The 57,671-nt window shown below is 30.7% G+C and carries 55 protein-coding genes and 1 other RNA gene (2 of these 56 cut by a window edge); 22 read left to right on the forward strand and 34 right to left on the reverse strand.

Annotated elements, in window-relative coordinates; translation table 11 throughout:
• From H0I23_RS01550 to H0I23_RS01560, 3 genes are all read left to right on the forward strand, one after another.
• Positions 1–2,585: the 3' portion of an efflux RND transporter permease subunit gene (locus H0I23_RS01550; protein ID WP_216784719.1), read on the forward strand. It extends 658 nt beyond the left edge of the window; only the last 2,585 of its 3,243 coding nucleotides appear in the window; its start codon lies off the left edge, out of view; the stop codon is at positions 2,583–2,585.
• Positions 2,572–4,032, forward strand: a complete 1,461-nt coding sequence (locus H0I23_RS01555) for a TolC family protein (protein ID WP_371736650.1) — start codon at positions 2,572–2,574, stop codon at positions 4,030–4,032. Before H0I23_RS01550 ends, H0I23_RS01555 begins: the two co-directional genes overlap by 14 nt.
• Before the next feature lie 252 nt (positions 4,033–4,284).
• Positions 4,285–5,340 (forward strand): heavy metal-binding domain-containing protein, encoded by a 1,056-nt coding sequence (locus H0I23_RS01560; protein WP_216784721.1) that lies wholly within the window; start codon positions 4,285–4,287, stop codon positions 5,338–5,340.
• A gap of 30 nt (positions 5,341–5,370) precedes the next feature.
• On the opposite strand, the gene H0I23_RS01565 is transcribed toward H0I23_RS01560, so the two are convergent.
• The 4 genes from H0I23_RS01565 to ssrA all read right to left on the reverse strand — a co-directional run bounded on the left by H0I23_RS01565 (position 5,371) and on the right by ssrA (position 7,897).
• Positions 5,371–5,592 carry a hypothetical protein gene (locus H0I23_RS01565; protein ID WP_216784722.1) on the reverse strand — a complete coding sequence of 74 codons (222 nt, stop codon included), beginning with the start codon at positions 5,590–5,592 and terminating at the stop codon, positions 5,371–5,373.
• Between the two features lie 12 nt (positions 5,593–5,604).
• Positions 5,605–6,612 carry a DNA topoisomerase IB gene (locus H0I23_RS01570; protein WP_254073634.1) on the reverse strand — a complete coding sequence of 336 codons (1,008 nt, stop codon included), beginning with the start codon at positions 6,610–6,612 and terminating at the stop codon, positions 5,605–5,607.
• An 18-nt stretch (positions 6,613–6,630) separates the two neighbouring features.
• Positions 6,631–7,044 carry a hypothetical protein gene (locus H0I23_RS01575; RefSeq protein WP_216784723.1) on the reverse strand — a complete coding sequence of 138 codons (414 nt, stop codon included), beginning with the start codon at positions 7,042–7,044 and terminating at the stop codon, positions 6,631–6,633.
• Between the two features lie 456 nt (positions 7,045–7,500).
• Positions 7,501–7,897, reverse strand: a transfer-messenger RNA (tmRNA) gene (ssrA, locus tag H0I23_RS01580).
• Positions 7,898–8,110: 213 nt separating this feature from the next.
• Between ssrA and H0I23_RS01585 the strand changes: the two genes are divergently transcribed.
• On the forward strand, positions 8,111–9,316 hold the full coding sequence (locus H0I23_RS01585) for an NAD(P)-dependent oxidoreductase (RefSeq protein WP_216784724.1): 1,206 nt from the start codon (positions 8,111–8,113) through the stop codon (positions 9,314–9,316).
• A gap of 3 nt (positions 9,317–9,319) precedes the next feature.
• Here the strand turns inward: H0I23_RS01585 and H0I23_RS01590 are convergent, their stop codons facing one another.
• Positions 9,320–9,979, reverse strand: coding sequence for a DUF1361 domain-containing protein (locus tag H0I23_RS01590; RefSeq protein WP_216784725.1), 660 nt, complete (start codon positions 9,977–9,979; stop codon positions 9,320–9,322).
• A gap of 149 nt (positions 9,980–10,128) precedes the next feature.
• On the opposite strand from H0I23_RS01590, the gene H0I23_RS01595 reads away from it, so the two are divergent.
• Positions 10,129–10,596 (forward strand): hypothetical protein, encoded by a 468-nt coding sequence (locus H0I23_RS01595; RefSeq protein WP_216784726.1) that lies wholly within the window; start codon positions 10,129–10,131, stop codon positions 10,594–10,596.
• Positions 10,597–10,659: 63 nt separating this feature from the next.
• Here H0I23_RS01595 and H0I23_RS01600 read toward each other — a convergent pair whose 3' ends face one another.
• Together H0I23_RS01600 and kdsA are read right to left on the reverse strand one after the other, a co-directional pair.
• Positions 10,660–12,627: a DUF3857 domain-containing protein gene (locus tag H0I23_RS01600; protein WP_216784727.1), complete on the reverse strand. Its 1,968-nt coding sequence runs from the start codon at positions 12,625–12,627 to the stop codon at positions 10,660–10,662.
• An 89-nt stretch (positions 12,628–12,716) separates the two neighbouring features.
• Positions 12,717–13,538 carry a 3-deoxy-8-phosphooctulonate synthase gene (gene kdsA / locus H0I23_RS01605; protein WP_216784728.1) on the reverse strand — a complete coding sequence of 274 codons (822 nt, stop codon included), beginning with the start codon at positions 13,536–13,538 and terminating at the stop codon, positions 12,717–12,719.
• Between the two features lie 171 nt (positions 13,539–13,709).
• Here kdsA and typA point away from each other — a divergent pair, with 171 nt between their 5' ends.
• The 3 genes from typA to H0I23_RS01620 all read left to right on the forward strand — a co-directional run bounded on the left by typA (position 13,710) and on the right by H0I23_RS01620 (position 18,287).
• Complete coding sequence (typA, locus tag H0I23_RS01610) at positions 13,710–15,509, forward strand: translational GTPase TypA (protein WP_216784729.1); 1,800 nt, start codon at positions 13,710–13,712, stop codon at positions 15,507–15,509.
• Positions 15,510–15,628: 119 nt separating this feature from the next.
• Positions 15,629–16,525, forward strand: coding sequence for a hypothetical protein (locus H0I23_RS01615; protein ID WP_216784730.1), 897 nt, complete (start codon positions 15,629–15,631; stop codon positions 16,523–16,525).
• Positions 16,526–16,715: 190 nt separating this feature from the next.
• The gene (locus H0I23_RS01620) at positions 16,716–18,287 is read left to right on the forward strand and encodes an SDR family NAD(P)-dependent oxidoreductase (protein WP_216784731.1); all 1,572 of its coding nucleotides are present in this window, start codon (positions 16,716–16,718) and stop codon (positions 18,285–18,287) included.
• Positions 18,288–18,290: 3 nt separating this feature from the next.
• On the opposite strand, the gene H0I23_RS01625 is transcribed toward H0I23_RS01620, so the two are convergent.
• The 6 genes from H0I23_RS01625 to rsfS are packed head-to-tail and all read right to left on the reverse strand — an operon-like array spanning position 18,291 to position 23,036.
• The gene (locus tag H0I23_RS01625; protein WP_216784732.1) at positions 18,291–18,557 is read right to left on the reverse strand and encodes an acyl-CoA-binding protein; all 267 of its coding nucleotides are present in this window, start codon (positions 18,555–18,557) and stop codon (positions 18,291–18,293) included.
• Positions 18,547–19,215 (reverse strand): phosphatidylserine decarboxylase family protein, encoded by a 669-nt coding sequence (locus H0I23_RS01630; protein ID WP_216784733.1) that lies wholly within the window; start codon positions 19,213–19,215, stop codon positions 18,547–18,549. Before H0I23_RS01630 ends, H0I23_RS01625 begins: the two co-directional genes overlap by 11 nt.
• On the reverse strand, positions 19,205–20,020 hold the full coding sequence (locus tag H0I23_RS01635) for a phosphatidate cytidylyltransferase (RefSeq protein WP_216784735.1): 816 nt from the start codon (positions 20,018–20,020) through the stop codon (positions 19,205–19,207). Before H0I23_RS01635 ends, H0I23_RS01630 begins: the two co-directional genes overlap by 11 nt.
• Position 20,021: 1 nt before the next feature.
• Positions 20,022–20,633: an LUD domain-containing protein gene (locus H0I23_RS01640; RefSeq protein ID WP_216784736.1), complete on the reverse strand. Its 612-nt coding sequence runs from the start codon at positions 20,631–20,633 to the stop codon at positions 20,022–20,024.
• A 37-nt stretch (positions 20,634–20,670) separates the two neighbouring features.
• Positions 20,671–22,650, reverse strand: coding sequence for an ATP-dependent zinc metalloprotease FtsH (gene ftsH / locus H0I23_RS01645; RefSeq protein ID WP_216784737.1), 1,980 nt, complete (start codon positions 22,648–22,650; stop codon positions 20,671–20,673).
• An 11-nt stretch (positions 22,651–22,661) separates the two neighbouring features.
• Positions 22,662–23,036 (reverse strand): ribosome silencing factor, encoded by a 375-nt coding sequence (rsfS, locus tag H0I23_RS01650; RefSeq protein WP_216784738.1) that lies wholly within the window; start codon positions 23,034–23,036, stop codon positions 22,662–22,664.
• A 93-nt stretch (positions 23,037–23,129) separates the two neighbouring features.
• Between rsfS and H0I23_RS01655 the strand changes: the two genes are divergently transcribed.
• A complete protein-coding gene (locus H0I23_RS01655) occupies positions 23,130–23,861 on the forward strand; it encodes a biotin--[acetyl-CoA-carboxylase] ligase (protein WP_216784739.1) in 732 nt (243 codons plus the stop codon).
• On the opposite strand, the gene H0I23_RS01660 is transcribed toward H0I23_RS01655, so the two are convergent.
• On the reverse strand, positions 23,858–24,250 hold the full coding sequence (locus H0I23_RS01660; protein ID WP_216784740.1) for an SRPBCC family protein: 393 nt from the start codon (positions 24,248–24,250) through the stop codon (positions 23,858–23,860). The two genes, H0I23_RS01655 and H0I23_RS01660, sit on opposite strands and share 4 nt — an antisense overlap.
• A 4-nt stretch (positions 24,251–24,254) precedes the next feature.
• Positions 24,255–24,896: an orotate phosphoribosyltransferase gene (gene pyrE, locus H0I23_RS01665; RefSeq protein ID WP_216784742.1), complete on the reverse strand. Its 642-nt coding sequence runs from the start codon at positions 24,894–24,896 to the stop codon at positions 24,255–24,257.
• Positions 24,897–24,903: 7 nt separating this feature from the next.
• On the opposite strand from pyrE, the gene H0I23_RS01670 reads away from it, so the two are divergent.
• Positions 24,904–25,491 carry an NUDIX hydrolase gene (locus tag H0I23_RS01670; RefSeq protein WP_216784743.1) on the forward strand — a complete coding sequence of 196 codons (588 nt, stop codon included), beginning with the start codon at positions 24,904–24,906 and terminating at the stop codon, positions 25,489–25,491.
• A gap of 6 nt (positions 25,492–25,497) precedes the next feature.
• On the opposite strand, the gene H0I23_RS01675 is transcribed toward H0I23_RS01670, so the two are convergent.
• From H0I23_RS01675 to H0I23_RS01695, 5 genes are all read right to left on the reverse strand, one after another.
• Positions 25,498–27,261 (reverse strand): M14 family metallopeptidase, encoded by a 1,764-nt coding sequence (locus tag H0I23_RS01675; RefSeq protein ID WP_216784744.1) that lies wholly within the window; start codon positions 27,259–27,261, stop codon positions 25,498–25,500.
• Between the two features lie 108 nt (positions 27,262–27,369).
• The gene (locus tag H0I23_RS01680; protein WP_216784745.1) at positions 27,370–27,774 is read right to left on the reverse strand and encodes a two-component system response regulator; all 405 of its coding nucleotides are present in this window, start codon (positions 27,772–27,774) and stop codon (positions 27,370–27,372) included.
• On the reverse strand, positions 27,761–29,602 hold the full coding sequence (locus tag H0I23_RS01685) for a PAS domain-containing sensor histidine kinase (RefSeq protein WP_216784746.1): 1,842 nt from the start codon (positions 29,600–29,602) through the stop codon (positions 27,761–27,763). Before H0I23_RS01685 ends, H0I23_RS01680 begins: the two co-directional genes overlap by 14 nt.
• Positions 29,603–29,709: 107 nt before the next feature.
• Complete coding sequence (gene coaD, locus H0I23_RS01690) at positions 29,710–30,165, reverse strand: pantetheine-phosphate adenylyltransferase (RefSeq protein WP_216784747.1); 456 nt, start codon at positions 30,163–30,165, stop codon at positions 29,710–29,712.
• 35 nt (positions 30,166–30,200) lie between these two features.
• On the reverse strand, positions 30,201–31,175 hold the full coding sequence (locus tag H0I23_RS01695; protein WP_216784748.1) for a D-alanine--D-alanine ligase: 975 nt from the start codon (positions 31,173–31,175) through the stop codon (positions 30,201–30,203).
• A 164-nt stretch (positions 31,176–31,339) separates the two neighbouring features.
• Between H0I23_RS01695 and H0I23_RS01700 the strand changes: the two genes are divergently transcribed.
• From H0I23_RS01700 to yaaA, 3 genes are all read left to right on the forward strand, one after another.
• Positions 31,340–31,927 carry a PASTA domain-containing protein gene (locus H0I23_RS01700; RefSeq protein ID WP_216784749.1) on the forward strand — a complete coding sequence of 196 codons (588 nt, stop codon included), beginning with the start codon at positions 31,340–31,342 and terminating at the stop codon, positions 31,925–31,927.
• Between the two features lie 3 nt (positions 31,928–31,930).
• The gene (locus H0I23_RS01705; protein ID WP_216784750.1) at positions 31,931–32,986 is read left to right on the forward strand and encodes an RluA family pseudouridine synthase; all 1,056 of its coding nucleotides are present in this window, start codon (positions 31,931–31,933) and stop codon (positions 32,984–32,986) included.
• A gap of 86 nt (positions 32,987–33,072) precedes the next feature.
• On the forward strand, positions 33,073–33,834 hold the full coding sequence (gene yaaA, locus H0I23_RS01710; RefSeq protein ID WP_216784751.1) for a peroxide stress protein YaaA: 762 nt from the start codon (positions 33,073–33,075) through the stop codon (positions 33,832–33,834).
• A 113-nt stretch (positions 33,835–33,947) separates the two neighbouring features.
• Here the strand turns inward: yaaA and H0I23_RS01715 are convergent, their stop codons facing one another.
• Positions 33,948–34,076 (reverse strand): 30S ribosomal protein THX, encoded by a 129-nt coding sequence (locus H0I23_RS01715; RefSeq protein WP_216784752.1) that lies wholly within the window; start codon positions 34,074–34,076, stop codon positions 33,948–33,950.
• Positions 34,077–34,361: 285 nt separating this feature from the next.
• Between H0I23_RS01715 and H0I23_RS01720 the strand changes: the two genes are divergently transcribed.
• From H0I23_RS01720 to H0I23_RS01735, 4 genes are all read left to right on the forward strand, one after another.
• Positions 34,362–37,814: a pyruvate carboxylase gene (locus H0I23_RS01720; RefSeq protein ID WP_216784753.1), complete on the forward strand. Its 3,453-nt coding sequence runs from the start codon at positions 34,362–34,364 to the stop codon at positions 37,812–37,814.
• A 108-nt stretch (positions 37,815–37,922) separates the two neighbouring features.
• Positions 37,923–40,469: a phosphoenolpyruvate carboxylase gene (locus H0I23_RS01725; protein ID WP_216784754.1), complete on the forward strand. Its 2,547-nt coding sequence runs from the start codon at positions 37,923–37,925 to the stop codon at positions 40,467–40,469.
• Between the two features lie 195 nt (positions 40,470–40,664).
• Positions 40,665–41,309 (forward strand): hypothetical protein, encoded by a 645-nt coding sequence (locus tag H0I23_RS01730; RefSeq protein WP_254073635.1) that lies wholly within the window; start codon positions 40,665–40,667, stop codon positions 41,307–41,309.
• Positions 41,306–41,962: a uracil-DNA glycosylase family protein gene (locus H0I23_RS01735; protein ID WP_216784756.1), complete on the forward strand. Its 657-nt coding sequence runs from the start codon at positions 41,306–41,308 to the stop codon at positions 41,960–41,962. Before H0I23_RS01730 ends, H0I23_RS01735 begins: the two co-directional genes overlap by 4 nt.
• 5 nt (positions 41,963–41,967) lie before the next feature.
• On the opposite strand, the gene H0I23_RS01740 is transcribed toward H0I23_RS01735, so the two are convergent.
• The 13 genes from H0I23_RS01740 to H0I23_RS01800 all read right to left on the reverse strand — a co-directional run bounded on the left by H0I23_RS01740 (position 41,968) and on the right by H0I23_RS01800 (position 53,352).
• On the reverse strand, positions 41,968–42,831 hold the full coding sequence (locus tag H0I23_RS01740) for a hypothetical protein (protein WP_216784757.1): 864 nt from the start codon (positions 42,829–42,831) through the stop codon (positions 41,968–41,970).
• 122 nt (positions 42,832–42,953) lie between these two features.
• Complete coding sequence (locus H0I23_RS01745; RefSeq protein WP_216784758.1) at positions 42,954–43,436, reverse strand: DM13 domain-containing protein; 483 nt, start codon at positions 43,434–43,436, stop codon at positions 42,954–42,956.
• A 275-nt stretch (positions 43,437–43,711) separates the two neighbouring features.
• Complete coding sequence (locus H0I23_RS01750; protein ID WP_216784760.1) at positions 43,712–43,852, reverse strand: hypothetical protein; 141 nt, start codon at positions 43,850–43,852, stop codon at positions 43,712–43,714.
• Between the two features lie 96 nt (positions 43,853–43,948).
• Positions 43,949–45,445, reverse strand: coding sequence for a M20/M25/M40 family metallo-hydrolase (locus H0I23_RS01755; RefSeq protein ID WP_216784761.1), 1,497 nt, complete (start codon positions 45,443–45,445; stop codon positions 43,949–43,951).
• 147 nt (positions 45,446–45,592) lie between these two features.
• A complete protein-coding gene (trpA, locus tag H0I23_RS01760; RefSeq protein WP_216784762.1) occupies positions 45,593–46,354 on the reverse strand; it encodes a tryptophan synthase subunit alpha in 762 nt (253 codons plus the stop codon).
• A 22-nt stretch (positions 46,355–46,376) separates the two neighbouring features.
• On the reverse strand, positions 46,377–47,558 hold the full coding sequence (trpB, locus tag H0I23_RS01765; RefSeq protein WP_216784763.1) for a tryptophan synthase subunit beta: 1,182 nt from the start codon (positions 47,556–47,558) through the stop codon (positions 46,377–46,379).
• Complete coding sequence (locus H0I23_RS01770) at positions 47,555–48,229, reverse strand: phosphoribosylanthranilate isomerase (RefSeq protein WP_216784765.1); 675 nt, start codon at positions 48,227–48,229, stop codon at positions 47,555–47,557. Before H0I23_RS01770 ends, trpB begins: the two co-directional genes overlap by 4 nt.
• A 2-nt stretch (positions 48,230–48,231) precedes the next feature.
• Positions 48,232–49,023 carry an indole-3-glycerol phosphate synthase TrpC gene (gene trpC, locus H0I23_RS01775; RefSeq protein WP_216784766.1) on the reverse strand — a complete coding sequence of 264 codons (792 nt, stop codon included), beginning with the start codon at positions 49,021–49,023 and terminating at the stop codon, positions 48,232–48,234.
• 1 nt (position 49,024) lies between these two features.
• On the reverse strand, positions 49,025–50,020 hold the full coding sequence (trpD, locus tag H0I23_RS01780) for an anthranilate phosphoribosyltransferase (RefSeq protein WP_216784767.1): 996 nt from the start codon (positions 50,018–50,020) through the stop codon (positions 49,025–49,027).
• A gap of 59 nt (positions 50,021–50,079) precedes the next feature.
• Positions 50,080–50,643 carry an aminodeoxychorismate/anthranilate synthase component II gene (locus tag H0I23_RS01785; protein WP_216784768.1) on the reverse strand — a complete coding sequence of 188 codons (564 nt, stop codon included), beginning with the start codon at positions 50,641–50,643 and terminating at the stop codon, positions 50,080–50,082.
• Position 50,644: 1 nt separating this feature from the next.
• Complete coding sequence (locus tag H0I23_RS01790) at positions 50,645–52,042, reverse strand: anthranilate synthase component I family protein (protein WP_216784769.1); 1,398 nt, start codon at positions 52,040–52,042, stop codon at positions 50,645–50,647.
• A 244-nt stretch (positions 52,043–52,286) separates the two neighbouring features.
• Entirely contained in the window at positions 52,287–52,868 is a 582-nt protein-coding gene (locus H0I23_RS01795) for a YceI family protein (RefSeq protein WP_216784771.1), read from the reverse strand.
• A gap of 37 nt (positions 52,869–52,905) precedes the next feature.
• Positions 52,906–53,352: a MarR family winged helix-turn-helix transcriptional regulator gene (locus tag H0I23_RS01800; protein WP_216784772.1), complete on the reverse strand. Its 447-nt coding sequence runs from the start codon at positions 53,350–53,352 to the stop codon at positions 52,906–52,908.
• Between the two features lie 223 nt (positions 53,353–53,575).
• Here H0I23_RS01800 and H0I23_RS01805 point away from each other — a divergent pair, with 223 nt between their 5' ends.
• From H0I23_RS01805 to H0I23_RS01820, 5 genes are all read left to right on the forward strand, one after another.
• Positions 53,576–53,887: a rhodanese-like domain-containing protein gene (locus H0I23_RS01805; RefSeq protein ID WP_216784773.1), complete on the forward strand. Its 312-nt coding sequence runs from the start codon at positions 53,576–53,578 to the stop codon at positions 53,885–53,887.
• A gap of 120 nt (positions 53,888–54,007) precedes the next feature.
• Positions 54,008–55,288, forward strand: a complete 1,281-nt coding sequence (locus H0I23_RS01810; RefSeq protein WP_216784774.1) for a DUF2851 family protein — start codon at positions 54,008–54,010, stop codon at positions 55,286–55,288.
• 9 nt (positions 55,289–55,297) lie between these two features.
• Positions 55,298–55,525: a PspC domain-containing protein gene (locus H0I23_RS16730; RefSeq protein WP_254073636.1), complete on the forward strand. Its 228-nt coding sequence runs from the start codon at positions 55,298–55,300 to the stop codon at positions 55,523–55,525.
• Positions 55,526–55,527: 2 nt separating this feature from the next.
• Complete coding sequence (locus H0I23_RS01815) at positions 55,528–56,535, forward strand: TrkA family potassium uptake protein (RefSeq protein WP_216784776.1); 1,008 nt, start codon at positions 55,528–55,530, stop codon at positions 56,533–56,535.
• Positions 56,536–56,622: 87 nt separating this feature from the next.
• Positions 56,623–57,671 carry the 5' portion of an amino acid carrier protein gene (locus H0I23_RS01820; protein ID WP_216784777.1) on the forward strand. 1,036 nt of this gene lie beyond the right edge of the window, so only the first 1,049 of its 2,085 coding nucleotides appear in the window; it begins with the start codon at positions 56,623–56,625; its stop codon lies beyond the right edge, outside the window.

The following is a 57,671-nucleotide window of genomic DNA, read 5'->3' on the forward strand; positions in this document are numbered from 1 at the left end:
TTGGCCAAAGCTCAGGAAAAACTTCACAATCTTTAGAATATGTATTAATGTATCAGGATAGGTACGATGAGCCAGAGCAATATGAAGATATTATTATTAAAGCGAATAAAGAGGGTGAAATTTTAAAGTTAGGAGACCTTGCGGAAGTTGAATTAGGAAGTGAGTTTTTCGACATTTATTCAAATTTAGATGGCAAGCCTTCTGCATCAATTGTATTGAAACAAACTTTTGGTAGTAATGCAAGTGATGTTATCGCAGAAGTAAAGGATAAACTTAAAGAGTTAAAGGCAGATTTACCATCTGGTATGGAGTATAAAATTAGTTATGATGTATCTAACTTTTTAAATGCCTCTATAGAACAAGTTATTCATACGCTTAGAGATGCTTTTATTTTAGTAGCCATAGTTGTTTTCTTATTTTTAGGTGATTGGAGGTCTACTTTAATTCCGATTATAGCAGTACCTGTTTCTTTAATAGGAGCTTTTTTTATAATGCAATTGTTTGGCTTGTCTATCAATTTAATAACACTATTTGCATTGGTTCTCGCCATAGGAATAGTCGTCGATGATGCTATTGTTGTTGTAGAAGCAGTACATGCTAAAATGGAAGAAACACATTTAGGGCCTTATGAAGCTGTAAAGCTCGTCGTGAATGAAATAGGAGGAGCTATTATAGCAATAACCTTAGTAATGGTTTCTGTATTTATTCCGATTGCATTTATGACGGGTCCTGTTGGTGTTTTCTACAGGCAATTCTCGATTACAATGGCAGGATCTATTATTTTATCTGCGATTGTAGCACTTACATTAACACCTGTACTTTGTGCTATGATTCTTAAAAATAATCATGGTAAGACTAAAAAGAAATCACCTATAGATAAATTTATAGATTGGTTTAATAGAGGGTTCGAGAAGCTGACAGGCAGATATGTGAAAATTCTAAATAAAATTGTTGCTAGAAGAATTTTAACTTTTGGAATTTTAATAGCATTCTGCGTTGGAATATTCATAACAAACGAATCATTACCTGCTGGTTTTATTCCGAATGAAGATCAAGGGATGATATATGCCATTATACAAACTCCACCAGGTTCTACATTAGAGCGTACTAACGATATTGCTAGAAAACTACAGAAGATATGTGAGGGAACAGAAGGAATAGAATCAGTTTCTTCTCTGGCAGGATATGAGATTATGACGGAAGGTAGAGGCTCAAATGCAGGTACGTGTTTGATTAACCTAAAACCTTGGTCTGAGCGTCATCATTCTGTACATGAAATTATGGAAGAATTAGAAGAGGAAACTAAAAATTTGGGTGCAGTTATCGAATATTTTGAGCCACCAGCAGTACCAGGTTTTGGGTCTTCAGGAGGATTTTCAATGCGTTTATTAGATAAAACTAATGGTACCGATTATCATGAATTTGAAAAAATTAATAATGATTTTATGGATGCCTTATCTAAGCGTGAAGAACTTACAGGTTTGTTTACGTTTTATTCAGCAAATTACCCACAGTATGAGTTGAAAATCAATAATAAAATTGCAATGCAAAAAGGTGTTTCTATTGATAAAGCAATGGAAAATTTAAATATATTGATAGGGAGTACTTACGAGCAAGGATTTATACGTTTTGGAAGGTTTTTTAAAGTGTATACTCAAGCTGCACCAGAATATAGAGCTTTACCATCAGACCTTGAAAAATTATTTGTAAAGAATGAAGAAGGTGAAATGGTTCCATATTCTGCATTTATGACTATGGAAAAACGTTTAGGGCCTAATGAGATTACTCGGTACAATTTATATAATTCTGCATCAATTCGAGGACTACCAGCTCCTGGTTTTACAAGTGGAGATGCTATTGATGCAATAAATGAAGTAGCTAAAGAATCTTTACCTAGAGGTTATGATGTTGCTTGGGAAGGTTTGTCTTACGATGAAGCACAAAGAGGAAATGAATCTATTTATATTTTTGCTGTAGTTTTAATTTTTGTGTATTTCGTTCTTGCGGCACAGTATGAAAGTTTCTTGCTTCCTTTTGCTATAATTTTATCATTACCTGTTGGGGTTTTAGGGTCTTTTTTGTTACTAAAAGCTATGGGGCTTGCTAATGATGTTTATGCACAAATTGGACTTATTATGTTAGTGGGGCTGTTGGGTAAAAACGGAGTTCTTATAGTCGAGTTTGCAGTGCAAAAAAGGCGACAGGGAAGTACAATACTTGAAGCGGCAATTGAAGGTGCAAAGGTTAGATTTAGACCAATTCTGATGACATCTTTCGCTTTTATGGCGGGTCTTATTCCTTTAGTAGTTGCTCATGGAGCTGGCGCAATTGGAAATAAAACTATTGGAGGTTCTGCCATGGGAGGTATGTTAATGGGTACCGTTTTCGGTATTCTAATTATTCCAGGTTTGTATTACATTTTTGCTACTATGGCTGATGGTAGAAGCTTAATTAAAGGAGAATCTACCGAACCTGTTTCTGAAGAATTAGTAAGAAATAGTGAGGGTAAAAGTAAAACTAATGTAGCACTTAAAGAGGTTAAAAAGCTTTTGAAAAAACTAACTCAAAAAAATGAAAATGAATAATAAATTAGGAAAAATTATAGCATATAAAAAATCATTTTTGATTGGTTTTTTAAGTGTTATGTTTTTATACGCCTGTGTACCTACCAAAGCAATTAAAGAAGAAGATAGAAGTATGCCAGAGCAATACGAAAACCAATCTTCAGATAGTTTAAATACTGCAGCTACTGTTAAGTGGAGAGATTTTTTTTCAGACCCTTACTTGGTTTCATTAATTGATAGCGCTTTAGTAAATAATCAAGAGCTTAATATTATGTTGCAACGGGTAAGCATGGCTCAAAATGAAATTAAAGTTAGAAAAGGAGAATATTTACCTTTTGTTAATTTTTATGGAGGAGCTGAGGTTGAGAAAGTTGGAGAGTATACTAGAAATGGAGCTGTGGAAGAAGGTCTGAATATTAGAGAAGATGAAAATTTTCCAGATCCTTTGCCAAACTATACTTTTGGTTTATCAGCATCATGGGAGCTTGATGTTTGGAAAAAGCTACGCAATGCAAAAAAATCAGCAGTTTATGAATATTTAGCATCTGTTGAAGGTAAAAACTTTATGGTTACTAATTTGGTTTCAGAAATTGCCGATTCTTATTACGAGCTTTTAGCTTTAGATAACCAATTGGTTATAATTGACCAGAATTTAGAACTACAGAAAAATGCTTTAACAATGGTCGATTTACAAAAGCAAGCAGCAAGAGCAACAGCATTAGCTGTTAAAAAATTCGAAGCTGAAGTTTTAAAGAATAAGAGCCATAGGTATGAAATTAAACAGCAAATTGTAGAAGTAGAAAATAAAATAAATTTTCTACTAGGTAAATCCCCAACGCCTATTCAGCGTAGTACAGATGATTTTATCAATAAAACGTTAGATACTATTTATACTGGTGTACCATCGCAATTATTGCAAAATCGTACAGATATTAGACAGGCAGAGCTAGAGTTGGCATCTGCAAAATTAAATATCAAAGTGGCGAAGGCTAATTTTTACCCATCAATAGGTATTAAAGCAGGTATTGGTTTAGAGGCTTTTAATCCTAGATATTTAAACGCAGCTCCAGAGTCTCTTTTGTATTCTGTAGTAGGTGATGTTGTAGGCCCTTTAATTAATAGAAATGCTATTAAGGCAGAATATAAAAATGCAAATAGTAGGCAAATACAAGCTGTTTATGAGTATGAAAAATCGATATTGAATGCTTTTGTTGAGGTTTCTAATCAGGTTTCAAATATCAATAACTTAAAAATGAGTTATGATTTAAAAAAAGGACAAGTAAATGCCTTAACGGAATCTATAGATGTAGCGATGCTGCTTTTTCAATCTGCTCGTGCAGATTATATGGAGGTTTTATTAACGCAACGTGATGCATTAGAATCTAAAATTGAACTAGTGGAAACTAAAAAAGATCAAATGTTGGCTCAAGTAAATATGTACAGAGCCTTAGGTGGTGGATGGAATTAAGCAATTTAAATTGTTAGTTTTTTTAGTGTGATTGAGTGAGAAAACCTGTAAAGAAATTTACAGGTTTTTTATTTAAACGACATCTATTTTAGTTAATAGATTTAAGTTCTAATAATAATTCTGATGTTTATAATTTACTATTTATCTTCAAGGTAGAATATATGTTCTCGTTTTTGCGTTGTAAATATAAATTAGAAAGCAAAATTCTTTTAGAAGAATAGTACTTAAAAGAAACTTTACAACATTTTATAAATGGAAAACTTTAAACATATAAAAGTAACAACAACATCATCGCTTCAAAATGTTGAAATAGAAGAATATATTGAGCCTATTTCGGTAAATATAGTCATTGGAATGAATTTCTTTAAAGACTTTTTAACAGGTTTTCGTGATGTTTTTGGAGGCAAATCTAACACTTACACAAAATCTTTAGAAAAAATTAATGAACAAGCTATTTATGAATTAAAGAGGAGGGCTCATTATTTAAATGCGAATTATGTTATTGGATTAAGTATCGATAATGATGAAATTTCGTCACAAGGAAAATCTATGTTGATGGTAACCGCAATGGGTACAGCAGTAAGAGTTGCCGGAAAAGCAAAAAATGTTATTAAAAACGCTACTTCAATTAATGTAGAAGCTTTAGAACAATTATCATTAAAAGCTAAATTATTAGAAAGTGCAGAAAAGGATGAACTTGTGTTAAATGATAATAAGTGGGACTTGATTATAGAAAACCAAGTTTCAGAACTTATTCCTTTTCTTTTAACCAAACTTACTAATAACTTAAGTCAATATGATGTCAAAAACAACATCATATTATTTTTTGATACTTTAGAGAGAGAACATACAGTAACTGAGGTTTTTAAATTTTTAGTGAATAATGAAGAAAGAGATTTAGAGTTTGTTTTGGAAGTTATTAAAGAATTGAATTTGGTAGATTATGATAAAAATTTAAAGCTTTTAAGTAGTGAAAATAAATACTTGAATAGAATTGGAGCGTCTATTGCCGTTATGCATAAGGAAACATATTTTAAGTCAGACCTAAAACCCATTCGAGAAACTATATTAATTTTAGAAGAAAAATTTCCTGTTAAGGCTAAATTTTTACGCTCTAAAGAAACATATTCTGAGAATGAAATTGATGTTTGGAAATGTGAATGTGGTACTGAGAATAATTTAGAGAGAGATGTTTGTAGAGAATGTAGAAAAGATATTCATGGCTTTAAAGATTCGGAAATCGACTTTAAAGAAATAAAAGAAAATTTAATTTTTAAACTGTCTCTCTTAGAAAAAAACTTTTCTTAATGATAGTATATTCAAAGTAGGCTATTTTATTTAAGATGCTTTCAATGACACTTTTTTTTGTATAATACAAACAACGTCAATGTCTTTCAATTTAGAGGCATTAAGTCTGCCGATTTTTGCTTCTGTATTTATATACTCGAACAAAGCATCTGATAAAAAAGGCTTTATTTTATCAATATCTGTAATGTTTGACAAAATAGCTTCTTGATTATTTCTATTTATTAAAGTGAAGCAATAATTAAAATTTTCCATTTTTAAATTTTATCAGTTAACGTAGCTATCTTCAATTATATCGACTGCAAGTTTCTCACTTGCAGTAAGGGTATAATTACTTTTTGTTTTTGTATAAGGGTTTTTTGTTGGTATTTCTTTTTTATCAATAGCATTAAATATTGCTGGATGTACATAATAGTTTTTACATACAGAGGGTGTGTTTCCTAATTCAGATGCTACCATTTTAATGACAATATTGCTAAATTTTTTTCTTGAAGCATCAATTTTTTGTTTTATTGCTTCGTCATAACATTCAATTGCTAACCTGCTGGCAGCCCATGTTCTAAAGTCTTTACTAGAAAAATCTTCTCCCATGTTTGTGGATATGTATTTGTTTACATCATCACTGTCTATTTCTTTAAAACTACCATGATCATCTTTATATCTAAAAATTTCATAACCAGGCATATCAGCAGCTTTTTTTATGAAGGGTATTAGTTCTGGATCATCAATGTGAACTTCACGCTCTTGCTTGCTTTTTCCCTTAAATTTGAAAATTACTTCATCATCTTCAATCGATAAATGCTTTCTTCTTAAAGTTGTCAACCCAAATGTTTCATTTTGAATTCGGTATTGCTTGTTTCCTATTCGAATACCGTATTCATCTAAAATTAGTGTAATTAATGCTAAAAGTTTTCTTTTTTTCCAAACATTTAAACTAAGATCTTTATAAGCCCTTTTTCTAATTTTCGGTAGTTTTTCAGCAAACGAAAGCATTTTTTTAAATTTTTCTTCTTGCTTTTGTTTTTCAAAAATAGAATGGTATATATATTGTTTTCTACCTTTTAAATCGCGACCAATAGCTTGTATATGTCCATCATCAAATCCGCATATAAAAACGTCATTCCACATCGGTGGAATTATTAATTTTCGAAGGCGATTCAATATTTTTTTATTTATAATCTTAGTACCGTCTTCGTTATAGTATGCAAATCCTCTACCTTTTTTCTTACGAGAGATGGACATAGCAGAATCATCAACTTCTTTTATTTTGGTCATACCGATTAGAAGTTAGTTTTAAAACTGTACTGAATTTATATTGTTTAAAACCATTTTATCTCCAAAATCAGAACTCGAATTTAATAAGCTATCATTCGGAATTCTTATAGTCTTCTTTGCCATTTGTATGTATTCAAAATCTTTAGAGCATTTTAAATTAGATTGAAGTAAAGTACTAAGTAAGTTTTTTGAATTATTTGTTGTAGTGATAATGTTCAATCTAAGTTTTTCGATTCGTTTTTTCAAAGCATCGTTTTGTATCCTAGCATCGGTTAAAAAAATCTGTAAATCTCTCAACTCATCCAATCCATTGCAATAGATAAGAGAATTATAATTAGTGGACAATGTATTAATAAAATTATTTATTTTTTCAGTTCTATTTAAAGTCTCTTTTTCTACTTTACGTAGTAAGTTTTCCATATTAGTATCCATATCTCTATTATTAAATTTCTGTTCAAAACTAAATTAGGAATACAATATTTTTTAACCGAAATAATTTTTTTTTGAATTCTATCGGTTTGAAATTTCTTCTTTTGAGTATGTTTTTTAAATTGGGAGTACTTAAGTATATGTAACCAACTGGTTTATATGTATATAAATATTATAGTATTTATTATTAGAGTTGATAGATTTTTTTTATAAATACGTTAAGGTTTTTCAAGGTTATAATTTTAAATATCAAACAGATAACCTAGGTAATTTTTAAAATAAAATTATAGGAGCAATGAAAAACAAAATACACATTATAGATAAACAAAAACAAAAACAATTAAGTGAACACACTGTGCTATGCTCGAAAAACCTACAGATTGAATATCAGTAAAACTTACAACGAAACTTCTCACTTAAAATAAAAAACCCCGTAAACACTAGTGTTACGAGGTTATTTTGTGGAGCCGGGGAGAATCGAACTCCCGTCCAAACAAGCAATTACAATGCTTTCTTCATGCTTAGTTTTCATTTAGTTTTCGATGCACAACCGACTGAAAACCGCCTATTGTATACTTAGCTTCTGAAATTTTTGTGATACTACCAAAGCAATAATACCCTTGTGTTGACATTTCTGGTGCTCCTAATAGAATCGCCGCCAACAAGGGCTATTCCGGAACATCTCGCTTCTCTACCTAGTAGAGACGAGGCTAATCTTACTATAATTCAGATTAAGCGGCAAGAGCGTAATTATTTTCGCCAATTAAAAGTGTGGAAAATGTGATTAACGAGCTGTAGCCCAGCGCTCGGCATGCTTACATCCTAATTGGTCTCGCTGTCAAAACCAGGCGGCCCCTTATTAAAATGTTTTTTACCTTCTGAAAAATAAGAAAGTTAAAACGATATAATTACTTTTTCAAAGAACTTTTCATATTCTAAAATATGAATGCTACTTAAAGCGGTCGGCAAATGTACTCCAAAAAGTATTCCAAAAAAAGTTTTGCTTGCCAACATGTCATATGTTACATTTACAACTATAGTTGAATTTTAAGTTGTAAAAATTAATTTTATGAAGTTCGGAATCATTAGAGAAAGAAAAAACCCTCCAGATAAACGTGTAGTTTTATCTCCAAAAGCATGTAATAAATTAATAACAACTCATAAAAATGCTGAGGTTTTTATAGAACCTTCTCCTATAAGAACTTTTGCTGATGCTGAGTATGAAGATAAAGGGTTATCAATATCTTCAAATATGGAAGATTGTGATGTTTTGATAGGAGTTAAAGAAGTTCCTATCGCTAATTTAATAGCGAATAAAAAATATTTTTTCTTTTCTCATACTATTAAAAAGCAACCTTATAATAGAGATCTATTAAATGCGATTCTTGATAAAAATATAGAATTGTACGATCATGAGGTAATTACCAATGAAAAAGAACAGCGATTAGTTGCTTTTGGTAGGTATGCTGGTATTGTAGGTGCTTATAATGGATTTAGAGCTTATGGACTTAAATTTAATATATATGACTTGCCTAAAGCTGAGGCCTTAAAAGATCAACAAGCGTTAATTGACGAGCTAAATAAAATAGAGCTTCCTCCTATAAAAATTTTACTTACAGGAAAAGGTAGAGTAGGTAATGGTGCTAAAGAAATGGTAGATGCAATGCAGATTAAAAAAGTTACTGTTGCTGATTATTTAACAGAATCTTTTAATGAACCTGTTTATTGTCAGATTGATGCCTCGGAATATAATAAGCGTAAGGATGGTGTGAGGGGCAATAAAGCCGATTTTTTTGCGAACCCAGAAGAGTATAAAACTAATTTTTTAAGATTTACAAAAGTTACAGATTTTTATATTGCAGGTCATTTTTATGGCAACGGAGCCCCTTATTTATATACTAGAGAAGATGCAAAGCATCCAGATTTTAAAATTAAAGTAGTAGCAGATGTTAGTTGTGATATCGACGGACCAGTAGCTTCTACAATAAAACCATCTACTATAGCAGATCCTATTTACGGTTATGACCCTGAGACAGAAAAAGAAATAGATTATAAAAATGAAAAGGCTATTGCAGTTATGGCAGTAGACAATTTGCCATGCGAATTACCACGCGATGCAAGTATAGGTTTCGGTGATGCTTTTTTAAAAAATGTTATTCCAGCTTTTTTTAATAACGATAAAAATGGACTTCTTGAAAGAGCAAGAATGACACAAAATGGAAAATTAACGGAACGATACGGGTATTTACAAGATTTTGTAGATGGAAAGGAATAGCTTTTACTTTTTTATTTTTCTAAACGAAAGTAAAGGTTTTAAAATTAAAAATGTTAACCAAATAAAAGTTCCAAATGCAATACTCCAAATCCATGCTCTTTGCATAAAAAGGGTGTGGAAAATACTATAGAATAGAGTGTTTGGTCTAGTTAGAATATCCCAAGAATTAAAACGCAAAAATCTACCTAAGAATATTCCAAACCCGCTTAAGAAACTAATGCTGAATAGGAAAAAATGAGTTGTCTTTATGCTAAATCTTTGTGTAAAAACATAAAACATATCTAACATAGAAAGTATACCGTAAACTAAACCATTAATTGCAAAAACAAATATTAATATAAAATCAAACCACTTTATTCCATAATCGTTTTCAACATGAATTAAGTCGGTAAAAATATAAGCACTATTTGGAATGAATAATAACCAAAGTATAAAAAGTAAGGTAATTAATATTTTGGACGATTTAATTTTCTCACTACAAATTATATATGTAGATATTGCAAGAGGTATAATAGCTAAAAATAAATTCCAAGCTAAAAATGTAAATAGAATTGTTTGAGTATAAATAACTCTAATTAAGAGTAAAGAAATACCAAAAATAGTACCATATATAAGTTTTCTATAAATTTGATTTGATAGTATGGTGCTAAATTTTTTATTCAAGATAGTTTAAACTAAGATTTGTTTAAATCTAACGTATTTTTTGTTTTATTGTTGCAGTTGATATGGTTCTTGCTTTATAATATCAATAGAATAAATAATAATGTAAATTTTTTATCGTTTAATTCTCAAACAATAAATAAATAACCATAATGAAACATTTTTTTTTAATTTGCTTAACCTTTTTTAGTTTACTTAGTTGTTCAAGCGATGATGATAATGACGGCAGTAGTAGTATTAGTGATCAAAATTTATCAGGAACAGTAGAAGGTAATTCATTTACTTTTAAAGGGGGGCAAGCTTATTTCAGGTCTAGTTCTAGTACAGAAGAAATTACAATCAATTTAACGAATGAGCCTTTTGGCTGTGAGACATCAACTTTTGATTATGGATTGAAAATTTCAGCAGATGTGCCGAATGAAGTAGGTGTTTATACTGATGTTAATATTGTAACTCAAGACGGTAATAACACACCATTTAATAGTATAGGTGAAACTGTAGAGATTACTGCAGTAAGTGCTACAGAAATATCAGGAAAAATGAAGTTAAACAAAGAGGGGAGCTCTATGTTTGCTGAAAGTATTTTTGAAGGATCATTTACTATTTCTATTTGTGAATAATTGAAATTCAAATATATATAAATAAAAAAAAGAGTCCTGTTTAATTAAACAGGACTCTTTTTTTTATTTCTTTTTCAAAACGATTAAAGTATTGTTTTGAGTGTTTATTACATGTTTAAAAAGTTCTTTAAGTCCAGGTTGAAAATCGGCAGGATAAGAGGTGTTATTTAATGATATGTTGAAAAATAAATTAACTTGGTTTGCCTCATTGTTACATCCAAATTGAAAGGTTGCATTTCTATCTGTTAATACAATTTTTTTTCCATCAGGTAGCTTTTGTACTTCGTATCCTTCAGGTATTTTAATTTTAGCTAAATAAGTGTAATTTTTTTTATAGCCAAAATCAATAGGGTAGTTCCTTTTTTCAAGGGTAAATGGGTTTTTAGAAAAGAATTTTACTAAAAAAGGATCTAGAAATATAATATCATTTGATACTATATTTTCAATTTTATAATTGAAGGTTTCGTGAGTTTTTTTATTATTACTTTTTTCATCATTATATTCATAAGATATAATATTAAAATCTTCTTTATTAGAATTTGTATAGGTATCTAAATATTCCTCTTCGGTAGTTTCACTTAAACTTCTTATTTTGTCAATAGCATTGTATCCTGTGTTAATTTCATCTAAACTTCCAATCACAGTATTATTATTTAAATCAAAACTAATCTGTGTATTTACATAATATTTGCTAACTTCATCAGGGTTAATGTCATGCCAATAACTATCATTTTTAAAATCCATTATACGACCATAATAATTAAGACATTTAAAAGGTAACATTCCAAATGGCACAAATTTATCAGTAGCATCTAGTAGATAAGTTTTACCTTCTATTTCAACTTTTGCAATTACATAATTAAAATCTGATATGACAGGGTGGCTTTGTTTAGGTAAGCCGTTATTTCTAGTAGATAGTAACATTAGTTTAGTGTCAATACCAGCAGCATTTAATAAATTAATTAATGAAATATTGATTTCGCCAATATTTCCTTTTTTTTCATAAAAAGCTTCCTTTACTCTTATATTTCTGTATATACCATATTTGCCATTCCATGTATAATGATTCTGAATAAAGGCATAAATATTTTTAGCTCGAGTAAGCTTATCGCCCTCAGTTAGCATCTTTTTAGGCACATTTTTTTCGAAAAAATCGGTTTTCTTAAGTTGGCGACCAATGTCTTTGTCAGATTTAAACTCGCGGTCAACATCTCTCCAGCTTTTAGTGTATTTATGTATAGAGCCATCTAATCCATAATGTGTAGCTAATTCAAAATCAATTCTTGATATGTAATTGGAAGTGGCTAACATATAATCCTCCTCTTCATTAAAAGCAGGTATGTCTTTCATCGCATACTTTAAAACTACACAATCTGCAGGTTCAGTAATACCAGGAACATAAAAACAGTCTTTTTTCAAGTTAACGTCGTTGGTATTTAATTTTAAAGAACCTATTATACTTCTGTTGTACTGATAATTGCTTGGTATTTTTGCATTAAACTCGCTATATAGCTTTGGAATATTTGACTGAAATTGCCATCCTTCGAAATTATAGAAAAAAGGGCTAATCAGTTTATAAGAATATTCTAAAATTGAACCTTCTTTTATATTAGGGAAAGCAAATCTTTTTTCAGTAACATTTTCGTGCACATCAGTACTATAAATATGACTTTGAGTTAATCCTGTTTTAATAGTGCCATTATGGGTAATCGCTTTTATTTCTTCTATTTTTTCTGTAGCACTTTCATTGTGGTAAAAAGGTATTTCGATGTTTCCTTCATTAAAACCTTTAGAATTTAGGATTTTAATTTTCACATGATATTTTTTTACAATCATAATCCTATCATCTATTATGTCAAAATAGTTATCGCCTTTTTCATAGAGTGTTATAGCATTAGCGGTACTATCTTTTTCATAAATTGAAAAATTCAACTCTTCTTGAGTTAAAATTCCAAAAGAATTATTTTCTTGAGCATTGAGATTTAAAAAACAGATGAATAAAAGAGAAAATAGAGGTTTTAAGGTGTGCATTTGGTTGGCTTTGTAAATAGGTTGTTAAGATAAAAAAAAGGGGACACTTTAAAATCTCAAGTATCCCCTTTTTTTATTATAATAAATATTTATTTTAACGAATTTACAGTTTTTCTAATAGCAACTAAATTGGTAAGAAGTTTTTCTAAATGATCTAAATGCAGCATATTAGCACCATCGCTTTTTGCAATAGAAGGGTCATAATGTGTTTCCATGAAAATACCATCAGCACCTGTAACAATACCTGCACGAGCAATAGTTTCAATCATATCAGGTCTGCCGCCTGTAACACCACTTGTTTGGTTAGGTTGTTGTAAAGAATGTGTGACATCTAAAACAACAGGAGCGTAAGCTTTCATTGTTGGTATGCCTCTAAAATCTACTATCATATCTTGGTAACCAAACATAGTACCACGGTCTGTAATTACTACCTGTTCATTACCCGAATCTTTTACTTTAGCAACAGCGTGTTTCATGCTTTCAGGACTCATAAATTGTCCTTTCTTCAAGTTTACAACTTTACCAGTATTAGCAGCAGCAACAACTAAATCTGTTTGGCGTACTAAAAAAGCGGGTATCTGCAAAATATCTACATATTCCGCAGCCATAGCAGCATCAGTTACTTCATGAATATCGGTTACAGTAGGTACTTTAAAAGTTTCAGATACTTTTCTCAAAATTTTAAGAGCTTTTTCATCACCAATTCCAGAGAAAGAATCAACACGACTGCGGTTAGCTTTTTTAAAACTTCCTTTAAAAATATAAGGTATTTTTAGCTTATCAGTAACTTCAATAATACGCTCTGCAATTCGTAACGCCATGTCTTCCCCTTCTATAGCACAAGGGCCACATAAAAGAAAAAAGTTGTCACTATTTGTATGTTTTATTTGAGGTATCTTATCTATGTTCATTTTGTGTATAATTTAATATAGCAAAGATAATAGAATTTAAATCTAATCACTACTTGTAGAACGTCCTCAAAATCAGTATAATAAAAATTTGGATAGTTTGTATTGTGCTATCAAAAATAGCAGTACCTTTGCGCAAAATTTAGCAGGAAAAGTTCCTTTAATAAAGTATTTATGTCAGCAACAAAAAATATTGCCATTATTGCCCATGTCGATCACGGTAAAACTACTTTGGTAGATAAAATTATGTATCACTGTCAGTTGTTTAGAGAAAATCAAAACACAGGTGATTTAATATTAGATAATAACGATTTAGAACGTGAAAGAGGTATTACTATTACTTCTAAAAACGTTTCAGTGGTATATAAAGGTACCAAGATTAATATTATTGATACTCCTGGTCACGCCGATTTTGGTGGTGAAGTTGAGCGTGTATTAAATATGGCTGATGGTGTTTTATTGTTGGTTGATGCTTTTGAAGGTCCAATGCCTCAAACACGTTTTGTATTACAAAAAGCTATCGATTTAGGCCTTAAGCCTTGTGTGGTAGTTAATAAAGTTGATAAAGAAAACTGTACTCCTGAAGAAGTTCATGAGAAAGTTTTTGATTTAATGTTTGAATTAGGTGCTGAAGAGTGGCAACTAGATTTTCCAACAGTATACGGTTCAGCAAAGAACAACTGGATGAGTGACGATTGGAAAAACCAAACAGAAAATATAGAACCATTGTTAGATATGGTTATCGAGCATGTTCCAACTTTTGAACCAAAAGAAGGTAATACTCAAATGTTAATTACATCTTTAGATTTCTCTTCTTTTACTGGTCGTATCGCTATTGGTCGATTATTAAGAGGTGGTTTAAAAGAAGGTCAAACAGTTTCTTTGGTTAAAAGAGATGGTTCGATTGTAAAAACAAAAATAAAAGAATTATATACTTTCGAAGGTCTAGGTAGACTTAGAGTAGAGGAAGTTGCAACTGGTGATATTTGTGCTATTGTTGGCCTAGAAGGATTTGAAATTGGTGATACAGTTGCAGATGTTGAAAACCCAGAGGGTTTAAAAACTATTGCTATTGATGAACCGACAATGAGTATGTTATTTACAATTAACGATTCTCCTTTCTTTGGTAGAGATGGTAAATTTGTTACTTCTCGTCATATTAAAGATCGTTTAGAGCGTGAATTAGAAAAAAACTTAGCATTACGTGTTAATCCAACTGATAGTGCTGATAAGTTTTTAGTATTTGGTAGAGGTGTATTACATTTATCTGTATTGATAGAAACAATGCGTCGTGAAGGTTACGAAATGCAAATTGGTCAGCCACAAGTTATCATCAAAGAAATTGATGGTCAAAAATGTGAGCCAGTAGAGCAATTGACTATTGATTTGCCAGAAGAAGTTTCAGGTAAAGCAGTAGAAATGGTTTCTATGCGTAAAGGTGAAATGACTAGTATGGAAGCTAAAGGAAATCGTATGATTTGCGAATTCTTAATTCCATCAAGAGGTATTATAGGTTTAAGAAATCAGTTATTGACAGCTACAGCTGGTGAAGCAATTATGTCACACCGTTTCTTAGAGTATCAACCAATGAGAGGTGATATTCCTCAACGTCAAAATGGTTCTTTAGTTTCTATGGAAATGGGTAAATCAATTCCTTATTCTATTGATAAATTACAAGATAGAGGTAAGTTTTTTGTTGAGCCAGGAGAAGATATCTACGAAGGTCAAGTTATCGGAGAAAACTCTAGAGGTGATGACATGACAGTAAATATTACAAAAACTAAAAAAATGTCTAACGTACGTTCTTCAGGAGCTGATGATAAGGCAAAAATTGTACCTGCAATTAAATTCTCTTTAGAAGAAGCTTTAGAATATATTCAGAAAGATGAGTATGTTGAGGTTACTCCTAAATTCTTAAGAATAAGAAAAATATACTTAACGGAGAACGAACGTAAGCGTAATAAAATAGCGTAATCAATTTTATTATTGATGTGTATAAATCCTAAGATGAAAATCTTAGGATTTTTTTTGATATTTACTGAAATTAATTAAGATGTAGTACGACTATACTATATCAATCTAAAAAATAATAAATGAAATTTACTATTAAAATAGCTATGGCATTGTTTTTATTAGCATTTACAGCTTGTAAAAACGAACCTAAAAAAGAAAAAATGGATGAAACTGCTACAACTGAAATGGTTGAAAAGTATGATATTCCTGAATCTTGGGTTAAGAATAGAGTTGAAAAAGCAAAGACACGTTTAAATGCATCTGAAGCTGGAAAAGTACTGTGGAATGGAATGGAAGCGCAAGGTGGTTTAGAAAAATGGTTTAATAACGGATATTTATCATTTCGTTTTGATTACCAACCATTAGATGGTTCTACACGCAGAAACTCATACCAGACTGTTGATACTTGGAATAATAAAGCAAGACATAATAGTGTTGAAGATACAACAGCTATTTTTGGATGGGATGGTAAAGAAGCTTGGGTAATGGCTAAAGATAGTACTGCTTTTGAGTATGATACTAAATTTTGGGCTTTAACTCCTATTTATCTTTTTGCACATCCATTTGTATTAGATGGTGAAGGTGTTGGTTTAGAGCTTTTGGAAGGTAGAGAATACAAAGGTGATATGCAAGATGTAATAAAAGCTACGTTTGCTTCAGGTACGGGTGATGCTCCAGATGATTATTATATATTATACTTTGATAAAAACACTCATAAGATGAGTGCAATTAGTTATATAGTTTCTTACCCTGGTTATTTCCCTAATGGAGGTCACGCTCCTGAAAAAATAATGGAAATTGTAGGTTGGAAAACTGTAGACGGAATTGATTTACCTACCAGTTTAAAAACACATTGGTCTAAAGAAGGTGATTTAGGAGAATATATTACTAAAATAGAAATTAGTGATCTTTCTTTTTCGCCTAGCGTATCAGAAAACTATTTTTCTAAACCAGAAGGTGCTAAAGTAATAGAGTAACTATATTAATTTCGAACTCAAAAAGCCTGAAATCATTTATGATTTCAGGCTTTTTGAGTTAATAAGATATTTAAAGCTTTGAGCTATTTGAGTATTGAAAACAAAACTTTAATCTGATTACATTTTCTAAAATTAATTTGATTTAAGCTGTACATTTGCAGCGTTCTAAAAAGACAAAAGATTTAATTGCATGAATTCAGATACATCAAACGGAAAAGGGGAATTGACTAGTGGTAATGTTAGTCTTGAGGAGATTGAAAAATGTATTTCTATATTAAATAGAATAGGGGAGAATGCACACCAAGTTTTAGAGCTGCCAGAAGAACAGCGTGTTGCCTTATTAAAAGCTGCAGGTGTTATTTCAAGACCTAGTAGACATGAGTTTAAGCAACGTAAAAAAGATGCAGCTAAAGCAGCTAAGCGTAAACAGATTGAAAGAGATAAACATGCCCGTAAAGAAACAGGTATAAGAAGTGCTCGTGAAGCAGTAATTTTTAAAGCACCAATTTTACTAGAGGCACCTAAGCTTAGAGATTTAGGGGAGAACGAATTAGAGTCACCTCGTAATTGTTATGTATGTAAAACGGTATATACCAAGCTTCATCATTTTTATGATACTATGTGTCAAGATTGTGGAGACTTTAATTATGCAAAACGTTTTCAAACAGCAGATTTAACAGATCAAGTAGCTATCGTTACAGGTTCTCGTTTAAAAATTGGATATCATATAACATTAATACTTTTGCGAGCAGGGGCTACAGTAGTTGCAACAACTCGTTTTCCTGTAGATTCTGCATTGCGTTTCTCTAAAGAAGATGATTTTTCTAAATGGGGGCATAGACTTAAAATACATGGTTTAGATTTAAGGCATATACCAAGTGTTGAAATTTTCTGTAATTTTATAGAGCAACAATATGATCGTTTAGATATTTTAATTAATAATGCAGCTCAAACAGTTCGTAGGCCTGCTGGTTTTTATAAGCATTTAATGCCTAATGAGGAAATGCCTGTGGAATCTCTTTCGAAATCTGCTAAGCAGGTTTTGTCTGATCATTTATATTGTTTAGATGAGCTAAATGCATTGGGTAAAAACGTTTCAAGTCAACAAAATAATACACTACCTGTTACTTGGCATGCTCCAGAGCCAGGCGTTGGTATTCGTGCTTCAGCTAAGCTTTCTCAAATTCCTTATAGTTTTGATAATTCACTTTCTACACAAGAAGTTTTTCCAGAAGGAGAACTTGATGCTGATTTGCAGCAAGTAGATTTACGTAAAACAAATAGTTGGAGGTTGAAATTAGGGGAAATTGAAACTCCGGAAATGATAGAGGTGCAACTTGTAAATGCAGTAGCGCCTTTTGTGCTTTGTAATCGCTTATCTAAATTAATGCGAAAAGAAAATACAGGCAAAAAACATATTATTAATGTTTCTGCTATGGAAGGTAAATTTCATAGGTTCTTTAAAGAAGATAGGCATCCTCATACAAATATGGCCAAAGCAGCCTTAAATATGATGACACATACATCTGCATTAGACTTTGCTAAAGATGGTGTGTTTATGAATGCGGTAGATACAGGTTGGGTTACAGATGAAGATCCAGCAGAATTATCTAAATTGAAAGAGGAAGTTCACGATTTTCAACCGCCTTTAGATATTGTTGACGGTGCGGCTAGAGTTTTAGACCCTTTAATTGATGGTATAAATACAGGTAAACATTGGTGTGGGAAATTCTTAAAAGATTACCAGCCGATAGATTGGTAAAAATTAAATTTCTTTCAATTCTTTATTCACTAAAGCTATGTAACTTTCCATAGCTTGCTTTTTAGACAGGTTTTTAGCTTGTATCAATGCATTTGCTTTAAACGCATTAATCAAAGGTGTTTTACTGCCAGGGTCAGCTTTATTTTCAGATGCAATTTTGTAAAAAGCGTATAATTTTAATAAAAGATCAGCAGGTAGAGGATCTGTAAAATTATTAACAAAGTCTACTGTTTTAAAAAATGTATCTTCTAGGTTTTGATCAGTCTTCATGATTTCTTCCGATAGTAGCTATACAGGTTTTAGCGCCAGTTACTTTCTGATTTAATTTTACGGTAACAACAGAGTCTAAAGGTAAGAACAAATCTACTCTAGAACCAAACTTTATAAAGCCACCATCTTCACCTTGTTGAGCACTGTCTCCTGTTTTTGCGTAATTTACAATACGTTTAGCCAAAGCACCTGCTATTTGGCGGTATAGTATTTCTCCGAATTTAGGTGTTTTAATAACAACTGTTGTTCTTTCGTTTTCTTCACTAGCTTTTGGGTGCCATGCTACTAAAAATTTACCAGGGTGGTATTTAGAGTACGTAATTAAGCCACTTGCAGGGTAACGGGTTACATGAACATTTATAGGGGACATGAAAATAGAAACTTGTAATCGCTTACCTTTAAAATATTCATTTTCTTCAACCTCTTCTATAACAACAACTTTTCCATCTACAGGAGCTAATATTTCGTCAAAACTTTTAGCAACAGGTCTTTTTGGGTTTCTGAAAAATTGAAGAATCATAACCAAAAAGAAAAGTGCTACAACTTGCACTAATAATCTTAGCCAAGTAATATCAATATAAAAATTTGCAGCTAATATAGCTGAAGCGATAATTAAAAAGGTAATTAAAATAATTTTTTGACCCTCTTTATGAAACATGGTTGAAAATATTTAAGGTTAAGTATGCAAAAGGAGCAGCAAAAACTAGACTATCTAATCTATCTAACATTCCGCCATGCCCAGGTAATATAGCGCCACTGTCTTTAACACCAGCAGCTCTTTTAAATTTAGATTCTAATAAATCACCTAAATTGCCAGTTACGACTATCACAATTGCTAAAATTAACCATTGATATAGACTTATATGGGCTTCAAATTTAGACATTATAAATGCAGCAATCAAAGAAAAAACTAACCCTCCAATAGCTCCTTCCCATGTTTTCTTAGGAGATACAGATGGAAATAGTTTATTTTTTCCAATAGATTTCCCTACCAAATAGGCAAAAGAATCGTTTACCCAAATTAGAATAAAGATTCCCATAATTAAGAATTTAGCGAAACTATTTTCTTGATAAGGAATCATTGTGAGGAAAATACAACCTCCGCCAATGTAAAAAAGGCTGATTAAAAATTTCTGTAACTGAGTAAAAATTTTGGGTTTTGTAGAAAAAAGGTAAAAAAGTAAAACTATGTTTATTGTTATTGTTATAAACATTAAAACGTTTACAATTGACTGGCTGTAAGAGTAGTCGGTAATAAAATAAATAAAGCTCCACCATAAAGCTAAGTATGCTACAAAAATGTAATAGCCCTTTAATTTAGCCATTCTCTTGAATTCGAAAAGGCAAGCTAAACCAAATACCATAAATAAAAAATCAAAAGCATCTGAGCTTAAAAATATAGCAGATAACAATAGTACAACGTAAACTATACCTGTAATTAGTCTTCTAAAAATTTCTTTCATATTATAAATCTTCGAGAAGTATAAGATATAAATTTTTAGAACTACTACCATATGTTAAAAAATCATCTTTATTTTCAGTTTTAGATTGAAAATGTTTGATGGTAGTAATATTAGATGGAATAGTATGTTTGTATTTTTTCTTAATAATCTTTAAACCTTCACCTATTGAATTTACAAGCTGACTGGTAGTTGCGAAAACAATAAAATTTTCAGGCAATTCATTAAGTTTAAGTTCTTTTAGTTGATTAGAACATATTAAAATAGATCCATTTTGAGCGATCAGATGTTCGCATGTGGTAAAAAATATTGGACTGTTTTTTAATTGTTTAGTAAATGTAATTTGTTGCCTAGAAAATTTTTGTTCTAATCTTTCATCTATTGAAAAGAATGGCAGTTTTTGCCATTCGTTTTCAATAATTATATTTTCTAATGCTTCATATACATCTGAATAACCATCACAGTAAATAAATTTACCGCCATTTTTCTTAAAATGTATAGTGAATTTTTCATCAGCGGGTATGTCTAAATCAGGCATATGCATGCCTCTAGATTCATTAGCTTCTTTAGAAACCTTGTTTTTGCCTCCTCCAAAGAGTTTGTCAAATAGTCCCATTCTAACTTAAAAATTCAATCAGATATTGTTATTATTCTTATGATTCAGGTAATTCAGTATTGTTAACATCTATGTCAACTACCGTAGCTGCTTCAGCTAAATCTTTATCAAAAGTTCTTTTTCCAAAAATTTTCTCTAAATCATCTTTAAAGATAACTTCTTTTTCTAACAATCTTTGAGCAAGTTCAGTAAGCTTATCTTTATTTTTATCTAAAAGTTCAATAGCACGTTCGTATTGCTCTTCTATCAAAATAGAGATCTCTTTGTCTATCGTTTGTGCAGTTTCTTCACTATAAGGCTTAGAGAACCCATAAGAATCTTGTCCTGATGAATCATAATAAGTGATGTTTCCAATCTTATCATTCAAACCATAAATAGTAACCATTGCTTTTGCCTGCTTAGTTACTTTTTCTAAATCACTAAGTGCGCCAGTAGATATTTTATTAAATATAACTTTTTCAGCAGCTCTACCGCCTAAAGTTGCACACATTTCGTCTTTCATTTGATCAGGACGAACGATTAAACGTTCTTCAGGTAAATACCATGCAGCTCCTAAAGATTGACCTCTAGGTACAATAGTTACTTTAACTAAAGGTGCAGCATGTTCTAACATCCAACTTACAGTTGCATGACCAGCTTCATGATAAGCAATTGTTTCTTTTTCACCTGGAGTGATAATTTTATTTTTCTTCTCTAATCCACCTACAATTCTATCAACAGCATCTAAGAAATCTTGTTTGTTTACTGCTTTTTTGTCTTTACGAGCGGCAATTAATGCAGCTTCGTTACAAACATTTGCAATATCAGCCCCAGAGAAACCAGGAGTTTGTTTCGCTAAAAATTCTGAATCTAATGTTTCAGCAGTTTTAATAGGTTTTAGGTGTACTTCAAATATTTCTTTACGTTCTCTAATATCTGGTAAGTCAACATAAATTTGTCTGTCAAAACGTCCAGCTCTCATTAAAGCTTTATCTAAAACATCTGCTCTGTTGGTAGCTGCTAAAACAATTACGTTCGTATTTGTTCCAAAACCATCCATTTCAGTAAGCAATTGGTTCAATGTGTTTTCACGTTCATCATTAGAACCTGTCATGTTGTTTTTACCTCTAGCTCTACCAATAGCATCAATTTCATCAATAAAAATAATCGCAGGAGATTTATCTTTAGCTTGTTTAAATAAGTCTCGAACTCTTGATGCTCCAACACCTACAAACATTTCAACAAAATCAGAACCTGATAGTGAGAAGAAAGGTACTTTTGCTTCACCAGCAACAGCTTTTGCTAATAAAGTTTTACCAGTTCCTGGAGGTCCTACTAATAATGCACCTTTTGGTATTTTACCACCCAAAGAAGTGTATTTGTCAGGGTTTCTTAAAAAGTCTACAATCTCTTCAACTTCTTCTTTAGCACCTTCTAAACCAGCAACATCTTTAAATGATGTTCTTGTATCTGTTTTTTCGTCAAAAAGTTTTGCTTTAGATTTTCCGATATTAAAAATTTGACCACCTGCGCCGCCGCCGCCGCCGCCAGACATTCTTCTCATTAAAAATATCCAAATACCAATAATAAGTATGAAAGGAAGGATGCTTAAAATGATTTCACCAAAAAGGTTAGAATCATTCTTATAATCTATAACAGTATCTAAATTATATTCTGCTTTAGTTTTCTTTAAATCATCTTCAAAGTTACTTAAATCACCATATGTTAAAGAGTATTGAGGTGTTTTAGTGTTTGTAATTGAAAAAGCTTTTTCAGCCACTTCTTTATGGTCTCCTTTTTCTAATGCTTCTTTCTTTAAAAAAACTTGTGCTTCACCAAGGTTTTTAACGATTAAAACTTCTTCAACATCTCCGTTAACTAAGTATTGTTTTAGTTTAGACGTTGTTGTTTTTTGAATATTAGATAAGTTAGAGCTGCTAAAAAATTGAAATCCAATTAATAAAGCTGCTATTATTCCATAAATCCACCAAGAACTAAATTTTGGTTTTTTTGGAGTTGAGTTATTGTCTTTTGCCATTTTGTTTTTTCTTATTTAAGACTACTTTCTATTGTTGTAACTTTTGCATCACCCCAAAGGCCTTCAATGTCGTAATATTCTCTTGCTTGCTTTTGAAACACATGTACAACAACATTAACATAGTCCATTAAAACCCATTCAGAGTTTTCTGAACCTTCAACATGCCAAGGCTTGTCCTTAATGTTTTTGCTTACCGTTTTTTGGATAGAACCTACTAACGCATTTACATGTGTATTTGAAGTACCACTACAGATAATGAAATAGTCGCAAACTGTATTTTCAATTTCTCTTAAATCAAGTAAATTTATATTATTTCCTTTAACTTCTTCTATTCCTTCTAGAATAAAACTGATGAGTTCATCTACGCTAGTTTGCTTTTTCTGCATTCAAAAATTTTAATTTACGCAAAGTTATTATTTTTTTGTTTTCTTAGCTATTGTTTTTATAATAAGATTGAAGTTTTATACAATAGTTAACACATGCAAATAATCAAACTTGATGCCACAGACTCAACAAGCCTGTACTTGAAGAATTTAATACCTAAAAGTAATCTTGATGATTTTACGGTAGTAACAGCTAATAGACAAACAAAAGGGCGTGGTCAAATGGGAACAACATGGCTTTCTGAAGATGGTAAAAACCTGACGTTTAGCTTTTTAAAAAAAAATCAGCAAATTTTAATAGCTGATCAGTTTTTATTAAATATTTGTGTGTCATTGGGCGTTTATTATGCTTTAGAAGAACTTAAAATACCAGATTTAAAAGTAAAATGGCCAAACGACATTTTGTCAGGAAAAGATAAAATTTGTGGAATTTTAATTGAAAATATACTTTCAGGAGCAAAAATTCAGGCTTCTGTTGTAGGAATAGGCTTGAATGTTAATCAATTATCGTTCAGTAATCTTCCAAATGTATCATCTTTAAAACTAATTTTAGGAAGAACTTTTGATTTAGAAGAGTCATTATTAATCATAATGAAACATCTTAAAATTCTTTTTAAAAATATTTCAGAAGGGAAATCAGAGTCTTTAAAAAGCCAATATTTAGAAGTACTATTTAGAAAAGATAAACCATCAACTTTTAAAGACACCTCAGATCAAATGTTTCCTGGTATCATTAGAGGAATTTCTAATGAAGGAAAATTAGTTGTTGAAATAGAGGATGAAATCTTAAAAGAATATGACTTGAAAGAAGTAAAGTTGCTTTATTAAACTTTGTTTAAATTTTCAGAAAGTGTACCCATAAAATTTGTAATTGGGTTCTTTATCATCATAGCCATCATAGCGTTAAATTCACCTTCAAAACTTAATACAACTTCAGTTTCTGTAGCTGATAACTCTATAAGGTTAGCTGTTAATGTAAAAGGTAGTTTTTCACTAGCAGCACCTAAAACTACTTTGCTCGTAGGTGTAAGTTCTTTTCTTTGTAAAACTATTTCTGGCATGCCTTTTAAGGCAAATAAGAAGCGATCTTCACTTATAACTTCAAATTTACTAATATTTTCAGGCATTAGTTTTTCAAAGTTTTTTACGTCAATTAAAAATTCATAAACCTCTTTTGAGCTTTTTTGAATTGTTTTTTTAGGAGTTTCTATGTGCATAATCTTATTGTTGCCAGCCAGATGGATTAGATTTCCATTCTAACAAAGTTTTAAATTGTTCTTCTTTAATGTAATTTGTGTCTGATGCTTGTTGAATTAAGTTTTCGTAATCACTTAATGTGTGCAGGTCAATATTGTTTTTTTTAAAATTTTCAGTAGCTACATCAAAACCATATGTAAATATGGCAATCATTCCTTTTACATTTGCTCCTGAATCTTTTAATGCTTTTACTGCATTTAAGCTGCTTTTTCCTGTACTTATTAAATCTTCAATAACAACTACAGTTTGGTTTTCTTCTAAAGCACCTTCAATTTGGTTTTGTCTACCGTGTGACTTAGCTTCTGGTCGAACATATATAAATGGAAGACCTAAGTAATCAGCAACTAACATGCCAACACCAATAGCGCCTGTAGCAACGCCAGCAATAACATCTGGTTTGCCATATAGCTTCTCAACTTGTTTAGCAATTTCTTCTCGAACGTAGTTTCTGATGGGAGGATATGATAGAATAATTCTATTATCACAATAGATTGGAGATTTCCAACCTGAAGCCCATGAAAAAGGATTTTCAGGTTCCAACTTTATTGCATTAATTTGCAATAGAAGTTCGGCTGTTTTCTTAGCAGTGTCTTTGTTTAAAACCATAATGCAAATGTATAAAGTTTTTGTTAATGAGGCTCAGTTGATTTTGACAAATAAACTGTCTGATATATCGAATAATAAATATTTTTTATTGAATGAGAAATCAATCAATGAAGCAATAGAATCGTTATCAAAGAAAAAATTAAGTGTTGCTTATATCTACCATCCTAATAATGAGGAGATTCTGAAGAAGTTTACAAAGAAAATTCCTTTAGTTGTTGCAGCTGGTGGTGTGGTTACTAATAAAGAAGGTAAGGTTTTGTTTATTTATAGGAATGATAAATGGGATCTGCCAAAGGGTAAATTAGATAAAGGTGAGTCTCTTGAGCAATGTGCGATTAGAGAGGTAGAAGAGGAAACAGGTGTAAAAGGTCTTAAAATTGAGAATATTTTAAAGACTACATATCATGTTTTTAAACGAAATGGAAACTTTAAACTTAAAGAAGTTCATTGGTTTGCTATGAAAACATCTTATAAAGGAGAGCTAATCGGCCAGTTAGATGAAGGTATTGAAAAAGTTAAATGGAAAGGCCCCAAAAAAATTGCTAAAGCCTTAGAAAACTCTTACTATAATATTAAAATTTTGTTTGAAGAGTAATTTTAATTACTCTTCTTCAATATAAAAATCATTTACAACTCGGTATACTGGGTATTGTAAATGAGCGTCTTCATAATATTTAGAATTCTGGTATATATATTCTAATTGCGTATACCAGTTGTTTGAGAAATTCTCATCAGTACTTTTCTTTAGTTGAAAAGCTTCATTAAGTAAGTTGTTATCTTGTAATAACTTTAAAGCAATATCTTCAAAAACATAAGGTGAGAATCCTTCTTTCTGTTGAAGAATTGCATCGAAAAAATTCCAATTAAAAAATGAATCTGTAGCTGATGGTTCTAGAGTTTCGAGAATATATCTAATACCTTCTTGTTTTACGGGTACAAAAATATCTCCTTGTAAAAATTGCACTTTTTTTGTCGAAGCTGCAACCTTTGTATCAAAATGAAGGTAATGACCTTCATAACTATTTTTTCGAGTTTCATAGTTCTCTATTTTATAAGCTTCAACTTCTACTAAAGTATCTTTTTTTAATAGAGTATAGTTTATTTTGTTTTGACTAAGTAAGTCAAGAACTTTATAATTGCTCTTTTTTAATAAGTAAGCACTTGGTATTTTAATTTTTTCAGAAGGCTTATAGTAATTTTGATATGTCACAGGTTTTGTAAAAGGTCTACTTGTATCATACTTAAGTCTATTAAATCCTGTTACCGCACTTATTAAAGTATCTGCTTCGTAACCTTTAAAATTAAGTATTGATGTTCTTGTCGTGTCTAATTCCCATTGAACTGGGTATTCTGTAAGCTCTAAAACTTCTTTATTAGATTTAGCTCTTAATTCTTTTATTTTATGGCCGTCGGTTTCTGCTATTTCCAACATTTTATTTAATATTGCATATGTGCCTTCAACCCTTTTGTTGTAAGGTTTTAACATATGTGTTTCTACCATCATGCCAACAGTATTCCATAACGTTGTGTAACCTGATGAGTATCGGGGATAATCCATAAATTGAGAAAAACCTTTTTCTGGTACGCTATTGTAAACATTTACATATGGAGTTATATCCCATTCATCTTCTGCTAGCTTTTGTTCTAATTTAGGCATTAAATTATCATTTAAATAGTCACCTAAATCAAGCCCTAATTTGTTATGTTGTGTAAATAAATGAGTAAGTGTATACTGATAATCGGCACCATTGCTCACATGGTTGTCTATAAAAATATCAGGTTTTACTAAGTGATAAATTGCAGTAAATGTTTTTGCATTTTTAGTGTCAGCCTTAATAAAATCTCTATTTAAATCGTAATTTAATGCGTTGCCTCTAAAGCCGTATGACTCTGGTCCGTTCTGGTTAGCTCGGCTATTAGAATTTCGGTTTAATGCACCGCCAATATTATATATGGGTATAGTAGTTATAACAGTGTTTTCTGGAGAAGCTATTTTTTCTATAGCTAAATCTCTAAAAAACATCATTGTTGCATCAATCCCATCACTCTCTCCGGGGTGGATACCGTTATTTATTAAAATTATAGTTTTATTCTCTTGTAATTTTTTAAAGTTAAAATCACTATCTAAATTATAAGTGACTAAATGTAGTGGATAACCACTATCTGTTTCACCAATAGTCTGAATGTTGATTTCAGGAAACTCTTTAGCAAGTTTTATGTAAAAATCTATAGTTTCGGTATAGGTAGCGGTTTCTTTTCCGTCAGATTTTTCAAATTGAGTTATGTATTCTGAAGTGCTATTTTCTGTTTGAGTTTCACAAGAAATAATTACGGAAACAAAAAATATAATGTAAAAAAATCTCATTTTGAATTAAAGTTAGTTGTTCTGCAAAGAGTGGGAACCTATTATTAAAAAAAAAATTAACTCTCTGAGTTTGTGAACTTCAAAAATAAATAAAATTATGCAGTCAATTTATTGATTGATTGTAACTTTTATAATTTGTTCTTTACTTAATGGCTTTGTGTTGTAGGTAATCGTATGGTGAGTACGTTGTGAATAATTTTTTGATTTATCTCTATCTTCTTTATTTATAGAAGAGGTTACAATATTTATTGCTAATGGTTTCGGTATGTCAAGTTCTATGAATTCTTCTAAAAATTCCCATCCATCCATGATAGGCATATTTAAATCCAAAAAAATGATTTGAGGTAGATCTGTTTTGTTTTTTATAATCTCTTTTATTTTATTTATTGCAATTTCCCCATTTTCATATGAACTAATGTCGTCGCATTTAACAGCATTGCTCAAAAGTTTTTTGGTTCCAAAAACCGTTACTTTGTCATCATCAATTATAAATATAGATTTAATCAATTTCATTAAAATAAATTTTAAAAATAGTGCCTTTACCAATTTCGCTTTTTACCTCAAATTTTCCATTCATAGCTTCAATTTGATTTTTAGCTATAAATAAACCAATCCCTTTAGATTCAGGGTTTTCGTGAAACGTTCTATACATCCCGAAAAGTTTGTTTTTATTTTTGTTTAAATCGATTCCGATACCACTATCTTTTATAATTAATATGGTCTGGTTGCTGTTTTGCTCAGCACTTATTTGAATTAAATTTTCTGTATTATTATTACTAAATTTTATAGCATTAGAAATAACAGTAAGTAATATGTTTTCTACGTAAGAAGGAATTCCGTTAATGAAAATAGACTCTTCAATTGTATTTGAAATAATAGCTTTTTTGTTTTTAATTAAATGTTTTAATTTGTTAAGAGTAAGGTCAATACTAGAGTTTATTTCAATATTAGTATTTGTTAAATTGAGATTTGTATTAATTTCAACAACTTGATTTAAATTATCTAATGTTTCTAATAAATTGTCAGATTCATTTGTTAACATTTCTAATAACTTAAGCCTTTCACATTCTTTATTTTCTTTAATTAAAAAACCAAGGAGTAAAGAGAAGTTGGCACTATGTGATCTTATATTATGAGATATTATATGTGCAAAATTTACTAGTTTTTTATTCTGAAGAGAAGTAATGTTTATTAGTCTTCTTAACTCATCTTCCTTTTCTTTAAGATAGTTAATATCTAAACTGAAACCAACAATACCTGTTATTTCATTTTGGTTATTTATAAGCGGTATTTTAGACATTAGAAAATGCGTTCTAGTACCGTCTTTTTTAATGTTTAATTTTTCTTGTTTTAATATGGGTTTTAATGAATTTATGACTTTAAGATCTTCAATTCTAGATTTTTGAGCAATTTCTTTAGGGTAAAAATCAAAATCGGTTTTTCCTACTATTTCTTCTGCAGGTAAGCCAATATAATCACACTCCGCTTTGTTTATTAAAATTTTTCTAGATTTTAAATCTTTAATATAAATGTTAAGTGGTAAATTATCTATCAATGTTGTTAAAAGTTGCTCATTTTCAACAGTTTTGGCTTGAGCTTCAACTTCTTTTGTGATGTCTTGTATAGAGCCAACTATTCCAATAAATTTATTGTTTTCAAATATAGATCTCCATGCGGCAATGGCCCAAATTTCTTTTCCTTTAGCAGTGATTAGTTGTAGTTTTTCACTCCAATAACCACTTTCATTCATGCTTTTTTTAAGACTATAAACTAACTTATCTTTACTTTTTCCAGGTTTGTAAAAATTTATTGATTTTTCAGTAGTAGGTATATAATCTTCTGTAACTTCATGAATTAGTTTGGTCATTTTACACCATACAACTTTGTCGGTCAAAGCATCGTATTCCCAACTACCGATTTTTCCAATTTCAGATTTAACATCTAGTAAAATTTCTAATGTTTCTAATCTTTGGTTTTTTAAATTTTTTTCAGTCGAATTTTCTAATTGTAATATAGCCCCGATAATGTTTTCATCTTCATCATACCACGGTTGTATTATCCATTCTAACCAAATTATTACATCTTGTTTATAATAGCTTGAGTTTTTAAGCTTATTAGAAAAACCTAAAAAGCAGTTTATGAAATCTTGTTTCCACCTATGTGATAGTTTAGGAAAAGTATTTAAAACATTAGAGCCTAATAAATCAGTTTGATTTTGATTAAACTGATTATTCCAACTATCAGATATGTATATAATCTCATAATTAAGATTAACATATGTAGTAGCTTTGGGTAGCTGCTTGATTAGGTAATTATTTTTAAGATTGACTATAGGTTTCAATGATAAGTAAGATTTATCTTACTAAAGTATATATCTATTTCTGAAGAGTAGTCTTTATTGTTGTGAATTATTGAAAATATGTGGTGATAGGTGTTATTTAGGTTTTTTTATTTAGTACGAACTGTATCAGGAACTAAACCAGTATAGTCACCTCCATTTTTTATAACATCTCGAACAATAGATGAACTGATATATGATTTGCCAGAAGAAGTAAGTAAAAAAACAGTTTCTATTTCCGATAGTTTTCTATTGGTATGTGCTATTGCTTTTTCAAATTCAAAATCACCTGGGTTTCTTAGTCCTCTTAAAATAAAAGACGCATCAACCTTTTTACAAAAATCAACAGTAAGCCCTTCATAAGTAAGTACTTTAATTTTAGGCTCGTCTTTAAAAGCTTCTTCAATAAAATGTTTACGCTCTTCTAAAGAAAACATATATTTTTTGTCAGAGTTAACACCAATCGAAATTATGAGCTCATCAAATAGTGTAATTCCTCTCAGTATTATATCGTAATGTCCTAAAGTAAGTGGGTCAAATGAACCTGGAAAAATAGCACGTCTCATAATAGTTTATTTGGTATGTTAAATCTACTTAAAATTTATTTTAAAGCTTCTTTTATCGCGTTGTCAAATAAATCAGGTAACGATATTCCTGCAATTTGTGCTTGCTGCGGTAAAATACTTTCTTCTGTTAGTCCTGGTGTTGTATTCATTTCTAACATATATGGTTCATTTTCGATGAAAATAAATTCACTTCTAGAAAACCCTTTCATTTTTAAAACTTCGTAAGCTTTTTTGGCAACAGCAACTACTTTTTCTTCTTGAACTTTTGTTAATCTAGCAGGAGTAATCTCTTGCGATTTTCCTGCGTATTTAGCTTCATAGTCAAAAAAATCGTTTTCAGATACTATTTCTGTTATAGGTAATACTTTAGTTTCTCCTTTATAGGTTATAACGCCTACTGAAACTTCAGTACCATCTAAAAAGCTTTCAATGATAATTTCATCATCCTCTTTGTAAGCATTTTCAATAGCAGCAAATAAATCTTCTTTTTTATATACTTTAGAAATACCAAAGCTACTGCCTGCTTTATTCGCTTTTACGAAACAAGGTAGGCCTACTTTTTCAGCAATAGCATCTTCATTTATAATATCACCTAAATTTAAATAATAAGAAGCAGCTGATTTAATCCCGTAAGGCTTTAAAACACTTAATAAATCTCTTTTATTAAAAGTAAGAGCTGATTGGTATGCTTCACATGATGTTTGCGGAATGTTAAGTAATTCAAAATACGATTGCATGAGGCCATCTTCGCCAGGTGAGCCGTGTATTGCGTTAAAAACACAATCAAAAGTTATTTTAGCATCACCAGAAAATATAGAAAAATCATGTTTATTGACAGAATGCTCTTCATTAGTGTCTGTTGCGTACACCCACTTGTCTTTAAAAATGTGAATTTTATAAAGATTAAATTTAGTTTTATCTAAAAATTTATAAACAACACTGCCGCTAGTTAACGATATTTTATACTCGCTAGAGTAACCGCCCATGATGATAGCTATATTTTTTTTCATGCTTAAATAGGTAATTATAATAAAGAGTCAAAGTAAAGAAAAAAGAGACTTTAATTTAATAAGAAGCGATAATTATTTTAAAGAAAGTTAATTAGCTCAAATCGTAGAATAGCAATCAAATGTTATTTCTCATTTCTTATATTTGCCGAACAATATTTTATAACATGAGAAATTTTTTAAATTTTCTAAAAAGCAGAACCTTTTTTATACAAATAGGTTTAGCAATTTTAGTATTGGTTTTAGTTGTTTTTGCAGCCTTGCAGTGGCTCAATAGTTCAACAAACCATAATGAATTTGTTGAAGTACCAGATTTAGCTAAGTTATCAGTTACTGAGATGCGAAAAGTAGTTGACGAACAAAGTTTAAGATATGAAGTTTTAGATTCAGCAAACTATAACCCTGATTACCCAAGGTTTTCTGTAATAGAACAAAACCCACCAGCAGGTAATAAAGTAAAAACGAATAGAAAAATTTACGTTACTGTTAATCCGTCAGGTTATAAAAAGGTATCAGTGCCTAAAATTATACAAGTTACATTGCGTAACGCTACAGCTAAACTTAGAGCAATAGGGTTAGATGTGCAACGAGTAACGTATATTGACGAATTCGGGAAAGATATGGTATACCGTATAAAATATAAAGGTAAGTATATAGAAGAAGGTTATAAATTACCTAAAACATCAAAAATAGAACTGGTTTGTGGTAATGGTAATCAAAGCCAAAGTGCACAAATAAAATCAGATTCAGAATAATATATGGTTGGACCAGAAGAAGGCTCGGAGTTTGAGAAAGATGAACTTTTTGAGCATCATAAAGTAGTAGCATCTAAAGGCCAAGAGCCGTTACGTGTTGATAAATTTTTAATGAATTTTATAGAGAATGCAGTTCGAAATAAAATTCAACAAGCAGCAAAAGAAGGCCATATTTGGGTTAACGATGTTGCTGTTAAACAAAATTATAAAGTAAAAGCAGGTGATGAAGTTCGTGTTTTATTCGAATACCCGCCGCATGAAGATTTATTAGTGCCTGAAGATTTACCAATAAATATCGTTTATGAAGACGATGTTTTGTTAGTTGTAAATAAAGAGCCAGGTATGGTTGTACATCCTGGTCATGGTAACTATTCTGGTACTTTAATAAATGCACTTTTGTATCATATTAAAGATTTACCGGTAAACAGAAATGAAAGACCTGGTTTAGTACATAGGATTGATAAAGATACTTCAGGACTTTTAGTGATAGCAAAAACAGATGCTGCAATGACATTTTTGTCTAAACAGTTTTTTGAAAAAACTAGTGAGCGTGAATATGTTGCATTAGTTTGGGGTAACGTAAAAGAAGAAAGTGGTACTGTAGAAGGACATATAGGTAGGCATCCTACTAATAGACTTCAGATGACCGTTTATCCTGATGGAGACCAAGGGAAAGATGCCGTGACTCACTTTAAAGTAATTGAGCGTTTAGGGTATATTACTTTAATATCTTGTAAGCTAGAAACAGGTAGAACACATCAAATTCGTGCCCATATGAAATATATAGGGCATACCTTATTTAACGATGAACGTTATGGAGGTGAACGAATTTTAAAAGGAACAACCTTTACAAAGTATAAGCAGTTTGTAGAGAATGCTTTTAAGTTATTGCCAAGGCAAGCATTGCATGCAAAAACATTAGGTTTTGTACACCCGGTTAGTAAAGAGTTTATGCGTTTCGATTCTGAAATTCCGAAGGATATGGCTCTTTGTATAGAAAAATGGAGACAGTATTCTAAAAACAGTGCTACAGAGCTTGGAGAGTCGGAATCGGAATAGATTTCGATAATACTACTATAGAAAAATGAACTTTGTTTTAGAATAAAGCACTTAGTTTCTTTAGTAATTTTACACAAATTAAAATTATGAAAATTGTTATTTCACCAGCAAAATCACTTGATTTTGAAAGCGAATTACCAACCGCAAAATATACAGAGCCTAATTTTATTAATGAGGCAAAAAAGTTAAATGCTGTTTTAGCAAAAAAGAAACCGAAAGAATTATCTGATTTAATGAAAATATCAGATAATTTGGCTCAGCTTAATTGGGAACGTAATCAGCAGTTTTCAATACCATTTACACAAAAAAATGCTAGGCCAGCAGTATATGCTTTTAACGGAGATGTTTACCAAGGGTTAGATGCGTATTCAATTACAGAAAGTAAAATTGATAAAATGCAAAATTCACTTCGCATTTTATCTGGCTTATACGGTGTTTTGAAACCATTAGATTTAATGCAGCCTTACCGTTTAGAAATGGGGACGAATTTAAAAGTTGGTAAAAATAAAAATCTATATGAATTTTGGAAAAAAGACGTAACTGAATATCTTGATTCTGAATTAGAAGAGAATGAGCTGTTTGTCAATTTAGCAAGTAATGAATACTTTAGTTCAGTAGATGAGAAAGGGTTGAAAACACCTGTGATTACACCTGTTTTTAAAGATTGGAAGAATGACAACTTAAAGGTCATAAGCTTCTATGCAAAAAAAGCAAGAGGAGCAATGGTTCGTTATATTATCGATAATAAAGTAGATACTTTAGATGATCTAAAACAATTTGATTCTGATGGTTATATGTTTAGTAAAGAACATACTTTAAAAGAAAATCAACCTGTTTTTATAAGGTAAATATTAAAGTTCAAATTTTAAAAAGAAAAAGTAACTGCAATCGTAGTTATTTTTTCTTTTTAATAGCAATTCTATTTAAAATAACTAGTGGTAAGAATGTTTATAAACCGCAATTACTGCTTCTTTTTTATATTCAATTTTTCTTCTACAGTAGGTCTTTTTTTAATTTTCCTAGGTCTTTTTGCTCCAAAAGAATTGTTGAAAATTTTTCCTTTTTTTGATTTTTTATCTCCTTTACCCATATTCTTATGTTTTTTTTAAAGCTACAGTTATTCAATTTCAATTCCAAAATTTTAGTCTTACACTATTGTTAAAACTAAAATAGTGAATAGAAGAAAGATTGTGAAAAGTTAAATTCTTTGAGCAATTTTACTCAGGTTACTTAATATACTATCAAATTGTAACAAATTTACTTAATTATATGGTTTTATATAATTGTTAAGCTATATCAAAAAATGTAAATTTGCTATTCATTATTAAGCATAAAATGCTTACTTTCTCTAAAAATTTTTAGAACACAATTTCAGATGAAAATTAAAAAGGTATTAGTAGCAAATAGGGGTGAAATAGCAATTCGTATTTTTAGAGCTTGTGTAGAAATAGGCATTAAAACAGTTGGTATTTATACCTATGAAGATCGATACTCTTTACATAGATATAAAGCAGATGAATGTTATCAAATTGGCGAAGAAAATGAACCACTAAAACCTTATTTAGATATCAATGCAATTATTAAAGTTGCAAAAGATAACGATATTGATGCTATACACCCAGGATATGGGTTTTTATCTGAAAATGCCAATTTTGCTCAGGCATGTGAAGATAATGACATCATTTTTATAGGACCCAAAGTATCTGTTTTAAAAGCTTTAGGTGATAAAATTACAGCAAAGGAAGTTGCTGTTGCAAATAATATACCTGTAATACAAAGTAGTGATAAAGATTTAATAGAGGTTGAAGTAGCATTGTCTGAAGCAAAACGAATTGGTTTTCCTGTAATGCTGAAAGCAGCTTCTGGTGGTGGTGGTCGTGGTATGCGAGTTATCAGATCTGAAGAAGAATTAAGAAAAGGGTTTCCTGAAGCTCGAAGAGAATCATTAAATGCTTTTGGAGATGACACAGTTTTTTTAGAAAAATTTGTTGAAAATCCGAAGCATATAGAAATACAAATTGTAGCTGACTTGTATGGTAATATTGTTCATCTTTTTGAACGTGATTGTTCTGTACAACGTCGTTACCAAAAAGTAATTGAGTTTGCGCCTTCTTTTGGTTTGCCACAAGAAACATTAAATAGCCTTTATACTCATGCAATAAATATCTGCAAAGCTGTAAATTATAACAATATTGGTACTGTTGAATTTTTGGTTGATGATGACGGTAGTATCTATTTTATTGAGGTAAACCCAAGAGTGCAAGTTGAGCATACGGTAACAGAAATGATTACGAATATTGATTTGATAAAAACTCAAATCTTTATTGCAGGTGGTTACAAGTTATCAGATGAACAAATAAAAATAGAAAGTCAAAAGTCTGTAAAAGTTACAGGTTACGCATTACAATGTAGAATTACAACAGAAGACCCTGCAAATGATTTTAAACCAGATTACGGGGTAGTTACTACGTACCGTAGTGCATCTGGTTTAGGTATTCGATTAGACGCGGGTAGCGTATATCAAGGCGTGGTAATTTCTCCATTTTTTGATTCTATGTTAGTTAAAGTTTCTGCTATAAGTAGAACATTAGATGGTTCTTGCCGAAAAATGCGTAGAGCATTGGCTGAATTCCGTATTCGTGGTGTTAAAACCAATATGGCTTTTTTAGATAATATTTTAAAACATCAAACATTTAGAGATGGTGACGTTACGGTTAACTTTATTAAAAACGAACCGAGCCTTTTTGAATTTGTAGAGCCTCGAGATCGTGCAAATAAATTAGTACACTTTTTAGGTGATGTTATTGTAAATGGTAATCCTGATGTAAAAAAGAAAGATTCTAATCACGTTTTTTCAAAGCCTATAGTTCCTGCATTCCCTAAATTTGATCCATATCCAAAAGGGACAAAAGATTTATTGACAGAGTTAGGGCCTGAGAAATTTTCAGAATGGTTGAAAAATGAAAAGAAAGTTCATTTTACAGATACCACAATGCGTGATGCACACCAAAGTTTGCTTGCAACACGTATGCGTACTATAGATATGATGAAGGTAGCAGAAGGCTATGCTAAAAATCATCCTGAAATTTTTAGTATGGAAGTTTGGGGAGGAGCTACTTTTGATGTTTGTTTACGTTTTTTACAAGAAAACCCATGGGAGCGCCTAGCTAGTTTGCGTAAAGCAATGCCGAATGTATTATTGCAAATGCTTATTAGAGGATCAAACGGAGTAGGGTATAAAGCCTATCCAGATAATCTTATTGAAAAATTTGTAGAACAATCATGGGAAACAGGGGTTGATGTTTTTAGAATATTTGACTCTTTAAACTGGATGGAGTCTATAGCACCTTGCATTGAACATGTACGAACAAAAACAGGTGGTTTAGCGGAAGGTTCTATTTGTTATACGGGGGATATTTTAGATAAATCTAAAAGCAAATATGATTTAAAATACTACGTACAATTAGCGAAAGATATTGAAAATGCAGGAGCACATATTTTAGGAGTAAAAGATATGGCTGGTTTATTAAAACCATATGCCGCTTATGAATTAATTTCAGCTTTAAAATCTGAAATTAATATTCCTATTCACCTACACACACACGATACATCATCAACACAGGCAGCAATGTATCTAAAAGCAGTAGAAGCTGGTGTTGATGTTGTAGACGTTGCTTTGGGAGGTTTGTCAGGCTTAACCTCTCAACCTAATTTTAATTCTGTAGTAGAAATGTTGCGTTACACAGATAGAGCAAACAATTTAAATACAGAAAAGTTAGCAGAATATTCTAACTATTGGGAAACGGTTCGTAACTATTACTACACTTTTGAGTCTGGATTAAAATCTGGAACAGGTGAAGTCTATAATCATGAAATTCCGGGTGGACAATATTCTAATTTAAAAGGGCAAGCCATTGCATTAGGGTTAGAAGATAAATTCCCGGAAATTACTAAAATGTACGGCGAAGTAAATCAGCTTTTTGGAGATGTTGTAAAAGTTACTCCAAGCTCTAAAGTTGTTGGAGATATGGCGCAATATATGATCAGCAATAGCTTAACGGTTGATGATGTGTTGACTAAAGGCGAAAGTATTTCGTTTCCAGAATCTGTTAAAAGTTTCTTTAGAGGAGATCTAGGACAGCCTGTTGGAGGTTTTCCTAAAGAGTTGCAGAAAATTATCTTAAAAGATGAAATTCCGTACACAGAAAGACCAAATGCACATTTAGAACCTATAGATTTTGATAAGGAATTTAAATCTTTTAAAAGAAAGTTTAAAGCAGGTATGGGGCGTGATTTATTAATCACTGATTTCTTATCATACCAGTTATATCCAAAAGTTTTTACAGATGCATACAATAAGCATGTAAAGTACGGGAATGTAATGAGCATACCTACCAAAAATTTCTTCTACGGTATGGAAATAGGAGAAGAGATTATGGTTGAATTAGATAAAGGTAAAAATGTACTTATCTCATTAATGCTAAAAGGAGAGCCAGATGAATCTGGTAATGTTAGTATTTATTTTAAGGTAAACGGGCAGTTGCGAAATGTAGTGGTAAAAGATACTTCGGTAAAAGTAACTAAAATTGAAAATGCGAAAGCAGATGCATCAAACCCAAAACAAATTGGGGCGCCATTACAAGGGTTATTGTCTAGTGTTTTAGTTAAAAAAGGACAAGAAGTAAAACGGAATCAGCCGCTTTTTGTAATTGAAGCTATGAAAATGGAAACAACAGTAACAGCAACGGAAGAAGGTGTTGTAGAATCTGTTCAGTTATCAGGTGGATCGTTGGTTAATTCTGATGATTTGGTTTTAACGTTAAAATAATACCTTTTGTTTTTAGACAAACGGAGGTTTTAATTCAAGTAGATTATACTACTGGAGTTAAAAATTAAATAATTAAAAATAATTTTAGATTTAGTAATCATAAAACATATGAAAGAAATACAACGGTTAGAGGAGTTTAAAAAATCGGTTAATAATAAATTTAATGTTTATAATAGTTTATTTTTAAACTTACCCTATCGACATATTGAGAATGTAGGTATGGTAATTCCTTTAATGTTAGATCAATGTCAGAAAGGATTAAAATCAGGTCAAAATCCAAAAGAAATTTTAGAAGCTTTCTTTGAGAATTTTATGACTATAGATTCAGAAAAGGATCGAATAGATTTTATGTTTCGTATTATACAGTATGTAGAGCGCCAAGTGGTATTATACGATAGTGTTGAAGATGCCGCATTTCCTAAACTGTACAAGCACAGTAATAACTTAGCAATTAAAGATTATTCTGAATTAGTTGATAAAAATAAAAGTTGGGATAAAGTTTCAGATCATTTATCTAATTTTAGTGCTCGTTTAGTACTAACAGCTCACCCTACACAATTTTATACTCCAGCTGTATTAGATATTATTTCAGAATTGAGAACATTAATTTTAGAAGATAGGATAGATGATATAGATATTGCTTTACAGCAATTAGGACTTACTTCTTTGATCAATTCTAAAAAACCAACACCATTAGATGAAGCTAAAAATATCATCTATATATTAAGAAATGTATATTATGACGCTGTTGGGGAGTTATACGCTTATTTGAAAAGAAATATTAATAATTCTGAATTTGAGAATTATAATATTATGAAGCTAGGTTTCTGGCCAGGAGGAGACCGTGATGGAAACCCATTTGTAACAGCAGACATCACCAATGACGTGGCTGATGAGCTTCGTGTTACATTAATGAAATGTTATTATAATGATCTTAAAAAACTTCAAAAAAGACTTACGTTTAGTGGGTTGCAAGATGATATAAATAAATTGAGATCTAATTTATATACTGCAATGTTTAATCCAAACAAACGCGTAGGATATCAAGATATAATAGGACCTTTAAATGAAATAAGAATTGTATTAGTAGAAAAATATCATTCTTTATATTTAGAAGAATTAGACTATTTTATAGATAAAGTAAAAATCTTCAAAACTCATTTTGCGACGCTTGATATCCGTCAAGATCATAGTATGCATATAAAAGTTATTACTGAGGTTTTAACTAAAAACAACCTTATAAAAGAAAGTTTAGATGAGCTTTCGGAAGCAGAATTAATTGATATTCTTTTACATAAAAATATCGATTTGAAAAATGGTGATTATAAAGAAGAAATTACAAATGAGACTATTAAGAATGTTTTGCAATTAAAATCGATTCAAGAAAAGAATGGAGAAGAAGGTTGTAATCGTTACATTATTAGTAACTCTGAAGATATTTTTTCTGTATTGTTTGTTTTTGCATTATTCAAATGGTGTGGTTGGGATGAAAAAGAAATAAGTTTTGACATAGTGCCTCTTTTTGAAACGATGAAAGGAATGGATGAGTCAGAAGGTATCATGCAACAATTGTTTGATATGCCAGAATATATGGCACATGTAAAACAACGTTCTGAAAAACAAACAATGATGTTAGGGTTTTCTGATGGTACAAAAGATGGAGGGTATTTAAAAGCTAACTGGTCTATTTTAAAAACCAAAGAAAGTTTATCAGGTGTTTGTGATAAAAATAATATAAAAGCAATATTTTTTGATGGTCGTGGTGGACCACCAGCACGTGGAGGAGGAAAAACACACCGTTTTTATGCTGCGCAAACAAAAGATATAGCAAACAACGAAATTCAATTAACAATACAAGGGCAGACGATTACGAGTACATATGGTACTAAAGAACAATTTATTTATAATTGTGAGCAACTTTTAACAGCAGGATTATCTAATAATTTTTATGGCGATGATAATGTTATTACAACAAGTCAAAGAGAATTAATAGAGCAACTTTCTGAATTGAGTTTTGAAAAGTATGATGACCTTAAGCATCATGATAAATTTATGTCGTACTTAGAAAATATGAGTACGCTTAAATATTACACGAAAGCAAATATTGGTAGTAGACCTGGTAAAAGAGGTAATAAGGCAAAATTAGAACTTTCTGATCTTAGAGCTATATCATTTGTTGGTTCATGGAGTCAATTGAAACAAAATGTTCCAGGTTACTTTGGCTTAGGTACCGCTATCAAGGCAATAAAGGATGAGGGCAGAATGGAAGAGGTAAAAGGTCTATATAAAAATGTTCCAGTATTTAGAGCATTAATGTCTAATAGTATGATGGCTTTATCAAAATGTTATTTTGAGTTGACAGCATATATGAAAGAAGATCCTGAGTATGGAGAGTTCTGGGTGATTCTTAAAAATGAATACGATTTATCTAAAGCAATGCTTTTAGAAATTTCAGGAATGGAAATATTAATGGAGCAGGAAGCTATTTCTCGTGAATCTATTAAAATTCGCGAAAACATTGTTCTACCTCTTTTAGTAATTCAACAATATGCATTACAGAAAATTGGTGAAGATTCTTCATTTAAAGAGTTGTATGAAAAAATTGTAACTCGTTCTCTTTACGGTAATATTAACGCGAGTCGTAATTCAGCTTAAGTATAAAATACATTTATAATACGTTATAAAAACCTGTACTCTTTTATAGAGTACAGGTTTTTTTATACTCTTTTTTGAATTTTGGTAAGATTAAGAAAATTGATAAATTTGACTATGTTATATTATTTAGGTATTGCTTTGCAAATATTTTGTGTATATCACTGTTACACAAATCGTAATTCTTATTATTGGATTATGGCAATCATTTTTCTTCCTTTAGTAGGGGCTTTGTTGTACCTTTTTATGAATGTATTTAATAAAAAAGATCTTGATAAAGTACAAGATGGTTTTACGGCAGTTATAAACCCCACGAAAAAAATAAAAGATTTAGAGAAAAAATTTAAATTTTCAAATACATTTAAAAACCAAGTTGCCTTAGCAGATTGTTATTTAGAGAGTAATATGTTAAATGATGCTATTTTAAATTATGAAAGTTCTTTAAAAGAGATGTTTTATAACGATTACCATGTAATTTCAAAACTGATAGAAGCTTATTACCAAAAGTGTGATTATGAAAAAGTAAGACAGTATGCCGAAAGAGTTACTGATGATATTAAGTTTAAAAAATCTAAAGGAGCATTTTATTATAGTTTAGCTCTTGAGAAATTAGGAGATATTGAAAAGTCAGAAATGATACTCAATCAATTCGATGCTCCTTATGCTAACTATTTAGAGCGACTTGAGCTAAGTAAGTTTTATATAAGAAACTCAAAATTAGATCAAGCAAAATTAATTTTGAATGAAATTTTAGTTGAAGCAGAAGGAATGTCTAAACAAAATCTTAAACAAAATAAAGTATTGATTAGAAGTGCTAAAGAATTGTTAGAGAGCTTTTCATGATATTTAAACACATCCACCCATACGAACCTTTTTTATTTAAAGAAGCAACAAAATTAATTGTAGGCACATTACCACCACCAAGGTTTACTTCAGGAGATTTAAAAGAAGGTGATGTCAATTTTTGCTATGGTAGTAGAGATGGTCAATTGTGGCCTATTTTAGATCGTATTTTTAATCTCGATTTAGAATTTAAAACAACGTACACAGCAATTGAACAACGCAAGCAATTTTTAAGAAATAGAAAAATAGGTATTTGCGATATTGTAGAGCGCGCAGAGCGTTCAAAAATTGACGCATCTGATTTGGGAATGCAAAATATTAGACTTCGCAATTTAATTGGCTATATAAAAGAATTTACAAAAGTCGATACCTTATTATTTACAGGAGGTAATAGTAAAAATGGCCCTGAATATTTTTTCAGAAAACATTTAAAAGAACATCAAATTAAATTAGAAGTGGTGTCAGGTATAGTACCTCGTATACATCAGTTTAAATTAGGCAGTAGAGTTGTCAAAACAATTTCTTTAACGGCGCCTTCAGGTGCTGCAAATAGGGCAGTAGGTAGTTTAGATGCATATAAGATGATGAAAAATAAAAACCCGAAATTCAATACTATTGATTTTCGGATTTTACAGTATAAAAATTATTTTTAATCGTACTAAAATTCAACAGCTAACCCAAGAGAGAATGTTGCACCGTCATATATGTTTTTTCTATTAACTAAAATATCCGTATAGTCTGAGTATGCAGCTACAAGACTATATTTTTCATTAAATTTATATACACCATTAAAACCAAAAGAAGTAAAAGTGGTGCCTTCTCCGTATAAGAATGAAGAGTTTTGATTATTATCAGAACCTGAAGATAGTTTTTCTTGTATTTTAAGTTTTCCGATAAGATAAAATTTGTCTAAAAATAAATGACCTAATTCAGCACCTGCTTGTATTTGATTGCTAAATGATTCTGTTCTGAAATTTACTCCAGAGTAAATACTTCCATATGTTTTTCCATTAGGAAAAGAATGTGATGCAATTAAATTTGTCCAGATATTAAATTCACCATCAGAGGTTGGTAAGTTTATAGTATTAATTTGCCCAAAATCATCAGGTTGTTTTGCAGTTGCAAAATTTACACCATCGTTTGTTGGTATATCTAAATCAACCTGTATAGCAATAGGTGTTTCCTTAAATATGCGATATTTAAAACCAAGTTTAACACTACCGATGCCCGCAACAGTTTCTGTTGTGCTAAAGCTATTCAAAACAACAGCAGGAACATCTAAAATTGTAGTTAAACGGTCTGTAATGCCATACTCACCGTATAAAGAAATATTATGGGTATTAAATGTGCTACCTTCATCAGAAAGTGACCCAGTGGTCGTGTAATAATTGTGTGAAGAAAAAGTTGAAGCAGTAAGTTGTCCATAAAAACCTTTAGCTTCTCTAGTCCAACCACTTTGTGCGTTAATTTTAAATGTTATTAAGAATAACATAAAGGCTATTAAAAATATGTTTCTTTTCATTTCTGCTTTTTTTGCGTTTTGTATGTATAAAGTCAATTACTTTAGACTTAAAAAATAGAACACCCTTGTGTAAACATATAAAAAGTTTTAAGCTTACTTTAAGGGTGTTTATAATTATATTATTAGTTTAATTCAGCGTTTCCGAAAGGAATGTTAGCTGTTGCACACCATAAAATTATATGAGTATATTTTGCGTCAGGAGCTTCAGTTAATTTGATGAATTTTTCACCATTGGCACTTACGTTACCAATCAACATAAGTTCTGGGTTTCCATTTCCTGGGTCTGGAGTATATACTGAAGATGTAGATAAAAAGATACCTACAGTACCAGTACCTAATTCTGTTGTAAAGTCACTTCCAAAATGAACGAAATTAGAACTATCAGTATCTGTTCCTACTTCTACGGTACCAGCAGTTGGTGTTCCGTTTTCTGCAACAAAACTACCTGCACTTACTACAGTTAAATCTCCATTAGGTAAAGATGAATCAACGATTACTGTTTCTATTATTGTTTCAGTTTCGTTATCATCATCAGAACAGCTAACTGTTAACATAAAAATTGATACAAATGCTACTTTAGAGATTAAATAAAATCCTTTTTTCATAATAATTTACTTTATAATTAATTAAATTGTTTTTTAAATTGGTAGAGTTAATTGCCTCTTCCAATCTTACATCGACAAACTTATAGGTAATAAATCACGGAAATATCACAGAAATATAAAGAAAGAATTATGAGTAGCTATCTTGCTGTAATTGAAATGTTTTAAAGTTAAAAATTAATTGATAAGTGAGGTGAATATTAAATAGCGCGTTCTTTAAATAAAAAAAGCCACAATTTCAAATATGAAATTGTGGCTTTAAAAAACAACATAATAAACTATCTTTTGTTTTGTTGGTTTTTTATAGTTTGTTTTTCTATGTCAAACTTATTTGTTTTTTGACTTGTGTTGCCAGTTGGGTTTGTAGGGTTTGTTTGTTTTACTTTTCTTTTCAACCTTTTATTATCTATAATTCCCATAGTTATATCTTTTTTTATATTTGAATACCAAGATATGAAGAAGATGCTTTTTTCTCCGTTAAGGCAATTGTAAAGCTTTGTTATAAGCTTGTTAAACTAATTTAAAGGAGTCGATAATAAGCTGTAAAAAGTACGAATGCCATAACCAATCTGACTAATTTTTAAGTTTTCGTCTGGGCTATGTTGATTGTTGTCAGGGTTTACCATTGGAATTATAAATGCAGGAATCTTTAATTCATTAATAAAAGGAGCAATAGGTACTGTACCTCCCATAAGTCTAATTTGAACTACGTCATCTTTAAATTCCTTTTCCAAATTACTTAAAATAAAATTACCATACATGTTGTTCAGGTCTGTTCTAAAAGCATCTGTTACATCTGTCTCAGTTATTTTTATAACACGATTATACTTTAAACGTTCTTCAGTAGTAGGTTCTTTTACTGTTATAAAATACCCTTGTGTTTCAATATGTTTTTTTATAAGAGATTTTAATCGAGCACCATCAGTTTCTGGTACTAATCGTATGTCAAGTTCAGCAGTAGCAATTTCAGGAATAATAGTCCTTGCCTCTTCACCGGTCCATCCAGAAGATAGTCCTCTAATATTTAAAGATGGATATTGAAGAGACTCTTGGTAAAATGTGCCAACTTTTTCAGGAGCGTGTATTTGTAAATTTTTATTGATAATAGTAGCTTCATCAGGTACGTTTTTTAGAATATTCATGGTTTCTTCATCAATAGCAATACCGTCATAATATCCATTTATAATGACTTTTCCATCATTGTTTTTCATGCTTGCTAATAATTGAGATAATTGTAAAGCAGGGTTTGGAGCATAGTTACCAAAGTGACCGCTATGTTGAGGTTTTATTGGTCCATATGTCGTAAGGCTCATAGTAGTAATACCTCTACAACCATAAATTATAGTTGGCTTTCCTGAACTATGAACAGGACCATCATTGATAATCAAAAAATCAGCTTCTAAAAGTTCTCTATATTCTTTAACAGCTTTCGGCAAAGGTTTACTGCCTTTTTCTTCTTCACTATCTAAAATAATTTTAACATTAAAAGGAAGTTCAATGTTGTTTTTTTTCAATAAATCAAAAGCATTTAAAAACATTACAATGGGCCCTTTGTCGTCAGATGTTGATCTGCCGAATAAACGCCACTCTTCATTAAAATTTTTGTTTAAATCTTCAAAAGATTCATTTTTAAAGCCATCAGCATCAGGAGATTTTAAAATAACTTCATAGGGATTTTTTTGAGTCCATTTTGATGCGTCTACAGGTTGACCATCAAAATGCATATAAAAAAGAATTGTAGATTTTCCTTCAACAATAGGTAACGTTGCAAAAAACAATGATTCTCCTGTAGTAGGTAAAATAGAAGTATTAAAACCTCTTTCTGTAAATTTTTTAGTTAACCAGGTTAAATTTCTATTGATGTTAGCATGGTCAGAAGCATTGTTTGGGATAGATGCAAAATCTCGTATTTCGTCAATACTATGTTTAATTTGAGACTGTAATTGAGCTTTTTCTTGAGCACTCATAACAACACTTGCCATAGTAAAAAGGCAAATTAAAATGTTCTTCATTTTGATGTTTTAGTTTTTTTGAAAAGTAAAATTAAATGTATGAGATTTTTATTAGAACAGTACCTTTTATTGCTGTATTAACATAAAAAAATCCATTCTTGAATGTTAAATCAAAAATGGATTTTCATATTACTTATGTAACAGTTTTTAACGAATTTCTTTCACAAAATTAGAAATAGTCTTTACTCCGTTTTCTGTTAAATGTTTTATGAATGCGGAACCAATAATAGCCCCTTTAGCATATTTAGTTGCTCGGTTAAAAGTATCTGTATTATTTATACCAAACCCAACAATTTGTGGATTTTTAAGTTTCATAGATGCAATACGTTCAAAATATTTTGTTTGTTCATCACCAAAGCCAGACTTAGAGCCTGTAACACTTGCAGTACTTACCATATAAATAAAGGCATCAGAAGCTTCATCTATTTGTTTGATACGTTTATCACTTGTTTGTGGAGTAATTAAAAAGATATTTTTTAAATCGTATTTTTTAAAAATAGCTTCATATTCATCTTGGTAAACATCTAAAGGAAGATCGGGCATAATTAAACCATCGATACCAATTTCTGCACATTTTTCACAAAAAGCTTCAACACCATATTGTAACATTGGGTTAAAATATCCCATCAGTATTAAGGGAATCGAAACCGATTTTCGGATGTCTTTTAACTGCTCAAAAAGTAAATTGGTTGTCATGCCGTTTTTTAATGCAATCGTAGAACTGTTTTGTATTGTAGGCCCGTCAGCTAATGGGTCACTAAAAGGCAATCCTATTTCAATCATATCTATACCACTAGCTTCTAAATCTTGAATGACTTTAACAGTATCATTAATAGAAGGGTAACCTGCTGTGAAATATATAGAAAGGAGTTTTTTATTCTCCTGCATTTTTTGATTTATTCTGTTCATCTTATTTGTTCTTAAAAATAATTTATAAGTTGAAATATTTTATATAATTATCTAAATCTTTATCTCCACGGCCAGATAAGCTTATAACAACTACATCGTCTGGTTTAAAAGTTTTATGTTTAAAAATTGCCAAAGCATGGCTACTTTCAATTGCAGGAATAATACCTTCTAATTTTGTTAGTTCTAAGCCAGATATCATAGCTTCATCATCTGTAGCAGAATAAAATTCGCCTCTGCCAGTTTTGTATAAATGTGCATGCATCGGTCCAACACCAGGGTAATCTAATCCTGCTGAAATAGAATAAGGTTCTGTTATTTGTCCATCATTAGTTTGCATTAACAAGGTTTTACAACCATGAATAACACCTTCATTACCTAAGGCCGATGTAGCAGCACTTTCTCCAGAATTAACTCCTTTTCCAGCGGCTTCAACAGCAATAATACCAACCTCTTTTTCATGAAGAAAGTGATAATAAGTGCCTGCAGCATTACTACCCCCGCCAATACAAGCAACTACATAATCAGGGTTTTCACGGCCTTCTTTTTCTTTTAACTGCCATTTTATTTCTTCAGATATTATAGACTGAAACCTTGTTACCATATCAGGATAAGGATGTGGTCCAATTGCAGAACCAATAATATAATGTGTGTCTACAGGGTTATTGATCCAATCACGAATAGCCTCATTTGTAGCATCTTTTAATGTTCTACTGCCAGATAGTGCAGGTCTAACTTCAGCACCTAGCATTTTCATGCGAGCTACATTTGGTGCTTGGCGAGCGATATCTATTTCGCCCATATAAACAACACATTGCATACCCATTAAAGCGCAAACTGTAGCTGTAGCAACGCCATGTTGGCCTGCACCAGTTTCAGCAATAATTCTAGTTTTTTTCAACCTCTTAGCCATTAAAATTTGACCAATAGTATTGTTTACTTTGTGTGCACCAGTATGGTTTAAATCTTCTCGTTTTAAATAAACTTTAGTATTGTATTTTTCTGATAATCGCTTTGCGAAATATAAAGGAGAAGGTCTGCCAACATAATCTTTCAATAGTTGGTCAAACTCTTTTTTAAATTCAGGTTCAGCCATAACTTTTAAATAGTTTTGGCGTAACTCTTCAACATTAGGATATAACATTTCGGGGATGTAGGCGCCACCAAATTCTCCGTAATATCCTTTTTCAGTTACATTGTAATTCATAGCTTTTCTTTTAATGCTTGCAATAAATTAATATTTTTTAGACCAGGCTCAATTTCAAATTTACTATTCACATCAATAGCATGACAATATTTTGAAGCTGGTATTTTTAAAAACAATTCTAATTGATCTAATTCCCCTAATCCGATACCACCACTTAAAAAATAAGGTTTTTTAGAAGGGTAACTTTTTAAAACATCCCAATTAAATGTATAACCATTTCCTCCAGGTAATTTTCCTTTCGTATCAAATAGGTAAAAATCAGTAATAGCTTCATAAGGTTTTAAAACATCAAAGTTAAATTCATCTTTAATGGAGAATACTTTTATTATTTGAATTTTCTTAAGGTCATTTTTTAATTTTTCGCAAAATTCCGGAGTTTCTTTTCCGTGTAGCTGGACCGCTAGAAGTTTATATTTTTTTACTTTTTCTTTTATTTCATCAAGCGTAGCATCTACAAAAACACCAACTTTTTTAATTTGATGCGGTATACTTTCTAAATCTCCAGTAAAGTTTCTTTTTGAATGTTCCCAGAAAATAAACCCTAAATAATCTGGCTGTAATGCTGCAACATTAGCTGTATTTAATTTCATACCACAAATTTTCAACTTTATGGTATTGTTCTCTAAAGTTGTTGGTACATCATCTTTAACAGTGTAATTGTAAGCAGCCATACTTATAAATTAGATTCTAATTGATTAATGAACATTTTGGCATTTTCACCAGGGTTATTAGTTTTCATGAAATTTTCTCCAATTAAAAAACCTTGATAACCATAAGCTTTCAAATCTTTAATAGCCTCAATAGAGCTTATTCCACTCTCAGAAACTTTTACAAAATCATCAGGAATTATTTTTGAAAGTGATTTACTAGTATTTAAACTAACTTCAAAAGTTTTTAAATTTCTATTATTAACACCTAACATATCTAAACTTGGCATTATCGATTTATGCAATTCTTCCTCATTATGTACTTCAAGTAATACATTTAAATTTAAACTCTTAGCAAATTCAGATAGCTTTTTTATTTCTTGCTTAGTAAGTATTGCTGCTATTAATAAAATAACATCAGCACCATAAGCTTTAGCTTCTAATAGCTGATATTCATTTATAATAAATTCTTTTCTTAAAAGAGGGAATTTGGTTGCTGATCGAGCGATAATTAAATCATCAAGCGAGCCTCCAAAGTATTTAGCGTCGGTTAAAACAGACATTCCGCAAACTCCTGCATTTTCATAGCCTAATGCTACATCTTGTACATTTAAGCTTTGGTTTATTTCTGATTTAGAAGGCGATCGTCTTTTGTGCTCTGCAATAATTCCTGAGGTGCTATTTCTTAATGCATTAGCTAAGGAGTTTTCAGGTCTGTCAAACAATACAGATTTTTCTAATTGAGAAACAGGTATTAATGATTTTCTTAAATCTACTTCTAAGCGTTTGTCAAATACTATTTTATCTAAAATATTCATTTTATGAAGCACTTAGTGTTTGTAATTTTTTTAATGCTGCTAGTCCTTTTCCACTCACTAACGATTCTTTAGCTTTTTCAAAACCTTCAATCGGACTCAAGTTTTCTACAGTAGCAATTGCAATACCAGCGTTGGCACAAACTACATTGTTCTGAGCTTCGGTACCTTTACCTTTTAATATGTTTAAGAATATTTGAGCAGACTCTTCGATACTATCACCGCCAGCAATCTGACTCATGGTTACAGCATTCACTCCAAAATCTGAAGGCTTAAGCATGCTTTCTGTTTTGTTAGAAATTGTTTTGGTATTACCTGTTAATGATATTTCATCATAACCATCTAGTGCATGCAGTACAGTAAAATTTTTGTCAGTATTCTGATATAAATATCCGTACATTCTGGCTAATTCTAAATTAAAAACACCTACCATTTGATTTTTAGGGAATGCAGGATTTACCATTGGACCTAACATATTAAAAAATGTTTTAACTGCTAATTCTTTTCTAATAGGAGCTACATTTTTCATAGCAGGGTGAAATAGGGGAGCATGAAGCACACAAATACCAGCTTCATCAATAGATTTTTCTAAAAAGCCAACATCATTGCTAAACTTGATACCTAAAAATTCCATTACATTACTACTACCACATTTAGATGAAACACCATAGTTACCATGTTTAGTAACTTTTATTCCTGCTCCTGCAGTAACAAAAGAAGCTAATGTTGATATATTGAAAGTGTCTTTACCATCACCACCAGTACCACATAAGTCGATAGGGTTGTATGCAGATAAATCGACAGCCAAGCATAATTCTAATAAAGCATCACGGAAACCTTCTAACTCATCAATAGTAACACTACGCATCATATATACTGTTAAAAAAGCGGCAATCTGGCTAGTGTTATAGTCACCTTTAGCAATATTTACTAAAATGCGTTTAGCATCTTCTTTAGGTAAAACATCGTGATTAATTAGTCTGTTTAGTGTGTCTTTCATAATTCCTATTCCTTATACTCAATATTCTCTTTTATTCTTTTTCTACTATTTTTAAGCTATTAACTTTTCACCCAGTTCTCTAGTATTTTTTTTCCTAGAGGAGTAAGAACAGATTCTGGATGGAATTGTACAGCAGAAACATCATATATTTTATGTCTTAAAGACATTATTTGTCCGTTTGCATCAAAAGAAGTAGCCTCTAAACTATCAGGTAAATTAGCATTTACAACCCATGAGTGGTAGCGACCAACCTCTATTTCTTTTGGTAAGCCTTCAAATAAAACATCGTCTTTTACGATATTTATTTTGGTAGCAATACCATGATAAACGTTATCTAAATTTTCTAAAGAACCACCAAAAACTTCAGCAATTGCTTGTTGACCTAAACAAACACCAAATATTTTTTTAGTAGGTGCATATTCTTTTATAATTGCTTTTAGTAAACCAGCTTCGTCAGGTATTCCTGGGCCAGGAGAAAGAACAATTTTATCAAAATCATCAACTTCTTCTAAAGTTAACTGATCATTTCTTTTTACCGTTACTTCGCAATCTAAATCCTCTAAATAGTGAACCAAATTGTACGTGAAGCTGTCGTAATTATCTATAACTAATATTTTTTTCATGTTATATGGTCTCAGCAATTTCAAGCGCTTTAGTTAATGCACCTAGTTTATTGTATGTTTCTTGTAACTCATCTTCTTCGTTTGATGCGGCAACTATACCTGCACCAGCTTGGTAATGTAAACTATGATTTTTACTTAAAAAGGTTCTTATCATTATAGCATGATTGAAGTTTCCTTTAAAATCCATAAAACCTATAGCACCACCATAATATCCTCTACTTGTTTTTTCGTATTTTTCAATAAGGTTCATCGCCATATGTTTAGGTGCACCACTTAAAGTTCCTGCAGGGAAAGTATCAGCAACAACTTTCATTGTTGGTATATCTTTTTTCTTTTGACCGATAACTTTAGATACTAAGTGTATTACGTGTGAGAAGAATTGAACCTCTCGGTAATTAGCAACTTTAACCATATTACCGTTTCTACTTAAATCATTCCTAGCCAAATCGACAAGCATAACGTGTTCGCTATTTTCTTTATCATCTTCAGTCAATTCTTTTGCTAAAATAGCATCTTGCTCATCATTACCTGTACGTTTAAATGTGCCAGCAATTGGATGTATTTCAGCAGAACCATCTTTTACAATTAATTGTGCTTCTGGTGAGCTACCGAAAATTTTAAAATCACCGTAATCAAAATAAAATAAATATGGAGATGGGTTTATAGATCGTAATGCACGGTATACATTAAATTCATCACCTTTAAAACCTTGTGAAAATCTACGTGATAATACAAGTTGAAATACATCACCACGTTGACAGTGTTTTTTAGCAAGCTTTACATGTTCTTTAAAATCTTCATCTTTTAAATTGGAGGCAACTTTACCATCTAAATTAAATTTGTATGATGCAAAGTTTTTCACATTAAGTATCTGTTCTATTTCTGAAATATTACTTTCAGATTTATAACAATTAGAAAAAAGATATGCTTCATTCTTAAAATGGTTTATTGCTATAATGTTTTTATAAACAGCATAGTATATATCAGGTATAGCTACAGAGTTATCTTTTTTACTAAGCTTTACATCTTCATAATAACGGACAGCATCATAGGCCATGTAGCCAAATAAGCCATTGTCAATAAATTTAAAGCCATTATCATCAGCTTCAAATCTTTTACTGAAGCCTTCTATGATAGAAACAACATCAACCGATTTGTCAATTGAAATAACTTCAGTAGTTCCATCAGGGAATTGTTGAGTTATTATTTCATTTTCAACTTTTATTGATGCAATAGGGTTACAGCATATATAAGAAAAACTATTATCGTTGGCGTGATAGTCGCTACCTTCTAGTAAAATACTATTAGGGAAACGGTCGCGGATTTTTAGATATACACTAACCGGTGTAATGGTATCGGCAAGTATTTTTTTGAAATGTGTTTTAAGTTGGTACTTCATCTTTAGTTCTATAAAATAAGTAAGGCTTGTCGTGATGACAAGCCTTATATAATTTAATACAATGGTGCTTTGCTCACGCGTTTTCTCGTAAGTTATTCCACCACCATGTATTTACAGTTAAATTTTTCATTGGTATCAAAGATAGAAATCATTTTTAAGATAACAAACATCAAATTATAAAAAAATAAACCTCACTATCTAAATTAACAGGCTAGTGAGGTTTTGTTATTTTTTTAATGTAGAATTAAAATTCTAAATCTACTACTAAATCAAATTCATCGTAAATAGTTTTATCTCCTAAATTATCAAAGAAAGCACCAGAACCATATTTTACATCATACTTAGTTCTATCTACTTTTAAAGTAGCAGTTGCTTTACTACCATAAACAGAAACATCAAAAGTTATTGGGGCGGTTTTACCTTTTATAGTTAAGTCGCCAATTACTTCATAAGAGTTTTTTCCAGTAGCTTTAATACTAGTAAAAACTATTTTAGAAGTTGTATGAGTTGTTGTACCGAAAAAATCATCAGAATGTAAATGACCTTCTAATTTTTCTTTTCCTTCACCAGCTTTTAAATCTGTAGTGACAATTGTAGTCATATCTACTACAAATTCACCACCAGTTAATGTTCCTGCATCAAATAATAAAGAACCTTCTTTTAAATCAATAGTACCCTCGTGAGAACCTGTTACTTTGTAAGCTTTCCAAACAACAGAACTTTCACTTACTTTAATTTCTTTTTTATCTCTTTCAACAGGTGTAGTTGCAAAAGCGGTTGCTCCGAATACTAAAGCGAATACTAAACTTAATGTGTTTCTTTTCATAATTGTAATTTTTAATTAATTGTTTTTATAGTGATATTTAAAATTTGTCTAAAAGATTATTTAATTCTTTTAAGTCTTTATTGTCGAATTTTTTAAGGATTTTTTCTTCTGATAACTTTATGTCTTTGTCCATCTTTAAAAGAATAGCTTCGCCTTCATTGGTGATATTTATTTCTATTTTTCTTCGATTACTAGGGCAGGTTATTCTATTAACATAGCCTTTTTGCATTAACTTATCTACCAATCTTGTCGTGTTACTCATTTTAGTAACCATCCTTTCGTTAAGTGTACTTAAATTAGCCGGTTTGCCTTTCTGGCCTCTTAAAATCCTTAAAACATTAAATTGTTGAGTAGAAACATCGTAAGGCTTTAGTGTAGTCGTAATTATTTCTTGTACCTTATTAGTAACTAAACCTAAATGAAGAATAGTTCTTTTTTCTAAAGGTAAATCTTTATCGGTTTTTATAATTTCTTCTACATTCATGTTTGTACAATAATTGTATATACAAATGTATAATTGTTTTTTCAATACTCAATTTAGATGGCTTTTAATGTTTTGTTAAAATTTTAAGTTTTAAAATAGATTTGCTGTTTGAGTAATTATTTCTTGTATCTAATAATTTAAATTTTTAAGTTATAATCTTAAAAAGCGGAGTGTAAGGTTTTGAATAAATAATGCACTATTTTTGAAAACTAAAATTTTTTATATGGCAGATTTATCACAAAACGAATGGGAAGAGCAATTAGAAAAAGATACTAATGCTTTCATTTTAGATGTAAGAACACCAATAGAGGTAGAAGAAGGTTATATACCAAATGCTACAAACATAGATATTCACTTAGGACAAGGGTTTTTAGATGAAATAGAAAAATTAGATAAAACTAAAAACTATTATGTGTATTGCCGATCTGGAGCTAGAAGTGGACAAGCTTGTGCAATAATGAATAGTGTTGGTTTTGAAAATGCTTATAATTTAGAAGGCGGTTTTATGAACTGGCAAGGTGAGGTTGTTGAGTAAGCAATTTTCTTATACATACAAGTAATATTAAAGCTCAATAAGTATCTAAGATATTTATTGAGCTTTATTTTTTAAAGGATATTTTTAAATGTTTATCTTGATGGACTTTAACAATTAAAAATGCGTGAAGATTTACTTCATTTTGTATGGAAGTATAAAAAACTTCAAATACAAAATTTAATTACCACTCAAAATGAAAATCTTGAAGTGCTTACTGTCGGTACACACAACTTTAATGAAGGACCAGATTTTTTCAATGCAAAACTTAAAATAGGAAAACAGCTTTGGGCTGGTAATATTGAACTCCATGTGAATTCATCAGATTGGTTTGTACATGGTCATGAAAAAGACAGTAATTATGATAATGTAATTCTTCATGTTGTTTGGGAGGATGATGTTTTTATTTATCGAAAAGACAATTCAAGAATTCCGACTTTAGAACTTAAAAATTATATTTCAGCAGAAATTTTAAATTCTTATCAAGATTTATTTGACACAAAAACAAAAACCTTTATTAATTGTGAAAAAAAGATAAATTCGTTCGATTCTTTTTTTCTTAAAAACTGGTTAGATAGACTTTACTTTGAGCGATTAGAAAGCAAATCAAAAATAGTATCAGATCTATTAAACCAAAATCAGAATAATTGGGAACAAGTACTTTTTATACTTTTGTTTAAGAATTTTGGGTCAAAAGTAAATTCAGATTCTTTTTATAGTTTAGCGGCAAACCTACCTTTTTCGGTTATTAGGAAGGTTAGTGGAAATAAAGAGCAATTAGAAAGTGTTCTGTTTGGTTTGTCAGGCCTTTTAAATGATGAGTATTTAGATCTGTATTTTATCAACTTAAAAAAAGAATATAAATATTTAAAAACAAAATTTGATTTAAAAGAAGAAGGTGTTTTAAAGCCTGAGTTTTTTAAATTAAGGCCTCCAAATTTTCCTACCATACGTTTATCACAAATTTCAAGTGTTTATCACAAGCATCAAAACTTATTTTCAAAACTTATAGAAGCTAAAACGGTTGAAGATATTTATGATCTTTTTGAGGTGACAGCTAGTAAGTATTGGGATAATCATTTTACATTTGGTAAAGAATCAAAAAAAAACATAAAAAGATTAACGAAGAATTTTATAGACTTACTTATTATAAATACAATCTTACCTTTAAAAGTTTGTTATGCAAAACATATTGGGGTTTCTATTGATGAAGAGGTTGTGAGTATTATTTCTGAAATTAAAGCAGAAAATAATAGTGTAATAAGTAACTTCAACACTTTGGGTGTCTTAATTAATAGTGCAATGGATAGTCAGGCTACCTTACAAATGTATAATGAATATTGTACAAAAAATAAATGTTTACAATGTGCCGTAGGTAGTAGTTTATTAAAGGATAATAAGTAATTTTAGCTGATGAAATTATTATATCATATTTTATATTTTTTTCAAAAGCGTGGCTTTGAGGTTTGCGGGCGAATAGCAGAACGATTAGGTATACGAGCAAGAATAGTGCGGACATCATTTATATATTTAACTTTTGTAACTCTTGGTTTTGGCTTTGCATTGTATTTGTTTGTTTTTTTTTGGTTGCGAATAAAAGACTTAGTATATACTAAAAGAACTTCTGTATTTGATTTGTAACAATGATAAAACTATTTAGGTCTAAAATTTATTTAGCACTTTTTCTAATGAGCTTCGTGCTTACATTTGGTGTTTTGGGTTATAGGTTCATATCTGATTATGATTGGATAGATGCTTTTTACATGACAATTATTACGGTTACAACCGTTGGCTTTTCAGAAGTACGACCGCTAGATACAGAATCAAAAATTTTCACAGTATTCCTTATTATTTCAAGTGTTTTTATTTTTGCTTTTGCTATATCGGTAGTTACAGAGTATATATTAAGTAGAAATTCATTACAATTATTAAAAAAGAAAAAAGTGAAAAACAAGATAAGTAAGTTGTCAAATCACGTAATAGTTTGTGGTTTTGGAAGAAACGGACAACAGTCTTCAGAACGTTTAACTGCTTATAAAAAACCTTTTGTTGTTATTGAAAAAGATAAAGAGGTTATTGAGCGTTTTGAAAATGATTTGCTTTTTGTAGAAGGTGATGCAAATGATGATGATGTGTTACATGAAGCGGGAATTGCAAAAGCTCAATTTTTAATAACAGCTTTGCCTGATGATGCTGCAAATTTATTTGTTGTTTTATCAGCTAGGCAAATGAATAAAGATTTATTTATCATAAGTAGAGCATCATTAGCAACATCACAAAAAAAGTTAGTTCTTGCAGGTGCAAATAAAGTTATCATGCCAGATAAAATAGGAGGTGATCATATGGCTTCGCTAGTAGTGATGCCAGATTTGATTACTTTCATGGATAAGCTTTCTATAGAAGGGGAACATACTACCAATTTAGAAGAGGTTGCAATTGAAGATTTTGCTGATCAAGTAGAGTGTAACTCATTAAGAGATTTAGATTTACGAAGAAAAACAGGTTGCACAATAATAGGGTATATTGCTCCGGATGGTACATATATTATAAACCCAGAAGCAGACTTAAGATTGCAGCCAAAAAGTAAGGTAATAGTTTTAGGGAGGCCAGAACAAATTAGGAAACTAAACGAAATGTTTCATATTGTTTGATGATATTTCGACGGTTTACTTGATTGCGTTGATTTTTTTTAGGATATTGCTAGCGACTAGACTAATTATAAATAATTTAAATTTACTATGAAGAAGTACCTATATTTTCTTTTCCTTTCAATTTCAATATCATTTTCAAGTTTTGCTCAGGATTTTGATGTAGAAGGAAAAGTTTTAAACCCATCCACTACTATCAATGATGGTGTTATTAGTTTGAAAGTAACAGGTGGTGTTGAACCATATAGTTATAAATGGAGTAATGAAAATACACCATTGACTTCAAATAAGTCTACAGGGCTTGTTGAAGGAGTTCCTTATACAGTTGTGGTTACTGATTCTGACGGTAAAGCGGTCACCAAGGTTTTTGCTGTAGAAGCGGATGCTATTACAGAAATTTTTAACGGAACAATGACTCCAGCAGTAAATGCTTTGGGGTCTGTTTTGTTTTGGGACCCATTTGCGGCATTAGGTCTTTACGATCCTGTTGTTTATTCAGATCTAAAAAGAGTTGGTGTTCCTGACTGGTATCCTGGTTTAAAAGATAAATTTACTCTTAAAAAATGGCTTAAGTCTGATGGATCTAAAGTAGAGAAAGGTGACGATATAGCTGTTTTAATTAATAATGCAGGTAAAGAGCAAACGGTAAAAGCAAACGCTAAAGGAAGCTTAAAGCAGTTAACGGCTGGTGGTAGTGTAGTTTACAATTCCGAAAATCAAAAGCATATTATTGAGCAAGGGGCTCATTTTTTTGCAGAAATAAATTATGATACTCCAGTGGTTGTGACACATCCAAACGGAGATCCTGTTACTAAACCAATTTCTTTTATTGTTATTTGGTTAGTATTAGGGGCTACTTTCTTTACTATTAGAATGGGCTTTATTAATATTCGAGGTTTTGGTCATGCAATTGATTTAGCAAAAGGTAAATATGATAATCCAGATGCACCAGGGCAAGTAACACATTTTCAAGCATTAGCTACTGCTGTTTCAGGTACTGTAGGTTTGGGTAATATTGCTGGTGTTGCAGTTGCAGTATCACTTGGTGGGGCAGGAGCAACTTTTTGGATGATTGTATGTGGTTTGTTAGGTATGTCTTCAAAATTTGTAGAATGTACTTTAGGTGTAAAATATAGAGA

This window comes from Cellulophaga sp. HaHaR_3_176, assembly GCF_019021925.1.
In the GTDB taxonomy this organism is placed as follows: Bacteria; Bacteroidota; Bacteroidia; order Flavobacteriales; family Flavobacteriaceae; genus Cellulophaga.

Coding starts and splice junctions, on each gene's coding strand:
- H0I23_RS01660 (WP_216784740.1), bottom strand. CDS start 24,250: ATGCACATAGAAACTCCTAAAAAAACAATTCAAAAAAGCTCAAAAGAG.
- H0I23_RS01595 (WP_216784726.1), top strand. CDS start 10,129: ATGAAACATTTTTTTTTAATTTGCTTAACCTTTTTTAGTTTACTTAGT.
- H0I23_RS01635 (WP_216784735.1), bottom strand. CDS start 20,020: ATGAAAGAAATTTTTAGAAGACTAATTACAGGTATAGTTTACGTTGTA.
- H0I23_RS01755 (WP_216784761.1), bottom strand. CDS start 45,445: ATGAAGAACATTTTAATTTGCCTTTTTACTATGGCAAGTGTTGTTATG.
- H0I23_RS01770 (WP_216784765.1), bottom strand. CDS start 48,229: ATGGCTGCTTACAATTACACTGTTAAAGATGATGTACCAACAACTTTA.
- trpC (WP_216784766.1), bottom strand. CDS start 49,023: ATGAATATTTTAGATAAAATAGTATTTGACAAACGCTTAGAAGTAGAT.
- H0I23_RS01735 (WP_216784756.1), top strand. CDS start 41,306: ATGATATTTAAACACATCCACCCATACGAACCTTTTTTATTTAAAGAA.
- H0I23_RS01565 (WP_216784722.1), bottom strand. CDS start 5,592: ATGGAAAATTTTAATTATTGCTTCACTTTAATAAATAGAAATAATCAA.
- H0I23_RS01720 (WP_216784753.1), top strand. CDS start 34,362: ATGAAAATTAAAAAGGTATTAGTAGCAAATAGGGGTGAAATAGCAATT.
- H0I23_RS01725 (WP_216784754.1), top strand. CDS start 37,923: ATGAAAGAAATACAACGGTTAGAGGAGTTTAAAAAATCGGTTAATAAT.
- H0I23_RS01625 (WP_216784732.1), bottom strand. CDS start 18,557: ATGAAGACTGATCAAAACCTAGAAGATACATTTTTTAAAACAGTAGAC.
- H0I23_RS01815 (WP_216784776.1), top strand. CDS start 55,528: ATGATAAAACTATTTAGGTCTAAAATTTATTTAGCACTTTTTCTAATG.
- H0I23_RS01570 (WP_254073634.1), bottom strand. CDS start 6,612: ATGACCAAAATAAAAGAAGTTGATGATTCTGCTATGTCCATCTCTCGT.
- pyrE (WP_216784742.1), bottom strand. CDS start 24,896: ATGGTTTTAAACAAAGACACTGCTAAGAAAACAGCCGAACTTCTATTG.
- kdsA (WP_216784728.1), bottom strand. CDS start 13,538: ATGAACATAGATAAGATACCTCAAATAAAACATACAAATAGTGACAAC.
- H0I23_RS01615 (WP_216784730.1), top strand. CDS start 15,629: ATGAAATTTACTATTAAAATAGCTATGGCATTGTTTTTATTAGCATTT.
- H0I23_RS01655 (WP_216784739.1), top strand. CDS start 23,130: ATGCAAATAATCAAACTTGATGCCACAGACTCAACAAGCCTGTACTTG.
- H0I23_RS01805 (WP_216784773.1), top strand. CDS start 53,576: ATGGCAGATTTATCACAAAACGAATGGGAAGAGCAATTAGAAAAAGAT.
- trpD (WP_216784767.1), bottom strand. CDS start 50,020: ATGAAAGACACACTAAACAGACTAATTAATCACGATGTTTTACCTAAA.
- H0I23_RS01620 (WP_216784731.1), top strand. CDS start 16,716: ATGAATTCAGATACATCAAACGGAAAAGGGGAATTGACTAGTGGTAAT.
- H0I23_RS01680 (WP_216784745.1), bottom strand. CDS start 27,774: ATGAAATTGATTAAATCTATATTTATAATTGATGATGACAAAGTAACG.
- H0I23_RS01700 (WP_216784749.1), top strand. CDS start 31,340: ATGAGAAATTTTTTAAATTTTCTAAAAAGCAGAACCTTTTTTATACAA.
- H0I23_RS01800 (WP_216784772.1), bottom strand. CDS start 53,352: ATGAATGTAGAAGAAATTATAAAAACCGATAAAGATTTACCTTTAGAA.
- H0I23_RS01695 (WP_216784748.1), bottom strand. CDS start 31,175: ATGAAAAAAAATATAGCTATCATCATGGGCGGTTACTCTAGCGAGTAT.
- H0I23_RS01670 (WP_216784743.1), top strand. CDS start 24,904: ATGTATAAAGTTTTTGTTAATGAGGCTCAGTTGATTTTGACAAATAAA.
- H0I23_RS01705 (WP_216784750.1), top strand. CDS start 31,931: ATGGTTGGACCAGAAGAAGGCTCGGAGTTTGAGAAAGATGAACTTTTT.
- H0I23_RS01810 (WP_216784774.1), top strand. CDS start 54,008: ATGCGTGAAGATTTACTTCATTTTGTATGGAAGTATAAAAAACTTCAA.
- H0I23_RS01630 (WP_216784733.1), bottom strand. CDS start 19,215: ATGTTTCATAAAGAGGGTCAAAAAATTATTTTAATTACCTTTTTAATT.
- coaD (WP_216784747.1), bottom strand. CDS start 30,165: ATGAGACGTGCTATTTTTCCAGGTTCATTTGACCCACTTACTTTAGGA.
- H0I23_RS01785 (WP_216784768.1), bottom strand. CDS start 50,643: ATGAAAAAAATATTAGTTATAGATAATTACGACAGCTTCACGTACAAT.
- yaaA (WP_216784751.1), top strand. CDS start 33,073: ATGAAAATTGTTATTTCACCAGCAAAATCACTTGATTTTGAAAGCGAA.
- H0I23_RS01730 (WP_254073635.1), top strand. CDS start 40,665: ATGGCAATCATTTTTCTTCCTTTAGTAGGGGCTTTGTTGTACCTTTTT.
- trpB (WP_216784763.1), bottom strand. CDS start 47,558: ATGAATTACAATGTAACTGAAAAAGGATATTACGGAGAATTTGGTGGC.
- trpA (WP_216784762.1), bottom strand. CDS start 46,354: ATGAACAGAATAAATCAAAAAATGCAGGAGAATAAAAAACTCCTTTCT.
- ftsH (WP_216784737.1), bottom strand. CDS start 22,650: ATGGCAAAAGACAATAACTCAACTCCAAAAAAACCAAAATTTAGTTCT.
- H0I23_RS01740 (WP_216784757.1), bottom strand. CDS start 42,831: ATGAAAAGAAACATATTTTTAATAGCCTTTATGTTATTCTTAATAACA.
- H0I23_RS01675 (WP_216784744.1), bottom strand. CDS start 27,261: ATGAGATTTTTTTACATTATATTTTTTGTTTCCGTAATTATTTCTTGT.
- H0I23_RS01600 (WP_216784727.1), bottom strand. CDS start 12,627: ATGCACACCTTAAAACCTCTATTTTCTCTTTTATTCATCTGTTTTTTA.
- H0I23_RS01745 (WP_216784758.1), bottom strand. CDS start 43,436: ATGAAAAAAGGATTTTATTTAATCTCTAAAGTAGCATTTGTATCAATT.
- H0I23_RS01795 (WP_216784771.1), bottom strand. CDS start 52,868: ATGAAAAGAAACACATTAAGTTTAGTATTCGCTTTAGTATTCGGAGCA.
- H0I23_RS01790 (WP_216784769.1), bottom strand. CDS start 52,042: ATGAAGTACCAACTTAAAACACATTTCAAAAAAATACTTGCCGATACC.
- H0I23_RS01555 (WP_371736650.1), top strand. CDS start 2,572: ATGAAAATGAATAATAAATTAGGAAAAATTATAGCATATAAAAAATCA.
- H0I23_RS01560 (WP_216784721.1), top strand. CDS start 4,285: ATGGAAAACTTTAAACATATAAAAGTAACAACAACATCATCGCTTCAA.
- H0I23_RS01750 (WP_216784760.1), bottom strand. CDS start 43,852: ATGGGAATTATAGATAATAAAAGGTTGAAAAGAAAAGTAAAACAAACA.
- H0I23_RS01575 (WP_216784723.1), bottom strand. CDS start 7,044: ATGGATACTAATATGGAAAACTTACTACGTAAAGTAGAAAAAGAGACT.
- H0I23_RS01585 (WP_216784724.1), top strand. CDS start 8,111: ATGAAGTTCGGAATCATTAGAGAAAGAAAAAACCCTCCAGATAAACGT.
- H0I23_RS01640 (WP_216784736.1), bottom strand. CDS start 20,633: ATGGGACTATTTGACAAACTCTTTGGAGGAGGCAAAAACAAGGTTTCT.
- rsfS (WP_216784738.1), bottom strand. CDS start 23,036: ATGCAGAAAAAGCAAACTAGCGTAGATGAACTCATCAGTTTTATTCTA.
- H0I23_RS16730 (WP_254073636.1), top strand. CDS start 55,298: ATGAAATTATTATATCATATTTTATATTTTTTTCAAAAGCGTGGCTTT.
- typA (WP_216784729.1), top strand. CDS start 13,710: ATGTCAGCAACAAAAAATATTGCCATTATTGCCCATGTCGATCACGGT.
- H0I23_RS01715 (WP_216784752.1), bottom strand. CDS start 34,076: ATGGGTAAAGGAGATAAAAAATCAAAAAAAGGAAAAATTTTCAACAAT.